Annotated in this window: 47 protein-coding genes, 1 other RNA gene and 1 pseudogene (1 of these 49 running past the window's edge); 37 read left to right on the top strand and 12 right to left on the bottom strand. The window is 69.1% G+C overall.

The genetic code is table 11. The features are described 5' to 3' along the window. Nucleotides 1-273 carry the final stretch of a glucuronyl esterase domain-containing protein gene (locus B141_RS0122930; RefSeq protein ID WP_020577527.1) on the top strand. 900 nt of this gene lie to the left of the window's left edge, so 273 of the gene's 1,173 nt are visible here — the last part of the coding sequence; the start codon falls outside the window, past its left edge; it ends in the stop codon at nt 271-273. Between the two features lie 24 nt (nt 274-297). Here the strand turns inward: B141_RS0122930 and B141_RS0122925 are convergent, their stop codons facing one another. Both B141_RS0122925 and B141_RS0122920 read right to left on the bottom strand, forming a co-directional pair. Beyond that, entirely contained in the window at nt 298-1,752 is a 1,455-nt protein-coding gene (locus B141_RS0122925; RefSeq protein WP_020577526.1) for a HAMP domain-containing sensor histidine kinase, read from the bottom strand. After that, complete coding sequence (locus B141_RS0122920) at nt 1,749-2,447, bottom strand: response regulator (protein ID WP_020577525.1); 699 nt, start codon at nt 2,445-2,447, stop codon at nt 1,749-1,751. Before B141_RS0122920 ends, B141_RS0122925 begins: the two co-directional genes overlap by 4 nt. 242 nt (nt 2,448-2,689) lie before the next feature. Between B141_RS0122920 and B141_RS0122915 the strand changes: the two genes are divergently transcribed. From B141_RS0122915 to B141_RS0122895, 5 genes are all read left to right on the top strand, one after another. Then, a complete protein-coding gene (locus tag B141_RS0122915) occupies nt 2,690-3,955 on the top strand; it encodes a bifunctional glycosyltransferase family 2/GtrA family protein (RefSeq protein ID WP_020577524.1) in 1,266 nt (421 codons plus the stop codon). Then, nucleotides 3,952-6,156, top strand: a complete 2,205-nt coding sequence (locus tag B141_RS0122910) for an ArnT family glycosyltransferase (RefSeq protein ID WP_026257489.1) — start codon at nt 3,952-3,954, stop codon at nt 6,154-6,156. Before B141_RS0122915 ends, B141_RS0122910 begins: the two co-directional genes overlap by 4 nt. 131 nt (nt 6,157-6,287) lie before the next feature. After that, entirely contained in the window at nt 6,288-7,142 is an 855-nt protein-coding gene (locus B141_RS0122905) for a Nif3-like dinuclear metal center hexameric protein (protein ID WP_020577522.1), read from the top strand. 14 nt (nt 7,143-7,156) lie between these two features. Beyond that, nucleotides 7,157-7,882, top strand: a complete 726-nt coding sequence (locus tag B141_RS0122900) for a zinc ribbon domain-containing protein (RefSeq protein ID WP_020577521.1) — start codon at nt 7,157-7,159, stop codon at nt 7,880-7,882. 90 nt (nt 7,883-7,972) lie between these two features. Continuing rightward, entirely contained in the window at nt 7,973-9,112 is a 1,140-nt protein-coding gene (locus B141_RS0122895; protein WP_020577520.1) for a bifunctional RNase H/acid phosphatase, read from the top strand. A gap of 187 nt (nt 9,113-9,299) precedes the next feature. Here the strand turns inward: B141_RS0122895 and B141_RS45990 are convergent, their stop codons facing one another. The 3 genes from B141_RS45990 to B141_RS0122880 all read right to left on the bottom strand — a co-directional run bounded on the left by B141_RS45990 (nt 9,300) and on the right by B141_RS0122880 (nt 13,174). Then, nucleotides 9,300-11,135, bottom strand: a complete 1,836-nt coding sequence (locus tag B141_RS45990) for an HNH endonuclease signature motif containing protein (protein WP_026257487.1) — start codon at nt 11,133-11,135, stop codon at nt 9,300-9,302. Nucleotides 11,136-11,319: 184 nt separating this feature from the next. Beyond that, on the bottom strand, nt 11,320-11,823 hold the full coding sequence (locus tag B141_RS0122885) for a universal stress protein (RefSeq protein ID WP_020577519.1): 504 nt from the start codon (nt 11,821-11,823) through the stop codon (nt 11,320-11,322). A 19-nt stretch (nt 11,824-11,842) separates the two neighbouring features. Continuing rightward, complete coding sequence (locus tag B141_RS0122880) at nt 11,843-13,174, bottom strand: SLC13 family permease (protein WP_020577518.1); 1,332 nt, start codon at nt 13,172-13,174, stop codon at nt 11,843-11,845. Nucleotides 13,175-13,332: 158 nt separating this feature from the next. Here B141_RS0122880 and B141_RS0122875 point away from each other — a divergent pair, with 158 nt between their 5' ends. Then, on the top strand, nt 13,333-14,775 hold the full coding sequence (locus tag B141_RS0122875; RefSeq protein ID WP_040422052.1) for an RNB domain-containing ribonuclease: 1,443 nt from the start codon (nt 13,333-13,335) through the stop codon (nt 14,773-14,775). A gap of 127 nt (nt 14,776-14,902) precedes the next feature. Next, nucleotides 14,903-15,308: RNase P RNA component class A (gene rnpB, locus B141_RS46015), an RNA gene on the top strand. 81 nt (nt 15,309-15,389) lie between these two features. On the opposite strand, the gene B141_RS0122870 is transcribed toward rnpB, so the two are convergent. After that, nucleotides 15,390-16,331, bottom strand: coding sequence for an NAD-dependent epimerase/dehydratase family protein (locus tag B141_RS0122870; protein WP_020577515.1), 942 nt, complete (start codon nt 16,329-16,331; stop codon nt 15,390-15,392). Nucleotides 16,332-16,812: 481 nt separating this feature from the next. Here B141_RS0122870 and B141_RS42220 point away from each other — a divergent pair, with 481 nt between their 5' ends. Beyond that, the gene (locus B141_RS42220; protein ID WP_020577514.1) at nt 16,813-17,565 is read left to right on the top strand and encodes a sulfite exporter TauE/SafE family protein; all 753 of its coding nucleotides are present in this window, start codon (nt 16,813-16,815) and stop codon (nt 17,563-17,565) included. Between the two features lie 106 nt (nt 17,566-17,671). Here the strand turns inward: B141_RS42220 and B141_RS42215 are convergent, their stop codons facing one another. Beyond that, on the bottom strand, nt 17,672-18,583 hold the full coding sequence (locus B141_RS42215; protein ID WP_020577513.1) for a UTP--glucose-1-phosphate uridylyltransferase: 912 nt from the start codon (nt 18,581-18,583) through the stop codon (nt 17,672-17,674). Between the two features lie 47 nt (nt 18,584-18,630). Next, the gene (locus B141_RS42210) at nt 18,631-20,679 is read right to left on the bottom strand and encodes a multicopper oxidase family protein (RefSeq protein WP_202805877.1); all 2,049 of its coding nucleotides are present in this window, start codon (nt 20,677-20,679) and stop codon (nt 18,631-18,633) included. A gap of 373 nt (nt 20,680-21,052) precedes the next feature. On the opposite strand from B141_RS42210, the gene B141_RS0122850 reads away from it, so the two are divergent. Next, the gene (locus B141_RS0122850; RefSeq protein WP_040422063.1) at nt 21,053-22,270 is read left to right on the top strand and encodes a CaiB/BaiF CoA transferase family protein; all 1,218 of its coding nucleotides are present in this window, start codon (nt 21,053-21,055) and stop codon (nt 22,268-22,270) included. Here the strand turns inward: B141_RS0122850 and B141_RS0122845 are convergent. Continuing rightward, on the bottom strand, nt 22,240-22,929 hold the full coding sequence (locus B141_RS0122845) for a nucleoside/nucleotide kinase family protein (protein WP_020577510.1): 690 nt from the start codon (nt 22,927-22,929) through the stop codon (nt 22,240-22,242). The two genes, B141_RS0122850 and B141_RS0122845, sit on opposite strands and share 31 nt — an antisense overlap. Nucleotides 22,930-23,204: 275 nt before the next feature. Between B141_RS0122845 and B141_RS45985 the strand changes: the two genes are divergently transcribed. The 9 genes from B141_RS45985 to B141_RS0122800 all read left to right on the top strand — a co-directional run bounded on the left by B141_RS45985 (nt 23,205) and on the right by B141_RS0122800 (nt 33,535). Then, a complete protein-coding gene (locus B141_RS45985) occupies nt 23,205-24,248 on the top strand; it encodes a CE1 family esterase (protein ID WP_020577509.1) in 1,044 nt (347 codons plus the stop codon). Nucleotides 24,249-24,651: 403 nt separating this feature from the next. Beyond that, nucleotides 24,652-25,284: a translation initiation factor IF-3 gene (infC, locus tag B141_RS42200; RefSeq protein WP_051114164.1), complete on the top strand. Its 633-nt coding sequence runs from the start codon at nt 24,652-24,654 to the stop codon at nt 25,282-25,284. 169 nt (nt 25,285-25,453) lie between these two features. Continuing rightward, complete coding sequence (gene rpmI / locus B141_RS0122830) at nt 25,454-25,648, top strand: 50S ribosomal protein L35 (RefSeq protein ID WP_020577507.1); 195 nt, start codon at nt 25,454-25,456, stop codon at nt 25,646-25,648. A 124-nt stretch (nt 25,649-25,772) separates the two neighbouring features. Beyond that, entirely contained in the window at nt 25,773-26,150 is a 378-nt protein-coding gene (rplT, locus tag B141_RS0122825; RefSeq protein WP_020577506.1) for a 50S ribosomal protein L20, read from the top strand. A 44-nt stretch (nt 26,151-26,194) separates the two neighbouring features. Beyond that, a complete protein-coding gene (locus B141_RS0122820; RefSeq protein ID WP_020577505.1) occupies nt 26,195-27,049 on the top strand; it encodes a TrmH family RNA methyltransferase in 855 nt (284 codons plus the stop codon). A 150-nt stretch (nt 27,050-27,199) separates the two neighbouring features. Then, a complete protein-coding gene (pheS, locus tag B141_RS0122815) occupies nt 27,200-28,309 on the top strand; it encodes a phenylalanine--tRNA ligase subunit alpha (RefSeq protein WP_020577504.1) in 1,110 nt (369 codons plus the stop codon). Then, nucleotides 28,309-30,798 carry a phenylalanine--tRNA ligase subunit beta gene (pheT, locus tag B141_RS0122810; RefSeq protein WP_026257485.1) on the top strand — a complete coding sequence of 830 codons (2,490 nt, stop codon included), beginning with the start codon at nt 28,309-28,311 and terminating at the stop codon, nt 30,796-30,798. The genes pheS and pheT overlap by 1 nt, the downstream gene beginning before the upstream one ends. Nucleotides 30,799-30,879: 81 nt before the next feature. Then, the gene (locus B141_RS0122805) at nt 30,880-31,692 is read left to right on the top strand and encodes an SDR family NAD(P)-dependent oxidoreductase (protein WP_020577502.1); all 813 of its coding nucleotides are present in this window, start codon (nt 30,880-30,882) and stop codon (nt 31,690-31,692) included. Between the two features lie 262 nt (nt 31,693-31,954). After that, nucleotides 31,955-33,535, top strand: coding sequence for an MBL fold metallo-hydrolase (locus B141_RS0122800; protein WP_020577501.1), 1,581 nt, complete (start codon nt 31,955-31,957; stop codon nt 33,533-33,535). 35 nt (nt 33,536-33,570) lie between these two features. Here B141_RS0122800 and B141_RS0122795 read toward each other — a convergent pair whose 3' ends face one another. Continuing rightward, nucleotides 33,571-34,071, bottom strand: a complete 501-nt coding sequence (locus B141_RS0122795; protein ID WP_020577500.1) for an NUDIX hydrolase — start codon at nt 34,069-34,071, stop codon at nt 33,571-33,573. Nucleotides 34,072-34,178: 107 nt separating this feature from the next. Here B141_RS0122795 and B141_RS0122790 point away from each other — a divergent pair, with 107 nt between their 5' ends. Next, nucleotides 34,179-35,015 (top strand): SDR family NAD(P)-dependent oxidoreductase, encoded by an 837-nt coding sequence (locus B141_RS0122790; protein WP_020577499.1) that lies wholly within the window; start codon nt 34,179-34,181, stop codon nt 35,013-35,015. Nucleotides 35,016-35,024: 9 nt separating this feature from the next. After that, entirely contained in the window at nt 35,025-35,762 is a 738-nt protein-coding gene (locus tag B141_RS0122785) for a M50 family metallopeptidase (protein WP_020577498.1), read from the top strand. 100 nt (nt 35,763-35,862) lie between these two features. On the opposite strand, the gene B141_RS42195 is transcribed toward B141_RS0122785, so the two are convergent. Beyond that, the gene (locus tag B141_RS42195) at nt 35,863-36,660 is read right to left on the bottom strand and encodes a prolyl oligopeptidase family serine peptidase (RefSeq protein ID WP_020577497.1); all 798 of its coding nucleotides are present in this window, start codon (nt 36,658-36,660) and stop codon (nt 35,863-35,865) included. Between the two features lie 669 nt (nt 36,661-37,329). Here B141_RS42195 and B141_RS0122775 point away from each other — a divergent pair. From B141_RS0122775 to B141_RS47705, 15 genes and pseudogenes are all read left to right on the top strand, one after another. Continuing rightward, on the top strand, nt 37,330-39,315 hold the full coding sequence (locus B141_RS0122775; RefSeq protein ID WP_020577496.1) for an ABC transporter substrate-binding protein: 1,986 nt from the start codon (nt 37,330-37,332) through the stop codon (nt 39,313-39,315). Nucleotides 39,316-39,429: 114 nt separating this feature from the next. Continuing rightward, nucleotides 39,430-40,422, top strand: a complete 993-nt coding sequence (locus B141_RS0122770; protein ID WP_020577495.1) for an ABC transporter permease — start codon at nt 39,430-39,432, stop codon at nt 40,420-40,422. 12 nt (nt 40,423-40,434) lie between these two features. Further along, nucleotides 40,435-41,592: an ABC transporter permease gene (locus B141_RS0122765; RefSeq protein WP_020577494.1), complete on the top strand. Its 1,158-nt coding sequence runs from the start codon at nt 40,435-40,437 to the stop codon at nt 41,590-41,592. Nucleotides 41,593-41,638: 46 nt separating this feature from the next. Continuing rightward, a complete protein-coding gene (locus tag B141_RS42190) occupies nt 41,639-43,951 on the top strand; it encodes an ABC transporter ATP-binding protein (protein WP_020577493.1) in 2,313 nt (770 codons plus the stop codon). A gap of 156 nt (nt 43,952-44,107) precedes the next feature. Then, nucleotides 44,108-45,139, top strand: coding sequence for an N-acetyl-gamma-glutamyl-phosphate reductase (gene argC / locus B141_RS0122755; RefSeq protein WP_020577492.1), 1,032 nt, complete (start codon nt 44,108-44,110; stop codon nt 45,137-45,139). A 126-nt stretch (nt 45,140-45,265) separates the two neighbouring features. Continuing rightward, nucleotides 45,266-46,417 carry a bifunctional glutamate N-acetyltransferase/amino-acid acetyltransferase ArgJ gene (argJ, locus tag B141_RS0122750; protein ID WP_020577491.1) on the top strand — a complete coding sequence of 384 codons (1,152 nt, stop codon included), beginning with the start codon at nt 45,266-45,268 and terminating at the stop codon, nt 46,415-46,417. Nucleotides 46,418-46,440: 23 nt separating this feature from the next. Continuing rightward, a complete protein-coding gene (gene argB / locus B141_RS0122745; protein ID WP_020577490.1) occupies nt 46,441-47,352 on the top strand; it encodes an acetylglutamate kinase in 912 nt (303 codons plus the stop codon). Further along, nucleotides 47,349-48,557: an acetylornithine transaminase gene (locus tag B141_RS0122740; protein WP_020577489.1), complete on the top strand. Its 1,209-nt coding sequence runs from the start codon at nt 47,349-47,351 to the stop codon at nt 48,555-48,557. The genes argB and B141_RS0122740 overlap by 4 nt, the downstream gene beginning before the upstream one ends. Continuing rightward, entirely contained in the window at nt 48,557-49,501 is a 945-nt protein-coding gene (gene argF, locus B141_RS0122735; protein ID WP_020577488.1) for an ornithine carbamoyltransferase, read from the top strand. The genes B141_RS0122740 and argF overlap by 1 nt, the downstream gene beginning before the upstream one ends. A gap of 25 nt (nt 49,502-49,526) precedes the next feature. Next, nucleotides 49,527-50,114, top strand: a complete 588-nt coding sequence (locus tag B141_RS0122730; protein ID WP_020577487.1) for an arginine repressor — start codon at nt 49,527-49,529, stop codon at nt 50,112-50,114. Nucleotides 50,115-50,181: 67 nt separating this feature from the next. Beyond that, nucleotides 50,182-51,381 (top strand): argininosuccinate synthase, encoded by a 1,200-nt coding sequence (locus tag B141_RS0122725; RefSeq protein ID WP_020577486.1) that lies wholly within the window; start codon nt 50,182-50,184, stop codon nt 51,379-51,381. A 116-nt stretch (nt 51,382-51,497) separates the two neighbouring features. Further along, entirely contained in the window at nt 51,498-53,009 is a 1,512-nt protein-coding gene (gene argH, locus B141_RS0122720; protein ID WP_084678454.1) for an argininosuccinate lyase, read from the top strand. A 28-nt stretch (nt 53,010-53,037) separates the two neighbouring features. Then, nucleotides 53,038-53,742: a DNA-3-methyladenine glycosylase gene (locus B141_RS42185; protein WP_020577484.1), complete on the top strand. Its 705-nt coding sequence runs from the start codon at nt 53,038-53,040 to the stop codon at nt 53,740-53,742. Between the two features lie 15 nt (nt 53,743-53,757). Next, a complete protein-coding gene (gene tyrS / locus B141_RS0122710; protein WP_020577483.1) occupies nt 53,758-55,062 on the top strand; it encodes a tyrosine--tRNA ligase in 1,305 nt (434 codons plus the stop codon). Nucleotides 55,063-55,111: 49 nt separating this feature from the next. Then, a pseudogene (locus tag B141_RS47705) lies at nt 55,112-55,465 on the top strand (IS3 family transposase); the annotation flags it as partial. Nucleotides 55,466-55,488: 23 nt separating this feature from the next. On the opposite strand, the gene B141_RS0122705 reads toward B141_RS47705, so the two are convergent. After that, entirely contained in the window at nt 55,489-56,439 is a 951-nt protein-coding gene (locus B141_RS0122705) for an AraC family transcriptional regulator (RefSeq protein ID WP_020577482.1), read from the bottom strand. A 121-nt stretch (nt 56,440-56,560) separates the two neighbouring features. Here B141_RS0122705 and B141_RS0122700 point away from each other — a divergent pair, with 121 nt between their 5' ends. Continuing rightward, the gene (locus tag B141_RS0122700; RefSeq protein WP_020577481.1) at nt 56,561-57,313 is read left to right on the top strand and encodes an SDR family NAD(P)-dependent oxidoreductase; all 753 of its coding nucleotides are present in this window, start codon (nt 56,561-56,563) and stop codon (nt 57,311-57,313) included. Nucleotides 57,314-57,671 lie beyond the last annotated feature (358 nt).

Genomic DNA, 57,671 nt, shown 5'->3' with positions numbered 1-57,671 from the left:
GCGCTGATCGCGCCGCGTCCGTTCTACATCGCGAGCGCGCAGGACGACGACTGGGCCGATCCGTACGGCGAGTTCCTCGGCGGCAGGTACGCCTCACCGGTGTATGAGCTGCTCGGCGTGGAAGGGCTCGCGGCGACCGAGCTGCCGCCGGTGTCGGAGCCCGTGCTGAGCCGGATCGGCTACCACATCAGGCCGGGCGGCCACGCGATGACGGCGTACGACTGGGAACGCTTCGCCGACGCGGCCGACCGTCACCTGCGGCGCTCGCGCTGAGCCGGAATGATCACGTATACGTGGTCATTCCGGGCCCGCGTGGGGTTCGCTCGGGCACAGAGGCGTCACCGGGAGGTCGACGCGTACGCATGCGCCCCGACCCTTCGGTGGGTCGAGGAAGCGGACCTGACCGCCGTGAGCGGCTGTCGTCGTCGCGACGATCGCCAGCCCGAGTCCTGAGCCGGGGAGCGACCGCGCTTCCGGTGCGCGCCAGAAGCGGTCGAACGCGTGCGCCTGTTGCTCCCGTGGGACACCCGGCCCCTGGTCGGCGACGATGATCCAGCCGGGCCGCGACGAGACGCTGACCAGCGACGTCGACGGCGAGAACTTCACCGCGTTGTCGAGCAGGTTGAGCAGGGACCGCTCCAGCGCGGAGGCGTCGCCGATCGTGCACCAGGGCACCGCGTCCACCGCGAACCGATGCTCGCGGGCACGGCTGCTGGCCCGGCGGACCGCCTTGGCGATGACGTCGGCCATCGGCACCTCGGTGCGGGCGAGTTCGCGTTCGTCGCGGGCGAGCTGGACGAGTTCGGTGATCAGGTCGCTGAACTCACCCGTCTGCGACTGGAGGCTGGAGAGGATCCGCGCGCGTTGGTCTGGCCGGAGGGGCCGGCCGGTGCGCTCGCTTCGGACGAGCAGGTCGACGTTCGTACGCAGGCTGGTGAGCGGGGTACGGAGTTCGTGCGCGGCGTCGGTGACGAGTTCGCGCTGGCGTTGTCTGGACACGGCGAGCGCGGCTGTCATCGCCGTGAACGCCCGGCCGAGCCGGCCGACCTCGTCCCGCCCGGACACGTCCACCGGCGTGGCGAGGTCCTCGGTGCGGGCGATGTGTTCGGCGGTCCGGGTCAGCCGCTCCATCGGGGCGAGCGCGTTCCGGGTGAGGAGGAGGCCGGACGCGGCGGCGACCGCGACACCAAGGACGGACACGCCGATGAGGGTGGTTCGGAGGCCGGCCAAGGTGTTGTTGATCGTGGCCAGGCTGCGGCTGGTGACCAGGACGCCGCCGTCTTCCAGCGGACGCAGCAGGACCCGCACCTGCGCGCCGGATCGGGTCTCGCCGTCGCGCAGCGTCGGGGTCGTGACCCGGCGGTCCTGTGCGGTTGTCACCACCTCGTCCACGCCTGTCGGTGCGCACACGCTGCCGTCGTTCCGGAGAAGCTGGATGCCCTCGACGAACCGCTGCAGGGGTTCGTTCGCGTTGTCGACCCGGCAGAGCAGGCTCGGGTCGGGCATCGGCGGTGGGGGTGGGAGTTGTGCCTGGCCCAGCTCGTGCCGGATCGCGCCCACCAACCGCACGCCGCCGCGGGTGAGCGACTCGTCGAGCTGGGCACGCAGGTTGTGCTGCGTCACCACCCAGCTCAGGATGCTGATCCCCGCGATGGCGGCCGCGACGACGAGCGCGGTGCTCAGAGCGACCCGGCTGCGGAGCAACATCCGGCGTTCGCGTGGTTTCCGCATGGTGCGGCCGGGCGACTTCATGGTTCGGAGCGGAGGACGTATCCGACGCCGCGGACGGTGTGGACGAGCCGGCTGGCGCCACCCGCCTCGGTCTTGCGGCGGAGATAGCCGACGTAGACGTCAAGGTTGTTGGTGCTGGTGTCGTACCCCCAGACCTCCTGCTGCAGGTGACCCCGCGTGAGTACCCGCCGGGGTGCCCCCATCAGCAGGCTGAGTAGGTCGAACTCGGTCCGGGTCAGCGTGATCGGCCGGCCGGCGCGGGTCACCTCCCGCGTGCCTGTGTCCAGCTCCAGGTCCGCGAAGCGCAGCACCGGTCCGCGGCCGGGTGTGGAGGAGGGGCTACGCCGGTGCCGGAGGAGTGCGCGCAGCCGGGCGAGGAGCTCCTCGAGGGCGAACGGCTTCACGAGATAGTCGTCGGCCCCGGCGTCCAGACCGGTGACCCGATCACCGAGCGCGTCCCGGGCGGTGAGCATGAGGATGGGCAGGCGCTCGCCGGCGCTCCGCAGGCGCCGGCAGGTCTCCAGACCGTCCAGCCGCGGCATCATCAGGTCGAGGATCACCAGGTCAGGGGATGCTCCCGCTGGCTGGGGCGGGCTGAGCCGGTCGAAAGCCTGCTCCCCGTCGCTGGCGGTCTCGACGGCGTACCCCTCGAACTCCAGGCTCGCCCGCAGGCTCTCGCGTACGTGCGGGTCGTCGTCCACCACCAGCACTCGCATGGGCTCGTCCATCGATCATCCGCTGCGCTCGTATGGGTCCCCGGCCAGCCCGGGAACCGATGCCGAGGCTACGTGAGACAGCACGGGTGAGCGGCCCGGCGACGGCCCTCGGAGGGGATTTCTCACGAACTTCTGAGCTTCTCCCGAGGCTGCTCTCACGCGCATGGCGGCTACTTGTCGTAGCCGGCCATTGCACAGAGTGGCCGGTGCGTGGAGGGGCGGTCGGAGTGGATGGAGAGAGCATGTCGGGGAGCATCATCGAGGGCGAACGATCACGCGCGGGGTCATCCGATCCGGCGGACGATCTTCCGTCGACCGCGACGGTCGACATCGTGATCCCGGTCTACAACGAGGAGCGGGCCCTCGCCGGGTGCGTCCGCGTCCTGGACGGCTTCCTCAGCGAGCAGTTTCCGTTCGACGCGACGATCACGATCGTCGACAACGCGAGTACGGACGGCACGCTGGCGCTCGCGTGGGCACTGGCCGAGAACGTCGAACGGGTCCGGGTCCGCCACCTCGACCGCAAGGGCCGGGGGTACGCGTTACGGGAGGCGTGGGGAGCCAGCACCGCCGACGTCGTGGTCTACATGGACGTCGATCTCTCGACCGGGTTGGACGCCCTGCTCCCGCTCGTCGCGCCGCTGGTCAACGGACACTCCGACCTCTCGATTGGCTCCCGGCTCGCTCCGGGATCACGGACCCTGCGCGGACCCAAACGGGAGTTCGTCTCGCGGTGCTACAACGCGGTGATCAGGCTGAGTCACGGCGCGCGGTTCACCGATGCCCAATGCGGCTTCAAGGCAGCGCGCACTGACGTGATCAGGCCGCTGCTGGCCCGGATCCGCGACGGCGGGTGGTTCTTCGACACCGAACTCCTGCTCCTCGCCGAGTACAACGGCCTGCGCGTGCACGAGGTCCCGGTCGACTGGGTGGAGGACACCGACAGCCGGGTCGACGTACTCGGCACCGCGTGGGACGACCTGCGCGGGCTGGTCAGAGTCGCCCGCGCCAAGGCGTCGGGGAGTGCGCGGGTGGGAGGGCTGCCGCGGCGACCCGAGCCCCGCGCCGCGCATCCGGACGCGGTGCTCGGACGCCAGACCGGAGCGCTGTCCTGGCAGGTCCTGTCGTTCGCGGCCGTCGGCGCGCTCTCCACCGTGCTGAACCTCGTGCTGTACGCGGCGTTCCGGCGGTGGTGGCCGGTCCTCGTCGCCAACCTGGTCGCGCTCGTGATCAGCACGTTGGCCAACACCGAGGCGAACCGCAGGTTCACGTTCTCCGCCAGGCGACTGTCGCGTGGCCGGATCCACCTGCAGGGATTCGCCGTCTTCGGGTTGTACTACGGCTTCACCTCGGCCGCGCTGCTGATCCTGCACGCCCTTGCCGCGGCACCCTCGCGCGCGCTCGAACTCTCCGTACTCCTCGCCTCATCGATCATCGGCACCGGTGGACGCTTCCTGCTGTTGCGCGGATGGGTCTTCCGGGACACAAACGGAAGGGAAACGGCATGACGACGGCTACCGATACGGCAGCCCGCACGAGTCCGGTGGAACGCCAACCAGGGCGGGGATCCCAGGCCGCGCGCTGGCCGGTGTGGGCGCTGCTCGCGATCTGCGTCGCCTCCGGACTGTTGTACGCCTGGGCGATCGGTGGCGGTCAGCTCGGTAACGCGTACTACTCGGCCGCGGTGAAGTCGATGTCGACCAGCTTCACCAACTTCCTGTTCGGGTCGTTCGACCCTTATGGCGTCGTTACCGTCGACAAGCCGCCGATGGCGCTGTGGCCGCAGGTCGTGTCCGTGTGGATCTTCGGGTATCACGGCTGGTCGCTGCTGCTGCCGCAGGTGATCGAGGGCGTCGCCACGGTGTTCCTACTGCACCGGACCGTGCGCCTGTGGGCCGGCGAGAAGGTGGCGCTTCTCGCCGCGCTGCTGCTGGCGCTCACGCCGATCACGGTCGCCATCAACCGGTACAACAACCCCGACACGCTGCTGATGCTGTTGCTCGTCGCCGCGGCGTACGCCTTCACCAGGTCGGTGCACGCCGGGGAGCCTGGCCGGCGTACGCGGTGGCTGTTGTGGTGCGCGTTCTTCATCGGCTGCGGCTTTGCCACCAAGATGCTGCAGGCGTGGATCATCGTGCCCGGCGTCGCGGTCGCGTACTTCGCCGGCGTCGCGGCCCCGCTCCGGCGGCGCCTCGTGGACCTGCTCGCGGCCGGGGCGGTCCTGGTCGGGTCGTCGTTCTGGTGGCCGGTGCTCCACGACCTGTGGCCCGGAAAGAAGCCGTACATGGGAGGGAGTACCAACGGCAGCGCGCTGGAGCTGGTCTTCGGCTACAACGGACTCGGCCGGATCTTCGGGCAGGGCCTCGGGGCGCCGGGGGGTAAAGCGGGTGGGACGCCGGGGGTGGTGACGTCGCTTCCGCCCGGCGCCGAACTCCCCGAGGGTGCACGGCTTCCCACTGGGGCGAACGCGGCGTTCGGCGGTGAGCCCGGCATCACCCGGATGTTCGACGCGGCGGCCGGTGGGCAGATCTCCTGGCTGCTGCCTCTGTCGCTGCTCGTACTGATCGTGGTGGCCGTTGTGGGCGTACGACGTCTGCTCGCGAAGGCGCCAGGTGACCCGGCGCGGCGGGCCGGCTGGCTCCTGTGGGGGAGCTGGCTGCTCGTCACCGGACTGCTGTTCAGCTACGCGCAGGGCATCTGGCACCCCTACTACACGACCATGCTGGCGCCGGCGATCGCCGCGATCTCCGCCGCCGGGTTGGCATTGCTGTGGCGGTACTACCAACGCCCCGGGCGGTTGGCGTGGCTGCTGCTTCCGCTCGGCATCGCGATCAGCGCGGGCTGGGCCTGGGTCGTGGTCGCGCGGGACGCCGCCGACTGGCATGGCTGGACGCGTTGGGCGGTGGTCGCTGTCGGAGCGGTCTCGGTCGCTGGCCTGGTGGTGGCCCGGCTCTTCCGGTACTTCCGGCTCGGGGCGGCGCGGTGGCGGGCGGTCGTGCGGCCTGCGTTCGTCGCCGGTCTGGCAGCGATCCTGCTGACGCCCGGAGTGTGGTCGGTCGCTGACGCCGCGAACGGCAGCGGTGGCATGCCAGCCGCCGGGCCGTCCACCGCGGGATTCGTCGGGCGAGTGGCGGGTGGTGGCACCGTGATCGTGGGCGGACCTGGCCCGATGCCTGGGCAGCCCGGCGGCCAGGGCCAGACGCAGGGCCAGGGCCAGGGCCAGACCCAGGGGACGCCCGGGAGGCAACCCCGCCTCATGACAGGCGGCCCGGTCAAGGGCTCCGACAAGCTGACCGCCGAACAACGCCGGATCCTGAACTACGCCAAGCAGCACGGCGACGGGGCCGAGATCACTCTGGCCGTCGAGGGCGGTGCCAACGGCGCGGGTGTCTACATCATTGACTCCGACGAGACCGTGATCGGTATGGGTGGCTTCAGTGGATCTGACAACGCGCCCTCGGTCGCGCAGCTGCAGGAGTGGGTCAGCAACGGGACGCTGAAGTTCGTGCTCGGGGCCAGCCGGGAGGGAAAGTCCGCGGGGATGCCGGGCGGACCGGGCGCGGGAGCGCGAGCGGCTCGCGCCGACTGGATCGACCAGCACTGCACGGTGGTCGACCCGGCGGCTTACGGCGGGTCCGCTGACGCGCAGAAGGACTCCGACCCGATGATGCCCGGCGGAGCGCAGACGTTGTACAAATGCGGCGCCTGACCCACCCCCGCGTCGTGGGGAATGATCACGTTTGCGTGGTCATTCCCCACGACGCACGGCCAATTTGCCTAGTGCCGTGGTGAATGACCACGCAAACGTGATCATTCCGAGCCGCACGCTAGCCTGGCGGCGTGCCGACGCTTGGACAGGTGGTCGAGGTTCTCGACCGGCTCTACGACCCGCGCTGGGCCGCTGACTGGGATGCCGTGGGGCTCGTCGCCGGTGCGCCCGAGGCGGACGTACGCCGGGTGCTGTTCGCGATCGATCCCGTCCGTGAGGTGGTGGACGAGGCGCTCGAATGGTCCGCCGAGCTGATCGTCGTTCATCATCCGCTCTTCCTGCGCGGCGTTCACGGCGTCGCGGCCACGACACCCAAGGGGCGAGTGGTCCATGAGCTCCTCACCAACGGCATCGCCCTGCACGTGTGCCACACGAACGCCGACGCCGCCGATCCGGGAGTCTCCGACGCGCTCGCCGGCGTACTCGGTCTGACTGACCTGCGGCCGCTTGATCCCCGCCCCGACGCACCGCGCCTGGGTGTCGGCCGGATCGGTGTCCTTCCCGCGCCCGAACGCCTGGCGGACTTTCGGCGGCGGGTCGCCGAGGCGCTGCCGGCGACCGCGCACGGCGTACGGGTAGCGGGGGATCCGGAACGCCTCATCCAGACGGTCGCCGTGTGCGGTGGAGCCGGAGACTCCTACCTCGACTCGGTGCGGAAGTCCGGCGTCGACGCCTATGTCACCGCAGACCTGCGCCATCATCCCGCCTCCGAGGCCAGCCAGCACCCGGATGCGCCGGCACTCGTCGACGTCGCACACTGGGCAAGTGAGTGGCCATGGCTGGCCCACGCGGCGAGCCGGTTGGCGCACGCACTCGCCGACCAGGGCACTACGGTGGAGACCCGCGTCTCGACGACATGCACGGATCCCTGGGCGAGCCACCTTCCCAGCCAGATCCGCAGCGACCAGGGAGGGAACGTCCACTGAACGCCGACCCGTTCATGCAGCTCCGGCTGCTCGACGTCCAAGCACTCGACATCCGGCTGGACCAGCTGGCCCACCGCCGGCGCACCCTGCCCGAGAGCGCCGAGGCGGAGCGACTCCTGGTCGAACGCAAGGAACTCGAGTCCGAGGTGGTCGCCGCCGACACGCTGGTCGCCGACCTCGGGCGCGAGCAACGCAAGGCCGACGCCGACGTCGAGCAGGTCCGTACCCGCCGTGCCCGCGACGAGCAGCGGCTCCAGGCCGGCCAGGTCGCGTCGCCCAAGGAACTCGAGAGCCTCCAGCACGAGATCGAGTCGCTCACCAAGCGGCAGTCCGACCTCGAGGACGTCGAGCTCGAGATCATGGAACGCCTGGAGGAGGCGACCGCGCGGCTTTCCGACCGCCAACAGCGCCAAGCTGACCTTGACAGCCGGGTGGCTGACGCCGAGCAGGCCCGCGACGCGGCGTACGCCCAGATCGACTCGGAAGCCGAACGCGCGCGGGCAGAGCGTGCCGACACGGCGGGTGGGATCTCGAGCGAGCTGCTGGCGCTGTATGAGAAGAGGCGCGCGCAGTTCGGCGGTGTCGGGGCGGCCGTGCTGCGGAGCCGTCGCTGCGAGGGTTGCCGGATGGAGCTGGACGCGAGTTACCTCGCCAAGATCGCGAAGGCGCCTCCCGAGGAGGTCCTGCGGTGCGAGGAATGCGGCCGGATCCTCGTACGCTCCCTCAATTCGGGTGTGTGACCGGGGTCCGATCCGGACGCGGGAGCAGGTCCGCCACGGTCCAGGTTGGCCGACGCCAGCATCAGGCACGAACAGAACAGTCGGGTTTGGATGACAGGGACTGACCAGCACCGCCGGCTCATCATCGAGGCGGACGGGGGTTCGCGTGGCAATCCTGGCCCGGCCGCTTACGGCGCCCTGGTCCGCGATGCCGAGACGGGCGCCATCCTGGCGGAGGCGGCCGAGCCGATCGGCCGGGCAACCAACAACGTCGCCGAATATCGCGGGCTTCTCGCCGGGCTGCGGCTCGCCCGGGACATCAACCCCGAGGCCGCCGTCGAGGTCCGGATGGACAGCAAGCTCGTCATCGAGCAGATGGCCGGCCGGTGGAAGATCAAGCATCCCGACATGAAGCAACTGGCGCTGGACGCCCGTCGGGTGGCGCCGGCGGGCACGGCGTGGACCTGGGTTCCGCGAGAGCGCAACAAGGCGGCCGACGCGCTGCTCAACAAGGTCCTCGACGGTGGCGATCCGATCTGGTCAGTTTCGACCGCACCGCTGCCCGAGGCGCCGCTGACCGAACCCACCAACGCGCCGGCTGAGGTCCTCGTCGGATGGGGCGAGCAGCTCGAGGCCCCGACGAACCTCCTCCTGCTGCGCCATGGCGAAACCCAACGCTCGTTGGCGAAGCGCTTCAGCGGCTCCGGTGGCGAGGACGTCGCGCTGACCGATCGCGGGCGCGAGCAGGCCGCGGCGGCCGCGACCGCATTGACCGGGCGGGTGGGGATCGCCGCGGTGGTCACCTCCCCGCTTCGGCGCACCCGCGAGACGGCAGAGCTTGTGGGGGCGGCGCTTGACCTTCCGGTGTCCGTCGAACCCGGCTTCGCCGAGGCAGCGTTCGGAGAATGGGACGGACTCACCTTCGCCGAGGTTCGTGAACGCTGGCCAGACCACCTCGACGCCTGGCTCCGGTCGACCTCGGTGGCGCCGCCGGGTGGCGAGTCATTCGATGATGTGTTTGTCCGGGTACGCGCCGCACGTGACCGCCTGATCCGGTCGTACGCCGGCCAGAGCGTGGTCGTCGTGACGCATGTGACGCCGATCAAGCTGCTGACGTGTCTCGCCCTCGACGTACCGCCGCAGGCGATCTTCCGTATGGAGCTCTCGCCGGCCTCGATCAGTGAAGTGCATTGGTACGCCGACGGCGGGGCGTCGCTACGGTCGTTCGGACTGGCAACGCACCTCGACTGATTGGTCCTGCGTGGGCTGAGAAATCGGTCCTCCGTAGGGCTGGCTGGGGATCCATCGCCCTCGGACAAGCCCGATGGCGTCACCGTTGGTCGGAGCGTCCGCATGGGGACAGGCTCAAGACCCCTTGTTTCCAAGGGTTCTTGAGCCTGCCGGTATGTCTGCCCGTCCCGCATCTTCCGTGCGCCGGTTAGAACGGTGGCGGATCGGGGTCGTCGGGTTCTACGGGGTCGGTGAGGCGTGGCGGGGTCACCTGGTACTCCCGTCCGTGTGGATCGGTGTACTGGAGATGACCTGGGCTGGTCTGTTCGACCTTCCAGTTGCCTTCAGTTTTGACTCGGTGGTGGCGTCGGCATAGTGGTGCCACGTTGTTGACGGACGTTTCGCCGCCTTCGGAGTAGGGCTTTGTATGGTCGAGGTCGCAGGAGATGGCTGGGCGTCTACAGAGCATCCAGGTGCAGCGTTGGTTGAGTGACTGCACAAACTCCGCCGGGAGTCCGCGGAGGAAGCGTTTCGACAGCGGATGCAGGCTCAACAACTGCCCCGTCACCGGGTGCGTGACCCCGATGGCGAACATCGCATCCGGATTATCGAGATGGTTCGCGATCAATCGCCTCGCTATTTCGGTGAAGATGGGTCCGAACCCGCCAAGCTCCGCTGGCCGTTTCGCCAGCTCGAACAGTGTCGTAATGGGCACGTTCAGCTGGAGTTTCGCCTTGATCGCCGCTCTCCAGGACCGGAACGCAAGAGGGATCTCCTGCTCCGGGATCGGTTCCCGATCAGCGTCCCTATCCCGACCGCGTCCGAACTCGTGGCCTCCCATGGCCGCGTCGCCCTCTCCGGTCGCGCCGTCATTGCGGGCCTGACGTGCGGGCTGGTCCAACGGGTGGGTGTAGGTGGCGGGTTTGCAGTCCTCACACGGGCAGCCCTGGAGGTGGTGGTCGTGGTCGCACCCGGTGTGCCGGCACCCATCCTGTTCGGTGGCGGAGTCCTCCTGCGCACCCTCAGCTTCGCCTTGGGCGGGGCGGTCGGCGTTGTTCTGCTCGTCGAGCAGGTCGTCAAAGGAACCTTGACAAGGACCGGCGTCGTCGCCGTTCTCCCCGGCACTGGCACCGCCGTCGACGGCGTCGTCGCTGTTCTCCCCGTCCTTCTCGCAAGTGCAGTCCTCTCCATCAGCCTCGTCGGCACGGCCCTCATCACCATGGCCAGACTCTCCGCCAGCTTCAGGCGCGCTGTCGCAGATGATCACGTCGGCCTCGCCGGACAGGATGGAGATAGCGATGTCGGCACGTAGTTGGGGGAGGGTGCGTTCGTCTCCGCCGGTTTTCATGGTGCGGGCGATCGCATCCAGATACGCCCAGGCTTGCGCGGCCTGGTCGTGGGGAATGCCGTGGAGGCGGAGGGTGGAGACGTTGTCTTCGTCGGGGTAGACAGCAACGCCACGGTCTTCCCGAGCCTTCTTGTGGCGTTCTTTGGATGCTTCGGGGTTGACCTTGATGATTTCGGCTTCAACATAGAGCCGTAGCAGCCCGCCCCGCAGTTTCAGCACCTCGGGGAAGATCGCCGCATCCACCAAGGTGCGGTCAGCTGGGGGTAGAAGGGTGAGCCGGTCGACGATCGTCCGAACCTCAGAAAACTCCAACTCACCGCGTTCCAACGCGCCACGGGTATTGGGCAGGTCGGTAAGCGCCAACGCGATGAGCATGAACTGATCACTGCGGTAGTTGGTCCACCCCAACATCGGCGACAACAACTCAGCCGCCCGCGGCTCCGGCACAGACGAGCGTTCCGCCTCATCGTCACGGAAGCACGGTGGGCAGTGCGCCAAGACCTGCGTGTCGCCAAGGCTCAACGCCTCAGCCCAACGGGCAACCTTGCGGCCCGCGCGGACCAGCTCCCCCACCTCAAACCCGTTACAGGCAGACCGATCGACGCCAGCGAGCACGGCCACCAACTCCGGGCCGGGAAGCATGTCGCCAAACCCGGGCGGGAGCGGAGAGATCCGCACACCATCGCCGTCGCTCATGCGTTCGATTTTAGTCGATCGCGATCATGCTCGCAACCGACGAGCACGACGAGATTCCTTATTTTCAAGGCGTTCCGATATCTCTGGAGCCGAATCCAGACGGCGTAGGTAAGACGCCCGTAAGACCGTGGAGACTCCGGGGTGTTATAGCACCCCGGAGTCTCCACAATCGTCGCCCAGAGGTTCAGCGAGGCGGGCTGTGGTCCGGCGGGGGAGGTGGCAGGGTCGCGATGTCGGGAGCGGGCCCCGGCCACACCAGCAGAACGGCGCACGGCGCGTGGTCGACAACGAAGCGGGTCGCATGGCCGAGGCTGCGCGGCCCCAGATGCCCGGTGTCGCCGGTCCGGCCGCACACCAGGAGGCGTACACCGGCGGCGAGGGCCACCACCTCGCGTTCGACGTGTCCGCGACGTTCGATGGTCTCGATGCCACCCGGCCAGGTGCCGACGCGGGCCGTCGCGGCGGCAAGCAGGGCCTGGGCACTTTCGGACGCGAGGTGGTCGATCTGGGCCGCCGGGTCGCGGTGGTGCCGGCCGAGCAACGCGCCGAACGCACCCTCGGCGGCGCCGTGCAACGCAGCGGGTGTGACATGCGCGAGCACAATCGGCTCCGATGATGCGGCGGTCGCCAGCGCGGCGTCAACGCAGGCTTGCCAGCTGCCTTCGGTGATCCAGACGAGGACGGTCATGGCAGCCTCCTCCTGGCGCTCACGACCCAACCAGGGCGAGTGAACACCAGAGTGCCACGACGCCGAGCACCACCGTGAGCGGCACCGTCAACGCGCCCAGGTACAGGAACTCCCGCAGCGCCGGTTCGATGCCGCGCTGCCGCAGGACGCGCCGCCACAGAAGGGTCGCCAGGGATCCGACGTACGTCAGGTTCGGTCCGACGTTCACGCCGATCAGTGCCGCGAGGATGGCCCCGGCGCCGCGACCGGCCAGCAACGGGAGGAGCAGGAGGAGTGCCGGGAGGTTGTTGAGCAGGTTGGCGAGGAAAGCGGCCACGGCCGCGACCCCCAGCAGTGCCAGGAACGACGCTCCAGAGGGCAGGATCCGGTCGACCGCGTGCCCGAGACCGCCGGCAGCGACGGCGCTGACGACCACACCAAGGCCGAGAACGAAGATCCCGAAGTCAAGGCTCGCGGCCCGCGCTACCCGCCGTGCGGTGAGCCGCCGGCGTACCAGCCCGTACGCCGCGAGTCCCACCGCGCCCGCGACCGCGAACCAGACCGGCTCCAGGTGCAGCGGTGCCGCGATTCCGAACCCGAGCAACACCAGCCCCACCGCGATCAGCGGTCCGCGGGGGATTGGCTCGGTTTGTGGCATGGGGACGGCCAGGTCAGACCGGAGCGCGCGGGGGAGTGGGTCGGGCGGCGACGTCGCGCCGGTGGCCGACGCGGTCGAGGGGCCGGTGGCCGTCGCGGCCCCAGAGAGGTCGGCGGCGAAGAAGCGGCGGAACACCGCGTACTCCCCGGCGATCACCACCAGCCAGGGGAACAGCATGAGCCCGGCGAAACGGACGAACGACAGGCCCGACGCGGACAGCGCCAGGAGGTTCGTGAGGTTGGAGACCGGCAGCAGCAGCGAGGCGCTGTTGGCCAGGTGCGTGCAGGCGTACACGTGTGGTCGGGCGGAAACCCGCGCGCGCAGGGCGGTCGCCACGATGACCGGCGTGAGCAGGATGACCGTGGCGTCGAGGCTGAGAACCGCCGTGGTCAGTGCCGCGACGACGAAGACCTGGGTCAGTAGGAGTTGGGGCCGACCGTGCGAGGCGCGGCCGAGCACGCCGCCGAGCGCTGCGAAGAGCCCTTCGGCGTCACAGGCGTCGGCGATCACGAGGACGGCGATGAGGAAGATCACCACCGGGAGCAGGGTGGTGAGTTGGTGCCAGGCCTCCTGCGCCGACAGTCCGCCGGTGAGGACGACGAGGAGCGCGGCCGGGACCGCCGCCACGGCCTCGGGATAGTCCCGGGGCCGGCGGATCGCGAACGCGAGGACCCCGGCAAGCGCGGCGACCGCCACGAGTTCGTGCCAGGTCACGGTGCCGTCCGTCGCGCCGAGCGCTGGCCGGCGCCGCCCGATCGACCGGCGCCACCAGGTCGGCCGGCGCTCGAGATACCCACGTTGTCCGAGCGTAGAAGACCCCGGTCGGCGGACGCCTCCTTGCGGTCCTCCGCTGGATATCCGAGGCTTTCGGCGTGCCCCGACGTCAGATTCGCCTCGCCGCCGCCGATGGCGAGGACGTTCGCGCCGGTTTCGCCCGCATTCGTGCCGAGCTCGACATCCCCGACGGGTTCCCCGGCGCGGTGGAGGAGTCGGCCCGCCAGGCGGCCGCCGCTGCCGCTGCCGCCGTCGTCCGGAATGCGCACGTCGACCGGACCGACCTGCCGTTCGTGACGATCGATCCGCCCGACTCCCTCGACCTCGACCAGGCGTTGCACATCGAACGCCGCGGTTCCGGTTACCGCGTGCATTACGCGATCGCTGACGCCGCCACGTTCGTCGAACCATTGGGTGACCTCGACCAGGAGACCCACCGCCGGGGCGTCACGTTGTACGCGCCGGACCGGCGTACCCCCTTGCATCCCGAAACGCTGTGTGAGGGCGCCGCCAGTCTGCTGCCGGGGGTGGACCGACCGGCGTTGCTGTGGACGATGGATCTGGACTCCACGGGCGAGGGCACCGCGGTAGAGGTGAGCCGCGCGGTGGTCCGCAGTCGCGCCAAGCTCGACTACCCGAGCGTCCAACGCTCTCTGGACTCCGGGAACGCCGACGGCGTCCTGCCCCTCCTGCGCGAGGTCGGGCGGCTGCGGGAGGAACGCGAGCGCGAGCGCGGGGGCGTCAACCTCCCGAGCCCCGATCGAGTGGTGGTGCAACAGGGATCGGGGTGGACGCTGGAGTTCCGGGCGCCGTTGCGGGTGGAGGGCTGGAACGCGCAGATGTCGCTCATGTGCGGCATGGCGGCGGCACAGTTGATGCTGTACGGCGAGATCGGCATCCTTCGCACCCTGCCGCCGGCGGACGCGCGGGACCTGGCCCGGTTGCGGCGGTCCGCGCAGGCGTTGCGGGTTCCCTGGTCGGACGAGACGTCGTACGCCGCGTTCATCCGCGCGCTCGACCCGGCCGAGCCGACGCACGCGGCCCTGCTGGCCTCCTCGACGGTCCTGCTGCGGGGTGCGGGCTACACGTCGTTCGAGGGTGGCGTGCCGGAGCAGCCGCTGCACGCGGCGCTCGCGTCGGAGTACGCCCACGTGACCGCGCCGCTGCGCCGGCTCGTCGACAGGTACGCCGCGGAGATCTGCGTCGCACTGTGCTCCGACCAGGAGGTACCGGAATGGGTGCGGGCGGCGCTGGACGTCCTGCCCAAGGAGATGGCGGACGCTGACCGGCGGGCCCATCAGTACGAACGCGCGATCATCGATCTCGTCGAGGCCGCTCTGTTGCGACCTCATGTCGGCGAGATCTTCATGGGGACGGTTACCGAGGTGGATCAGACCAGCGCGAAGGGTACGGTCCAGCTGCGGGATCCGGCGGTGGAGGCGAGCGTCGCCGGCCAGGACCTGCCCCTGGGCCAGCAGGTGGAGCTCCGCCTTGTCGAGGCTGACGTCCAGCGGCGGAAGGTGCATTTCGAGCTCGCGTGAAGTCGTACGTTTGGTCGATGCCGTTCGCGTTGGCCCTCGCTCGGCTCCTTCGTGCGACCTCTCCTGGTGCGGGCGGGTCTGGTGTCCTGTCAGTCCCGTACGGGAGGTGGCTAGGCTTGGTCGCGGACGAGCCGGCCGGGCGGTCGCGTCGGGGCGCTTCCAGCGTTCCGCCGAGGAAAGTCCGGACTCCGCAGGGCAGGGTGGTGGGTAACACCCACCCGGGGTGACCCGCGGGACAGTGCCACAGAAAGCAGACCGCCAGCGGCCCTCGACCCGATGTGGTCGGGGGTGCGGGTAAGGGTGAAACGGTGGTGTAAGAGACCACCAGCACCTGGGGTGACTCAGGTGGCTCGGTAAACCCCACCCGGAGCAAGGCCAAGAAGGGCCAGGAGGCGCTGAGCATCCTGGCCCGCGCAGGTGTTTGAGGGCGGCCCGCCCGAGCCTGCGGGTAGGCCGCTAGAAGTCGCCGGCAACGGCGACCTGAGAGGGATGGCCGCCGATTACAGAATCCGGCTTACAGGCCGGCTCGTCCGCTCCATCCACTGGCCGGGAGATCAACAACCTCCTGGCCAGTGGATGCCAGACCGGACCGTCCTGAGTCGCTGCTCGCCTCCTCAGCCGGCGATCGGCGCCGGGGTGGCCCGGAGGGCGGCGATGGTCTCGCGCAGGGCTTCGTCGAGCGGGGTGGGCTCGATATCGAACATCTCCCTGGCCGCGGTGGAGTCCAGCTGGAACGGCCGGTCGAACTGATAGGCGGTCTCGCGTAGTTCTCGCGCCAGCGGGTTGGTCAGGCCGCCGAGCCACAACGCCGGGTACGGCATCCGGGTCAGCCTCGGGGTGGGCGCACCTGCCAGCTGTGCGGCCCGCGCTGCCAGTTCGCGCACCGAGACGGGCGGCGCGCTGGGCACATGCCACGGGCGACCCCAGGCCTGCTGGTCGGTGGCGGCGGCGATCAGGGTACGGGCCACGTCGCGCACGTACGTCCAGCTGTGCGGAGCGTCCAGGTCGGCCGCTATCGCGGCGCGCTTTCCGGCGAGCACCCGGGGCAGCACCATAACGGTGAACGGTGTCTGCGCACCGGCACCGAGGTAGTCGGAGCCGCGTACCTCGGTGGCGCGGAGCCGTCCGGCTCGATGCGCGTCGAGGGCGTCGGTCCACATGGCGGCGCGGACCCGGCCCTTCACCCCCGTGGCGGCGAGTGGCATCGACTCGGTCATTGGGCCGGCCACCGGGCCGTAGCCGTACAGGTTGCCGACGGTGGCGAGGACCGCGCCGGTGCGCTCGGAGGCAGTCAGGAATGCCGTCGCCAGCGGCGGCCAGTCCACTGGCCAGCGGTGGTAGGGCGGGTTGACGCAGTTGTAGAGCGCGACCGCCTCGGCGGCCAGCTCGGTGAGGCGTGCCGCGTCGGTCGCGTCCGCGGCGATCCGCACGATTCCCGGCCGATCGGGACCGACGCCACGCCGGCTGATCAGCCGTACCTCCTCGCCACGCTCGGCCAGCAACCGCGCCGCCGCGCCGCCGACCGAGCCGGCGCCGACCACGACATGCAGCGACATCAGAAGCTCCGTTTGATCAATGGAATGAATCGAGAGCGCCGCTCTCATCTGACGCAAGCGTGCCCCAGGCCATGCCGGCGCCAGCGACGGGGCGGACCTGTCGCTTCGGGCAGTCGCCCGTGACCTCGGCATGGTGTCGTCGGCCGTCTACCGGTACTTTCCGAGCCGACGCTTGTTTCGACCACCAGACCTCCTTGATGGCCGACCTCATCGGGCTGCCCCAGGCCCCGAGCCCCAAGCCCTAAGCCCCGGGCCCGGAGCCCATCCGGCGTCGGAGGAGGGACCGAGGCCCAGCACTCTGGGAGTTAGAGCCCTGTGCCTGGCGGGGTACCGGTCTCGGAGGATTGGGACGATCCGAAGGTATCGGTGCCCGGCGATGGCGCGGGTTACGCAGCCTCGGAAGGCATGGACTGCGGGCGTTGGGGAGTGTGAGCGAACGGGTTGCGCGCCACGGCCGGCCAGGGCGTTTGGCGGTGGCCTGATGGCCTCGCCCTGGTGGATCATCGCCGTGATCGGTGGCGGGGTGGGCTTCTTCGGCGGGCTGTTCGGTGCTGGTGGTTCGGCGGTGGGTACTCTTCTCCTGCACGTTGTGGGAGTACCGGCGTTCGTAGCGTTGGCCTCGCCTCTCCCGGCCGCTGTGCTGATCGCGCTGGCCGCATCGCGGGCCTACTGGGAACGCGGCTACGTGGACCGGCGGACGGTGACCTGGAGCATCGCCATCGGACTTCCGGCGACGGTGGGCGGTGCGCTGCTCACTCCGTACGTCGGCGGACCTCTTCTCATACAGATCACCGAAGGTGTGATCGCGGCCATCGGCGTACGGTTGGCGGTCTTTCCCCGGGAGCCGTCTGAGCGCGTCGGTGAGGACGCCGGGATGTTCCGGGTCCGGTTGATCCTGGTCGCCGCTGCGGTCGGCGTGTTCTCAGGGCTCCTTGCCAACAGCGGCGGCTTCCTCCTCACGCCGCTCTACCTGGTCGTTCTCCGCCTGCCGATCAAGCGGGCCCTTGCGACGTCGCTGGCGGTTTCCGCCGCGCTCGCGGTGCCGGGCACAGTCACCCACTGGGCGCTCGGCCACATCGACTGGTCGATCACCGCCGTGTATGCGGCCGCGGCAGCGCCGCTCGCCTACCTCGGCGCCCGCCTGGCCATCCGCGCCAACCCACAACGGCTTACCCGGGTCTACGGCACAGCTCTCGCTCTCCTCGCGACTGGGCTCCTACTTTTCCACCGATGACCGCGGCGCCGACGCGCCCGGGTGACCTCCGGTTGCGCCGAGGGCTCGCTCACCGGATCAGACCGGTGAGCGAAGGGAAAACTCATCGCCCGAACGGCGACCGCTGCTACGGCCGCTCCTCGGACCCGGTGGCACGGGTGAAGAGATCGTTGCCCTCGCGGGCCAGCTTGCGCAGCTCGGGGCCGTACTCCGGGTGAGCCAGCGCGGCGGCGAACTGCGCGCGGAGATACCCCAGCGGGTTACCCGTGTCCCACCAGGTGCCGTCGATCACCTGCCCGAAGACCGGGCTCGTGCGGGCGTGCTCGTGGATGGCGGTGGAGAGGTAGACCTCGCCGTTGGGCGAGTGGAGGTGGCGTTCGGCCTGCAGCTCGAGCTCGGCGACGATGCCGGGCGTTACGACGTACCCGCCGATCGAGGCGTACGCCGACGGCGCCTCCTCCGGCCGAGGTTTCTCCACGATCCCGGAGATGCGCAGCAGCCCCGCGCCCAGCTCGTCCTCGACGATGGGGACGCCGTAGCGGTGGGACTCGCTCGGATCCATCGGCATCAGGCCGAGGACGGGCGCGCGGGTGCGTTCGTACGCGGCGATCAACTGCTGGGCACGCGGCACCTCCGAGGTGAACACGTCGTCCGCCCACAAGACCATGAAGGGTTCGTCGCCGACGATGCGGGCGGCGTTCAGCACCGGCGTGCCGTTGCCGTACGGCCCGTCCTGGTAGAGGTAGGTGATCCGGGCGAGGGAGGTGACCTCCTGCAGGTCGTCCGCGAGTTGGGACTTGCCGTCGGCGCGGAGCCGGATGTCGAGGTCGTCGTCGGGCGCGAAGTGCTGCTGGACAAGGGCCTTGCGGGTTGAGGTGACGATCGTGATGTCGTCGATGCCGGAGGCGACGAGCTCCTCGATCGTGTGCTGGAGGACAGGCTTGTCGAGGATAGGCAGCATCTCCTTGGGCAGGGCCTTCGTCAACGGCAGCAGCCGGGTACCAAGCCCCGCGACCGGGATGACCGCTTTGCGAACCATCAACAGCGTCCTCTCTGGAATCTCGTGACCACAGGTCGAAGGGGACGCTACCGGTCGTAGGGTCCCTGGCCGGCGTGGGTCTGACTGGCACCAGACGGTGGTCCGACGTGATACGGACGCATCATCTCGCTGTCCTCGTGATCGAGGATGTGGCAGTGCCACACGAATTGACCGCGCTGGTCGAACGTCGCCTTGATCCGGGTGATCTCACCGGGCAGGGCGAGGACAGTGTCCTTGTACCCACTCTCCGAACTCTCAGCTGGCCTGACCGGCCCGTCGAACCGCTGCCGGTTGAGCACCTGGAACTGCACCAGATGCAGGTGGATCGGGTGGCCGTCGTTGGTGAAGTTGTGCAGCTCCCAGATCTCGGTGGAGTTCAGCTCGGGATCCTCGGTCACCGGTGCGTCCCAGGGGAGCGGCCGGCCGGCGCCGGTCGAGTCCAGGGTCCCGAGCAGGACCTCGGTCGGCGCGTCCGCGAAGAACACCGACTCCATCTCGTTCATGGAGACCTGGCGGGTTCGGGTAGCCGGCCCGAGCGGGATCAGGGTCGGCAACCGGAGCTGGTCGGGTGGCACGCTCGTGTCAACCGATGCTGGCCGGATCACCTCCAGCCGCATCACCTGCCCGGTCGTCGCCGGATCGGCGGGTGCGAAGGTCACGCCCGGAGTGCCGCCGCCATACGGCTCGTCGGGGCCTTCGTTGATGAGGTAGAGCCCGGTGCCCGGACGCAGGCCCGTGAGGTCGACGAGCACGTCGGCGCGTTCGCCCACGCCGAGGAGCACGGAATCGAGGGGCACCGGCGTGGGCAGGAAGCCGCCATCGCTGCCCAGCATCCACAGCGGCACCGCGGGCTCGACCGGGCGGGGAGCGAGCGGATCCGTCACGATCTTCAGGATGAGCGTGCGGGTGTTGCACGCGTTGAGTAGCCGCAGGCGGTACCTCCGCGGCTCGACCTCGAACGCCGGCCAGGTGGTGCCGTTGACCACCATGGTGGTGCCGAAGAACTCCGGGTTCCAGATCGGGGGCACGTCGGTGGTGGGGACGAACGGCCCCTCGGGCGGTACGTCACCGAAGAAGCCCCGACTGCGCGGAAAGAACAACGAGCCGTCAGTGGTGAACGACCGGTCCGCGATCACCAGCGGCACTTCGTAGGCCCGGCTGCCGGGCAGGTCCGACAGGCGGGGCGCCGGGCCGGGGAGCACGCCGGCCGGCAGGTCGGCGAGACCACCACGCAGGAGGTAGAGGCCGGCGAGGCCCGCGTAGACGTTGAGGCGGGTCAGGCCGAGTTCGTGGCTGTGGTACCAGAGGGTGGTCGCCCGCTGGTCGTTGGCGTACTGGAAGACCGCGCTGCCCGGCTTCCAGACGACTCCGGTCCGTTCCCGCGCCTCCTCGCGGTAGCGCTCATAGACCGTGCCGACGCGGGCGAAGCCGAGCGGGATGTCCCGCGCCGGTGGCAGGTACCACGCTTCGGGGTAGCCGTCGCTTTCCTCGACGTTGTGCCCTCCGTGCAGGTGGGTGACGAACGGCACCGGACCGCGGTAGGGCCCGGGCGTACGTCTGAACGTGGGGCGGCTGTCGCGCCCGTGGACACCTCCCGGCGGGTTGGCCCACAGGATGCTGGGGTCGACCGGCAGAAGGTGCGGACGGAACTTCCCCGAGGATGACATCAGCTGGTTGGCCCAGGTGACGCGAACCGGCCGCCCGACAATCGCCTCGATGGTGTATCCCGGATACCGGAAGGTGGCAGGGTCGCGGGCCGAGCCGTACCCGAACACCGTGGTCGCGGGAAATCCGTCCGGCAGGATCTGCTGGACGAATTCCCGCGCCGCGATGTGGTAGACGTCCATGCCTGGTTCACCGGCAGCGGGCGGCATGGGCGGCACGACGAACAGCGGTGTGACGTACTTCGGGATTCTGGCCGGGTCGAGCAACCCGTCGTGTGCGGCTGGTGGCGCCTCCTCCGTGGAAGTACGACGATCACCACGCAGAACCGGCCCAGTGAACGCCGATGCGCCGGCAACGGTCCCGGTCCGCAGGAGTTGCCGCCGGGTGAACATGGATGTCCGGCCGGGCGAAGGCCTTGGGAAAAGCCGCACGAATTCCACCTCGATTTCGCTGACCGGACCGGTCGTCGTACACCACGCCGGGAAGGAATGCGGTGGTGAAGCGTTCCTGATGAACAAGCTAAAATCCCAATCCTCGCCCGGTGGCCTTTTCTGGAATTCTGGTCCGTAAAAGGCGGAATCGGGTGCACAGAAAGCCCGGGAGAATTCGCCGGAAGGTTACCCGGAGCGGCGCGACCATTGGCGGACGAATTCCGACCGCGGCTGTTTTGTTCGGGGTCCGGCCGGTGATCATGACGAGAGGCCCAACGCGAAAACGCCGAACGCGATGCACCGAGTGAGATGCACCGAGCAAGGTACGCCGAACGAAATTCGCCCAGCCGGTCGGACGTCAAGGAGGGTGCTCGTGCCCGGACCGTTGTCGGACGTGGTGGTCGTCGATCTGTCCCGCGCCCTTGCCGGGCCGCATGCCGCGATGATGCTCGGCGATCTCGGCGCACGGGTGATCAAGGTGGAGCGTCCCGAGGGCGACGACTCACGCGGCTGGGGCCCACCCTTCGTGGGGCCGCCGGACACGCCGGAGGCGACGTACTTCCTTTCCTGCAACCGGAACAAGGAGTCGGTCGTCCTCGACCTCAAGGACACCGACGGCCGGCACCACCTCGAACGCCTGCTCCGCCACGCCGACGTCCTGGTCGAGAACTTCCGCCCCGGCGTCCTCGAGCGGCTCGGTTTCTCTCCGTCGCGCCTGACCGAGCTGAACCCCCGCCTGGTCATCCTCTCCATCACCGGCTTCGGGCACGACGGTCCGGAGGGTGCGCGGGCGGGGTACGACCAGATCGCGCAGGGGGAGGGCGGCCTGATGTCGCTCACCGGGGCGAGTCCTGACGAGCCGCTCCGGGTGGGCGTCCCGATCGCGGATCTCCTCGCCGGGATGTACGGCGCGTACGGCGTGGTCGCCGCACTCCACGAGCGGACCCGCACCGGTCGCGGGCGGGTCGTTCGTACCTCCCTCCTCGCCGCGATCGTCGGTGTGCACGCCTACCAGGGCACGAGGTACACGGTCGCGGGGGAGGTGCCGCGCGCACAGGGCAACCACCACCCGTCGATCTGCCCGTACGGACTCTTCCGCTGCGCTGACGGCATCGTGCAGATCTCGGTCGGCAGCGAAGGGCTCTGGCGGACGTTCGCGGCGGCGTTCGGGCTCCCCGCGGACGAGCCGGGATTTGCCTCGAACGCCGAACGCGTGGGCAATCACGAGGCGGTGGTCGCCGCCGTGGAGAGGTCCTTCGCACGCTGGCCGGTCGCGAACCTGCTGCGCCAACTGGCGCGCCTCGGCGTACCCGCGGGTGAGGTGAAGACCTTGGACCAGGTCTACGACTGGGAGCAGACCCGCTCGCAGGGGCTGGTCGTCGAGGTCGACCATGCCACGCTCGGGCGGATCAGGATCCCCGGTCCGGCGATCCGGCTCGACGACAACCCCTACGCGGGTGGGGTCCCGGTGAACCTCGCCCCGCCGACGCTGGGCCAGCACACCGCCGAGGTCCTTGCCTGGCTCGACATGGTCACCTCCGCGGAAGAATCGGCTGAGTCCTACGCGGAGGAGACCGGCGAGCGGCGCTGACCGTCTCGACCCGCGGGCCGCGAGGTGCCGCCGAGGAGCACCACCTCCGTCTCCGGGTCGTACGCCACGTCCGGCGCGCCGTCGACGAGCAGGTCCGCTCGCTCCGCGGTGCGTTCGGTGGCGAAGTGCACCCGCTCGGCTTCTGCCCACCCGTGCCAGTACGGCCCGAAGCCGCCGTTGTCCCGGGCCACGCCGCGTTCGAACCGCAGGGCGGTCGGCGCGTCGACCCACACCTTGAGGACCGCGTCGGCATCGACCGGACGATCCGCCGAACCGACCCCCTCGACGATGAGCGCGAGACCGAGGGGGACGTCGTGCCACTCGGCGTACTCTCCGCGCTGCCAGTCATAGCGCCGGTACCGCCCGGGTCGCCCGGCCCGCAGGGGAGCGAGCACCCATTTCTCCAGCCGCTCCCAGACACCTGGCAGCCCGTCCCACCCTTCGTAGAGGTCGTCCATGTGGAGGACCTGCACGGCGGGGACGAGGTCGAGGGCGCGCGCGAGCCGGCTCGCCAGGGTGGTCTTGCCCGAACACGCCGGCCCGTCGATACAGACCAACCGGACCGTGCCCAGCCGGGGCCGCGCGGCGTGGACGACGTCGGCCACGTACGCGAGCGGATGGGGTACGCCAGGTCGGAGGCTGCCGGGGAGGTCTGTCACGGGCAGCAGGCTAGGGCGTGTCCCGCAGATCCGGCTTTCCGGAGGGGGCCGGCCCCTCCTAATGACCACGTATACGTGGTCATTAGGGGCTTCACGCGGCATGGACGCCGTGCAAAGCAGGTACTAGCCATGTGAAGTACCCGCAGGGTGTAGACAATGTGAGACAGCACCCTGGATCGACCAGAGTGTGAGACGAAGCTCGAGCAGGTGAGACGTAACCTCGCGCGCCCACCGATCGGCGCGCGACGTTGATCGAGACCGGTTATCGTCACGCCATGCCGCAGCGAGGGCGAGTCCTCACCCCGGCCGTCCTCGTGACGGTGTTGTTGTCGTTGACCGTCCTCGCCGGATGCGCATCGTGGACCGGCGGCCTGGTCGGGCCGGCCTCGCCCAGCCCGGGTGTGCCAGCCGGCGACCAGACGGACCCTGGACACCAGACGGGTGCGCAGGGCCGCACGGGAGCCAACCGCGTCGGCCTGCCCAGCCCTGGGCCGACCACCGGCTCAACCCCGCGGTCAAGAACGGACCCAGGAACAGACCCCGCAGGCACCACGCCGCCGACCGGCCCGAGCGCCCTGCCGACCAGCTCGCTCCCGACCCCGGGTGTGGTCCGGTTGGCGAGCGGCCGGGTCTACGTCCTCCCCGCGCAGCAGGACACCGCGGTACGCCGGAGCGGCACCGGCCGGCCGCTCCTCGTCGTACTCCACTCCTTCGGCGGCACCTGGACGCGCCTGGAGAAGGCGGCTGGCTTCCAGGCCCGGGCGCGCGGGCAGGGCTTCGTGGTGGCGTACGGCATCGGCCCGAACAGATCCTGGAACGCCGGCGGGTGTTGCGGATGGGCTCAGTCGCACGAGATGGACGACGTGGGGTACCTCGCGGACCTCGTGGCGGACGTCCAGCAGCGGGTGCCTGACATCGACCCGAGGCGGATCTACCTGACCGGCTTCTCCAACGGCGCCATGATGACGTTGCGCGCGCTGTGTGAACGCCCTGACCTCTTCGCGGCCGGCTTCGGCGTTGCCGGGCAGCTCGTCACCCAGTGCGCGGGCGGCGCCCCGATCCACTACCTGCAGGTCCACGGCCTGGTCGACGAGGTGGTTCCCTACCAGGGCGGGAAGGTGGCCTGGCTCGGTATGTCGTTCTCACCGGTGCCAGACCTGCCGGGCCGGGTGATCGCGCGGGCGCCGGGTTCGGTGGTCGAGATCGTCACCCATCGGTGCGGTCACGTCTGGCCAAACCAACGGCAGTGCGGCATCGACGCCGCCGGCGTGGGGTTGGCGTTTCTGTCCCGGTATGCGTTGGGCAGCGTCTCTGGTTAGCGATCCCGCGACCTCTTGGCACGAGCGGCGGGCTCGGTGGCCGCGGTGTGCTCGTGCTGGTACTCTTGGCGATCGGCCGACCTGGTCAGATGTGGCGTGGGATGTGAGTCCCCGTCGGGCACACCCCGCCGAGGGCCCCTCCCGCGGCATCCGATCGGGTCACAAGCGGAGGACCATCTCCCACCCGCAGCGATCGATTGAGGTCGTCGGGTCCGGCCGGTCGCCGAGTTCGTTGGCTCGAGTCGGCGGCCAGCGTGGCGTCCCCGCCCCGGCGGGCGATGCGGCGTACCGGAGGATGGCTTCCGCGGCGAAGGCGCGGAAGCCTTTTTCGCGTTTTCGGGTTCTTGGGAGGTGCACGCACCAGGCGGGCACCAAACATGGCACACCACACAGGAGGGTCCTCATCGCCACAGAGCTTCGCGTCAACGAGCGGATCCGGGTTCCCGAGGTCAGACTCGTCGGACCGAATGGCGAGCAGGTCGGCATTGTGCGCATCGACGATGCGCTGCGCCTGGCTCAGGAGGCGGACCTCGATCTGGTCGAGGTAGCTCCGACCGCCCGGCCACCGGTCTGCAAGCTGATGGATTTTGGGAAGTTCAAGTACGAGACCGCTCAAAAGGCCCGGGAAGCTCGGCGCAACCAGGCCCAGACGGTCATCAAGGAAATGAAGCTCCGACCGAAGATCGACCCGCACGACTACGAGACCAAGAAGGGTCACGTCGTGCGATTCCTTCGGCAGGGGGACAAGGTCAAGATCACGATCATGTTCCGCGGACGCGAGCAGTCCCGGCCCGAGCTGGGCTTCCGGCTGCTGCAGCGCCTCGCTGAGGACATCGCCGACCTCGGGTTCGTCGAGTCCCAGCCGCGGCAGGACGGCCGCAACATGATCATGGTGGTGACTCCCCACAAGCGGAAGTCGGAGGCTCGCGTGGATGTCGAGGCCGACAAGGCCCGGCGGGCCGCGGAGCGCGAGGCAGATCGCGCGGCCGCCCGCGCCGAGCGGGTGCCTCAGCCCCAGGGCGAGCGGACACCTTAGACCGCCGCCGAGCAACACCACGCCTGGAGACGGGCCCGCCGAGGCGAGGCCCCGAACCATCGTGGCGAAACGATCGCTGCCCTACGCCGGGTAGTTCCCCGGGCGGGGCAGCACGCCAGGACGTCGGGCGTGCGCTGTGCGCCCCGAACGGTCGAAGCAAGGGACGAGTATGCCGAAGATGAAGACCCACAGCGGGGCCAAGAAGCGTTTCCGCGTCACGGGCACCGGAAAGATCATGCACAAGAAGGCCAACCGCGGCCACATCATGGAGAAGAAGTCGTCCACGCGTGCGCGCCGGCTTGCGGCCCCCGCGGACGTCGCCGCTCCTGACACCAAGAAGGCCAAGAAGCTTCTCGGGCGCTGACCGCGCTCGGCAAATCGGCCCCAGCCCCCGGCCCCCTGGATCACCGGGGGACCCTGCCCATGATCCCGATGAACCATCCGCGCCCCGGTGGCGGAGCGCGGCAGTCTGAGCAAGGAGTTCGCCAGTGGCACGCGTGAAGCGGGCGGTCAACGCCCACAAGAAGCGTCGCGACATCCTCGAGAAGGCCAAGGGATACCGCGGCCAGCGCTCGCGCCTCTACCGCAAGGCGAAGGAGCAGGTCACCCACTCGCTCGTCTACGCCTACCGTGACCGTCGGGCCCGCAAGGGTGACTTCCGGCGGTTGTGGATCACGCGGATCAACGCGGCCGCCCGCCAGAACGGCATCACGTACAACCGTTTCATCCAGGGCCTCAAGGCCGCCGGTGTCGAGGTCGACCGCAAGATCCTCGCTGATCTCGCTGTCACCGACGCCGCGGCGTTCACCGCCCTGGTCGAGGTCGCCAGGAACGCGCTGCCAGCCGAGACGGAGGCGGCCGCCTGAGCGGCGCACTACGTCAGTCCTTTGGAGCTTCGACGCTGACTCGCGTGGCGGGCCCAGAGCTCACCGATCCCCGCGCCAGCCGCATCACCGCGGCTCGGCGACTCGTCAAGCGCGCCTTCCGCGCCCGTGGCCGGCAGTTCCTCGCCGAAGGACCGCAGGCGGTGGGGGAGGCGCTGGCGAGTCCGGGGGTCGTCCAGGAAATGTTCGCGACGAGCCCGGCCGCCGAGCGGTACACCGAGGTGACGGCGACCGCGGCCCGGTCCGGAATCCCGGTGCGTCTCGTCTCCGGTGAGGTGTTCGACTCGCTGGCCCAGACGGTCACTCCGCAGGGGATCATCGCGGTGTGCCGGTTCGTCGACGTGCCGTACTCCCACGTGGTCGCGTCGAAGCCCCACCTGGTTGCGGTCCTCGCGCAGGTCCGCGACCCGGGCAACGCCGGCACCGTCCTTCGCTGCGCGGACGCGGCCGGCGCCGAGGCCGTGGTCTTCACCGACGCTTCGGTCGACGTCTACAACTCCAAGTGCGTGCGGGCGTCCGCGGGCAGCCTGTTCCATCTCCCGGTCACGGTGGGCGTCCCCGCGCCTGCGGCCGTGTCGGCATTACGGGAGCAGGGGCTCACAGTGCTCGCCGCCGACGGAGCGGGGGAGCTGGACCTCGACATGGCGGCCGAGCGGGGCCTGCTCGGTGGACCCACCGCCTGGATCTTCGGTAACGAGGCGTGGGGGCTCCCCCCGGCCACGCGGGAGCTGGCCGATGCGGTCGTCCGCGTACCCGTGTACGGGCGGGCGGAGAGCCTCAACCTCGCGACCGCGGCGGCGGTCTGCCTCTACGCCTCGGCCAACGCCCAACGGGCGCCCGGTGGCTGCCGGACCTCCGCCACCGAAGAGGCCCCGGAATGATCACGTTTGCGTGATCATTCCCTACGAAACGTGGTGAATTTGGCTTGCATGGTGCAGAGATGCCGCGCGTCGTCGAGCGTGCGTCCGGCCCTGCCGGAGGCACTGCCTAAACTTTCCCGGCGTACGACTTGATGAGGGGACTCCCAGCAGATGTCGGGCCCGAACACCAACTACGACCCCGTAGAGGTCACGCCGCTGCACGCGGACGAGGTCGCCCGGATGCGCGACGAGGCGCTGGCCGCGATCGCCGCGGCGGCCGACCTCGACGAGCTGCGCTCCGCCCGCCTCGCGCACGCGGGTGACCGCAGCCCGCTCGCCCTCGCCAACCGCGAGATCGGCGCGCTGCCACCGCAGGCCCGCAAGGACGCCGGCATGCGGATCGGCGCGGCCCGCCGGGCGGTCAACGACGCGCTCGCGGCGCGTCAGGCCGAGCTCGAGGCTGAGCGGGAGGCCCGGATCCTGGTCGAGGAGGCCGTGGACGTCACGGTGCCCTGGGACGTCGAGCCCCGCGGTGCCCGGCATCCGCTGACCACCATCCAGGAGCGGATCGCGGACGTCTTCGTGGCGATGGGCTGGGAGGTCGCCGAGGGGCCTGAGGCCGAGGCGGAGTGGCTCAACTTCGACGCCCTCAACATCCCGCCGGACCACCCGGCGCGGACGACGATGGACACCTTCTTCGTCGCACCCGAGGACAACGGCGTCGTCCTGCGCACCCACACCTCGCCCGCGCAGGCGCGCACGATGTTGTCCCGTAAACCCCCGATCTACGTGATCTGCCCGGGTCGGGTCTACCGCACCGACGAGTTGGACGCGACCCACACACCGGTCTTCCACCAGGTCGAGGGGTTGGTCGTCGACGAGGGGATCACCCTCGCGCATCTGAAGGGGACTCTCGACCACTTCGCGGCGGCGATGTTCGGGCCCGGCCTCAAGACCCGTCTCCGTCCCTATTACTTCCCCTTCACCGAGCCCAGCGCCGAGCTCGACCTGCAGTGCTTCGTGTGTCGGGGCGAGTCGGTCGGCAACCCGGACCGGCCGTGTCGCACCTGCGGTAGCGAGGGCTGGATCGAGTGGGGCGGCTGCGGCGTCGTCAACCCGCGCGTCCTCACCGCCTGCGGTGTCGACGCCGAGCGCTATTCCGGTTTCGCGTTCGGGATGGGGATCGAGCGCACGTTGATGTTCCGGAACGGCGTCGAGGACATGCGCGACATGGTGGAGGGTGACGTGCGGTTCACCCGGGCCTTCGGATGGGAGAGCTGATGCGGGTCCCGATCTCGTGGTTGCGGGAGTACGTCGACCTGCCGGCGTCGATCACGGGGCGCGAGGTCGCTGACGCGCTGATCCGGGTCGGTCTGGAGGTCGAGACGGTCGAGTCCGTCGGCGCCGACGTCAAGGGACCCTTGATGCTCGGCCGGGTGCTCGAGTTCGTCGAGGAGCCACAGAAGAACGGCAAGACCATCCGCTGGTGCCAGGTCGATGTCGGTGCGGCCGAGCCGCGCGGCATCGTCTGCGGCGCTCGCAACTTCGCCGTCGGAGACCTGGTCGTCGTCGCGCTTCCAGGCACCACCCTTCCGGGTGACTTCACGATCACGGCACGCAAGACGTACGGCCACGTCTCCGACGGCATGATCTGCTCGACGCGCGAGCTCGGCGTCGGCGACGACCATGACGGCATCCTGGTGCTCGACCCGTCCGATGGCACGCCGGGCGACGACGCCGCGCCGGTCCTGCACCTGCGCGACGAAGTGCTTGACATCGCCGTGACACCCGACCGCGGCTACACGATGTCGGTCCGCGGGATCGCCCGCGAGGCGGCGACCGCGCTCGGGCTGGCGTTCTCCGACCCCGTCAAGCCCGAGTTGGCGCCGAACGTGTCCGACAAGGGTTACCCGGTGCGGGTCGACGATACGGCTGGTTGCGCGGTGTTCGCCGCGGTCACCGTCGAGGGTTTCGATCCGGCCGCGCCCAGCCCGCGCTGGCTGCAGCGACGGGTCCAGCTGGCCGGCATGCGGCCGATTTCCGCGGCCGTCGACGTGACCAACTACGTCATGCTCGAGTTCGGCCAGCCGATCCACGGTTACGACCGGTCGCGCCTGGCCGGGCCGATTGTCGTACGCCGGGCCGAGCCGGGGGAGAAGCTCCAGACCCTCGACGGTGCGACCCGCGAGCTTGATCCCGAGGACCTCCTCATCACCGACGACTCCGGGCCGATCGGCCTGGCGGGGGTGATGGGTGGCGCCACCACGGAGTTGTCCGACACCACCACCGACGTGGTGATCGAGGCCGCGCACTTCGATGCGGTCGTGATCGCCCGCACGTCGCGTCGGCACAAGCTGTCGAGCGAGGCGTCGAAGAGGTTCGAGCGAGGAGTCGACACCGCGATCCAGGGGTACGCCGCGCAGCGCGTGGCGGAGCTTCTGGTCTCGATCGGTGGCGGCCGGATCCTGGACGGCGCGACGTTGATCGGCACGCCGCCGCCGGCTCCGCAGATCACGATCCCGGCCGACCACGCCGCCCGGGTGGCCGGTTATCCCATCCCGGTCGAGGTTTTCGTACGCCGCCTCGAGGAGGTCGGGTGCGTGGTCGAGACGAGGGGCGAGGCCGGAGCCGAGCGCCTGACTGTCACGCCGCCCTCGTGGCGTCCTGACCTCGCCGATCCCAATGACCTTGCCGAGGAGGTCATCCGCCTCGAGGGGTACGACACGGTGCCGAGCGTCCTCCCGGTCGCTCCGCCTGGGCGTGGTCTTACGTCTGACCAGCGGCTGCGGCGGACCGTCGGCCGGGTGCTGGCCGGCGCCGGCTACGTGGAGGTCCTGGCCTATCCGTTCGTCGGAGAAGCGGACTTCGACCGGCTGCGGTTGCCCGCCGACGACCCGCGCCGTCAGGCGCTCCGGCTGGCCAACCCGCTGTCGGAGGAGGAGCCCCTGCTGCGCACGACGCTGCTGCCGGGACTCCTCGCGATCGCCCGCCGCAACGTCGGTCGGGGGTTCACCGACCTCGCGTTGTTCGAGCTGGGCGTGGTGTTCCGCCCGCGTCCGGACGCTCCAGCCGCACCCAGGTTGCCGGTCGACCGCCGGCCAAGCGAGGAGGAGATCGCCGCGCTCGACGCGGCTCTGCCCGACCAGCCGCGCCGGGTTGGAGTGGTGCTGACCGGCGACCGCCAACCCGCCGGCTGGCAGAGCACTGCGCGGTCAGCCACCTGGGCCGACGCGATCCAGGCGGCGCGGATCGTCGCCGAGGCCGCCGGGGTCGAGCTGTCGGTCCGCGCGGACGAGCACGCTCCCTGGCACCCTGGGCGGTGCGCGGCCCTGCTCGTCGACGGCCGGCTCGTGGGGCACGCGGGAGAGCTGCACCCCAAGGTCGTCGAGGCGTACGGCCTGCCGCCGCGCGCCGCCGCGATGGAACTCCAGCTTGACCGTCTGGAAGCGTCGATGCGGCCGGTGTCGGCACCGCAGGTGTCGACGTACCCTCCGGCGAAGGAAGACGTCGCCCTGATTGTCGACGCCGCCGTACCCGTGGCCGACGTCGAGGCGGCACTGCGCGATGGTGTCGGCGATCTGCTGGAGTCCGTACGCCTGTTCGACGTCTACACCGGCGCGCAGATCGAGGCGGGTACGAAGTCACTGGCGTTCGCGCTCCGGTTCCGCGCGCCCGACCGGACCCTGACGGACGCCGAGGTGAGTGCGGCGAAGCAGGCGGCGGTCGACGAGGCCGCGCGGCGCACACACGCGGTCCAGCGCGGCACCTGAGGGTGGGTTCGGGACGGTAACGCAGTTGGCCCCACTACAGGTGTGCCAGCACCAGCGGCGATCCGCGGGAGGAACGCGACCATGTCGGAGGGCGCGAGCACGGTAGCGCTGGTCACCGGCGCGAGCCGGGGGATCGGTCGTGAGATCGCACTGGCGCTGGCGCGCGCCGGCCTCGCCGTCGGACTGACCGCGCGAGACGCCGACGCCCTGGAGTCGGTACGCCGCGAATGTGTCGCGGCTGGGGCGCGGGTCGCGGTCGTCCCGGGCGACGTCACGGGTGCCGACCAGGTGCAAGCCGTCGTTGACGGAGTACGCGAGGCGCTCGGCCCGGTCGATTTTCTGGTCAACAACGCCGGCCGGATCGAGTCGGCGGAAGTCCCGCTGTGGGAGTCCGACCCCGACGAATGGTGGGCGATCGTCGAGACGAACCTCCGCGGGCCCTACCACTTCTGCCGGGCCGTGCTTCCTGAGATGGTGGCCCGCCACCGCGGCCGGATCGTCGAGCTCACGACGGGTGTAGCCATCCGCGACGGGGCCATCTACAGCGCCTACCGCACCGCCAAGACCGGTTTGCTGCGCATGACGGGCTCAATCGTCGCGGCCGCTGGTGAGTATGGCGTGACGGCGTTCGACGTCTCACCCGGTCACGTCGAAACCGACATGACCCGATCGATGGAGATGCATCGCGGGCGTACGTCGTGGACGCCCGTGGCGGCGGTCACCGACATCATCGTCGCCATCGCCGCGGGGCGCCTCGACGCACTGTCCGGACGCTACTTCCGTGCCGGCACTGATGACGTCGAGGACCTGCGGGCGCGGGCGGACGCCATTGTTCGACAGAATGCCCGCACCCTGCGGTTGACGCCGTACGCCGACGACGATCCGCTCGGCTGAGATTTCCGTCCCATTTACAGGCGTTTTTCGCCGAACGCCGAATACGCCTGTCCGCAACCATATTCACCGGCAGTTCACGAATGCGTTGCTTTACCGTTCTTGTTTTGGTGGCCAAATAACAGGTTCACCATTCCGAGACGGCGGTCGATGAATTCTCGCGGTGATGCTGGGAAGCCTGGCTTCAAGAGTTCACTCAGCTCGATAGTTTGACTCTGCTCGACAGTTCTAATGGGGTCGGGCGATCGACGAGGAGAGGCCAGCTGTGATCGCTACCAAGGTGACGTCCCTCGGACACGCCGGATTCTTCATCGAGGCTTCGGGTTCGACAATTCTGTGCGACCCCTGGGTCAATCCCGCCTACTTCGCGTCCTGGTTTCCGTTTCCCGATAACAGCGACCTCGACTGGGAGGCGTACCGTAACCCGGACTACCTGTACATCTCCCATCTGCACCGGGACCATTACGACCCGGAATTTCTGCGCGCCGGAGTATCGCGCGACACCACCGTCTTACTACCCGACTACAAGACTCGGGACCTGGAGAAAACCCTTCGCGAGATCGGGTTCAGACACTTCGTGGTGATGCCGAATTCGGAGTCCGTGACGCTCGACGGAAATCTCCGGGTGATGATCGTGGCGCTGGTCTCCCCGAGCGACGGGCCGATCGGCGACTCGGCGCTCGCGCTGTCCGACGGGCAGGTACGCATCCTCAACCAGAACGACGCGAAGCCGGTGGAGTTGGACGCGCTGCGGGCGTTCGGGCCTTACGACGTGCATTTCCTGCAGTTTTCCGGAGCGAACTGGTGGCCGCTGGTCTATGACCTTACCGAGCCGGCCAAGGTGGCTTTTGGTACGAGCAAGCGGGCGAACGGTCTGGCCCGGGCCTACCGCTATGTCGAGGAGGTCGACGCGAGATACGTCGTACCCTCCGCCGGCCCGGCGGCGTTCCTCGACCAGGACCTGATGCAGTACAACGACATCGACAACTCGCCGGCCAATCCGTTCCCCGACCACACCGTCTTCCTCGACTACCTCCGCGAGAACGGACGCTACAACGGCCTGATGATGCTTCCGGGAAGTGTCGCCGAAGTCACCCCGGGCGAGGTCCAGATCACCCATCCCAACAACAACGCGCTGAAGCTCTATCAGGACAAGGCGAAGTATCTGCGGGTGTACGCCGACCGCGTACGCCCGCGGCTGGAGAAGGAGAAGGCGTCCTGGGCGGTTCCCGGGATCAACATCCTCGCCGAGGTCAAGGAATGGTTCGAGCCGCTGCTGCGGGTCGCGGACCAGATCAGCGCGGGAGTCGGCGCCCAACTGTTACTCGAGGTGGGCGAGGACGAGAAGATCGTCATCGACTTCATCGATCGCGAGGTGCGGGCCTGGAACGGCGAGAAATGCAGGTACCGCTTCAGCATCGAGCGCCGGCTGGTCGAACGCCTCGTCGCCGACCACGAGATCGACTGGGTCAACAGCCTCTTCCTGAGCATGCGTTTCCGGGCCGCCCGGGTCGGGCCCTACAACGAGTTCGTCTACACCTTCTTCAAATGCCTCTCGCCGGAGCGTCTGGCCTACGCCGAACAGTGGTACGCCCAACAGGACGACACCACCGAAGAAGTCCAGATCGGTAAGTGGATGGTGCAGCGCCAGTGTCCGCACCGCAGGGCCGACCTGAGCTATTTCGGCGAGCTCAAGGGCGACCGGCTGCGGTGCACCATGCATGGGTACGAGTTCGATCTCGCCACCGGCCGCTGCATCACCGCCAGTGACCGCCCGATCAGGGCGCGGCGGGTCGGAGCGGCCGAGCGGTCCAGGGAAGAACGCCACGAGGTTCCGGAGGACTGACAGATCCTGAGGGCGGCCTCACTGGGCCCGGCGCCTCACTGGGCCGGCAGGGTGGCCGCCCGGCGGAGGAGTGGTGGAAGCTCCTCTGGGTAGTCCTCGCCGCTGTCCTTGAGTTCGTCGGCGTACCACCAGCGATGGCCGTCGGTGGTCGCCCGCTCGATCTCGTCGAGGCCCGCGAAGGACACCGGCGCGTCCCCGACCCGCACCGCGAAGAAGGTCTGCTCCTGCACGATGGTGAGGCCGTCCCAGGAGAACTCCACCGTGTTGAACGCCAGTGGCTCGGGAAAGGCGGCCGGTGGCACGCGGATCCGGACCTCCTCCCAAAGCTCGCGGCTGGCCGCCTCCCGCGGGCTCTCGCCGGCCTCGATCGCGCCGCCGACGGTGAACCAGAGAGGCTCGTGCGGCCGGGCCGGATGAAATCCGTGCAGCAGAAGGACCCGTCCGCTCGGGTCCACCGGGAGCACCCGGCTGGTGGAACGGCGTACGACGGCGGCTGACCGCTGTGCGTTGGCCCCGCCCGGTGGGTGGCCGGTCATGCCGCGACCGTAGTACAGGTTCGTGAGCTACGGTCGGCGCAACGACGGCGTGGCCGGGCGGAGTAGGCCAGGCGGAGTAGGGCCGTACGCCAGGAGAGGAGAGCGCGGTGCGTCCGGTGTCCCAACAGGTCATCGCCGTGACGGGTGCGACGGACGGCCTGGGCAGGTACGTCGCGGAGCAGCTCGTGGCCGCGGGGGCGACGGTCGTGGTGCACGGCCGTAACCCCACGAAGGTGGAGCGGGTCAGGTCGGAGCTGGCCAGAGCACCCGGGCGGGTCGAGACCGTGGTCGCCGACCTCGCCGACCTTCGCCAGGTCGACCGGCTCGCGGGCGAGCTACTCCAGCGGTTGGACCGGCTGGACGTGCTCGTCAACAACGCGGGTGTGGGCTTTGGTCCACCCGGGTCCGGACGCGAGTTGAGCGCGGACCAGATCGAACTCCGCTTCGCCGTCAACTACCTGGCCGGCTACCGCCTCACCCGCCGACTCCTACCCTTGTTGCGCGCGTCCGCGCCCGCCCGGGTCGTCAACGTCGCCTCGGCGGGACAGGAACCCATCGACGTCGACGACCCGATGCTCGAGCGCCGCTACGACGGGGTGACGGCGTACCGCCGCAGCAAACTCGCCCAGATCATGTTCACCCTCGACCTTGCCGAGGAGCTGCGTGACCAGGGGGTGACGGTCAACGCGTTGCATCCGGCGACGTTCATGGACACTCCGATGGTGCGGGAGTTCGGCGGCGAGCCGCGGAGCACCATCGAGGAAGGCGGCGCCGCCACCCTGCGGCTGATCACCGATCCCGAGCTCGACGGCGTGACCGGGACGTACTTCGACGGCATGCGGGAGACGACCGCCCACCGGCAGGCGTACGACAGCGGCGCCCGCGCCCGGCTCCGCGCGCTCAGCGACGAACTCGTGGCCCGGTCCTTGCCGGCGTCGGCGTAGGGGCGGCCGATGTCGAGCCTGGAACAGTTGTGGAACGACGTCACCGGTATCCAGCAACAGCCCTCGACCACGGTGGTGCTGGCGTGCGCCCTGGCCGCACTCGCCGCGGTGATGATCCGCGACGTGTGGCGGCTGGCCCGGCACGTCGTCACGATCGCCCACGAAGGCGGCCACGCGCTGGTCGCCGTGCTCGTGGGGCGGCGACTGGCCGGGGTCCGGCTCCACTCCGACACCTCGGGCGTGACGATCTCGCGGGGGAGACCCACCGGACCCGGCATGGTGGCGACCGCGCTCGGGGGGTACGTCGCGCCGTCCCTGCTCGGGCTCGGCTTCGCGGCGATGCTCACCTTCGGCCGGATCACCGCGCTGCTCTGGATCAGCATCGCCCTGCTCGCCGCGATGCTCCTCCTGGTACGCAACGCCTACGGCATCGCGTCCGTCCTGGTGGTGGCGCTCACGGTCTTCGGGGTGTCCTGGTTCGCGCCGGCCGGGGTTCAGGCGACGATCGCGTACGCCTTCACGTGGTTCCTGCTCTTCTCGGCGTTCCGGCCCCTCGGCGAGCTGCAGCACAAGCGTGCCCGAGGGCAGGCGCGCGACTCCGATGCCGACCAGCTGGCGAGGCTGACCGGCGTACCCGGACTGCTGTGGGTGCTGGTGTTCGGGCTCGTGGCGTTCGCGGCGCTGGCACTGGCCGGCAGCTGGCTGTTGCCGCTGGCGGAGGTGCGTACGTGGTGGGCAGCGCGCTGAGGGTGGGGCGGGAGGCGGTAGCGAATCCCGTGATCATGATCGTGATCATGAAGGGATTTGGTACGGATAGCCCCGTTCGGCTTCATGATCACGATCATGATCACCGAGGCGGGGAGAGCGAGCGAACGGCGTTGAGGAGGACGCGGGCGGTCCGCACGCTGTGGCCCGCCACCTCTGTCGCGACCTCGGCCGCCACCGAAGGCAGCCCTTCGCCGGCATCTTCGCGGCCGTCCGCGACGCCGTCGACGCGGTGCCGTGGCGACACGATCGACACGTGGTCGGCGCCCGGCACCTCGTCGTACTGAACGTCCCAGCCGCGTGCCCGCAAGGTCGCGGTCAGGCGGCGGGACTCCTCGACGTCGACGGTCGGGTCGGCGGTGCCGTGGACCAGCCAGACCGGCAGCGGCGGGTGCACGCTCGTCCGCGCGTCGTCGAGGGGGAGCGTTCCGGTCGTTGGTGCCGCGGGGTTCCGCCCATCGGGACGCGGGCCGTACCCTCCCGCGATCCCCACGAACGCCGCGGGCCGCCAGCCCTCGACGAGTTCCGGGTGCACGCTCAGAGCGAATCCGGCGCGCGCACCCCTCGACCAGCCAGCGAGGACGACCTTCGAGACGTCGCCGGCGTACCCCGACGCCCGTGCTCTGGTGAACGCCAGGGACCCGAGCAGGTGCGCCCGCCCGCGATCGGGTGCGGTGGACCGCCAGTCGGGTACGACGACCACGGCGCCACCGGCGGCGACGGCTCGGGCGAGGGGTTCGAAAACGTCCCGCTCGGCAACGCCGACGCCATGCCACAGGAGGACGACGGGGAAACCCCCACCGGTGTCAGGTCGATAGATGTCGAGAACCTCGCCGAGCCCGTAGTCGAGTGCGCGGGTCACCGTCACTGTGGCGGTCATCGACCTTCCCGGTAGTGGCGTCGGCGGCGGCGGCGGGTCGGGGCCGCATCCACAAGGGCGAGGAGTCACGATGCCCAGAGGGAGCGAGATCGCGAGACATCCGCCTGTCGGCTGACAGGGGACGTCTCGCGATCGTCGCATTCCCCGACCCATTCCCGTGCACAGGCTAAGTATCTTCGCCGTTGGTGTCCAACGGGTTCGTCGTTGTCGCGGTCCACGCGAGGTGACGAAGGCATCCCGCGCGCGCCCGAACTGGTCCAACAGCCGGGCCCGTTATCCGTTCAGAGGATCGCCTGACGGGCGCCGCCGATTGCGGTCGCCGGGCGCTGTGTCCGCCGAACGAACCACCCTCGCGGCGTCGCTCATCTTCCCAGGCAACGTCTCTCAACCGGTGTTCGTCTCAGTCTGGCCGAGGGTTCGTCCAGTTAAGGACGTGTGACGTTCTGACATCGCCGGCGCTGTTGTGCGGGCCAGCCAGAGTCGCTTATCGTCCTCGGCAATCTAGTCGCACGACCGCCACAACCTCACGTTCGCGGCCTGCGGTCGCGTTCAAGTCAGCTCGTGTGCACATGACACTGTGAAGATCGTCCTTCTTCGGTCCCATGGCCGGGAGAGCGCTTACCCATTCCGGTGAACGTCTCTCCCGAGCCCGACGAGAGGGGTTGCGCGATGACTCCACCGCACGACCATGTCCGACCTTCCCGGCGAGACCTCCTTCTGTGGGGTGGGGGCACTCTCGCCGCGGCCTCGCTCACCAGCTGTTCCTTCCTTTCCACCGATCCGAGCACCGAAAAGGCCGGCGCGCCGAGAAGTGCTGCCGCCAAGGGCAAGGAAGCGCCCAGCCTCGCCAAGCTCGCGGCTGACGGGAAGTTGCCCAAGCTGGAGGAGCGATTGCCGAAGAATCCGGTCGTCCTCCAGCCGACTGAGAAGATCGGCACGTACGGCGGCACCTGGCGATGCGCGCTCCTCAACGCGTCAGACACCCCGTGGCTGGGTCGAACGTTGGGCGGTGAGAACCTCTTCCGCTGGGATCCAGAGTGGAACGACGACCAGAAGGGTCTGCCCAACGTCGCCGAGAAGGTCGAGGCCTCAGCGGACGGACGGGTTTTCACCATCACCCTGCGCGAAGGCCTGAAGTGGTCGGACGGCGAGCCGTTCACCGCTGACGACGTGGTGTTCTCCGTCAACGACGTCGCCTTCAACGAGGAGATCAACCCCGTCACTCCCTACGTCCTCCTCAGCGACGACGAGCGGGCGACGATCAAGAAGCTCGACGACTACACGGTCGAGTTCACGTTCTCGAAGCCGACCGGCCTCTTCATGGCGAGGTTGGCGACCGAAGGACGCTTCACGAACACCCCGCTCCATTACCTGAAGCAGTTCCACAAGAAGTACAACCCGGATGTTGAGAAGCTCGCCAAACAAGAGAAGTACCCGCTGTGGAAGGATCTCTACGGTGCGAAGGCGGATGGTTGGGCCAACGCCGACAAGCCGACGCTCAACCCGTGGAAGATCGTGGAGCCGCTGGGCAAGGGCAACCGCGTGGTCGCCGAGCGGAACCCCTACTACTGGAAGACCGACCCCGACGGGAGTCAGCTTCCCTACCTCGACAGGGTGACGTACGACGTCATCTCCGAGCCGCAGGTGATCCTGCTCAAGGCGACCAACGGCGAACTCGACTTCACCACCCGGCACATCAACAGCCTGCTCAACAAGCCCGTGCTGGCGAGGGACCGCGAGAAGGGCAAGTACCACTTCATCGACCTGCGCAACACGCTCATGAACGACATGGTGGTCGCGCTCAATCTCAACCACAAGAACCCTGTGCTGCGGAAGATCTTCCAGAACAAGGACTTCCGTATCGGCCTCTCACACGCGATCAACCGCGAAGAGATGATCAAGTCGATCTGGCAGCGGCAGGGCGAGCCCTGGCAGGCGGCACCGGCGGCCGACTCGGAGTTCTACGACGAGGAGTTCGCCAAGCAGTACATCGAGTACGACGTCGCGAAGGCGAACGAGTACCTCGACAAGGCAGGCCTCACCCAGAAGGACGGTGAGGGTTTCCGCCTACGGCCAGACGGCAAACGGCTCACCTTCCAGGTGGAGGTGGCAAGCCCCTCGCCCGTGCCGTTCTGGGTCGACGGCACGAACGCCGTCTGCGAGTACTGGAAGAAGGTCGGTGTCGACGCCAAGGTCAAGAACGAGGACCGCTCGCTCTTCTACGAGCGCAAGGACGACGCCAACGAGCACGACGCCACGGTGTGGTCGGGAGACGGCGGCCTCAAGGGCGAGATGCTCGAGTGCCGGTGGTACTTCCCGTTCAGCAACGAGTCCAACTACGCCGAGCTGTGGCGGAAGTACTTCGAATCGCGCGGGACGAATCCCGACGGGGAGAAGCCGCCACCGGAGACCCTGAAGCAGATGGAGATCTACTGGCAGCTCCTCAAGACACCGGACGCCGAAGCGCGGAAAGAACTCTTCCGGCAGATCCTGCAGATCTCCAAGGAGCAGTTCTACGCCATGGGTGTCGTCCGGGTCGCGAAGACCTACGGAATCGTCAAGAACAACTTCCGCAACGTTCCGAAGGTCATTCCAGAAGCACCGGTCTTCAACACGCCCTACCCGGTCCAGCCGGCGCAGTTCTTCATCGAGTAGGCAGCCGGTCCTGCTCCGGGAGCGAGGCCACGCCGAAACAAACAGGCAGGTCCTTCTCCCGGAGTGGGCGCCGCCATCGTGTTCTGGCCGGCTCATGGCAAGGAGGTATCCGCCATGCTGGGATACATCGGTCGTCGGATTCTGTTGATGATTCCGATGATCTTCGCGATCTCCATCGTGTCGTTCGTGATCATTCAACTTCCTCCGGGCGATTACCTGACCACGGTGGTGGCGCAGCTCTCGGCCCAGGGCGACGTGGTGGACCAGGCCCAGCTCGCGGCCCTCAAGGCACAGTACGGCCTGGATCAGCCGATGATCGTGCAGTACTGGACCTGGATCAGCCGGATCGTCATGGACGGCGACTTCGGTCAGTCGTTCATCTGGAACAAACCGGTAAGTGAGCTGCTGGCGGGTAAGGTGCCGCTGAGCGCCATGTTGACGATCAGCGCCCTATTGGTCACCTGGGTCGTGGCGTTCCCGATCGGTGTCTACTCCGCCGTACGGCAGTACTCCGTCGGTGACTACGTGGCCACCACCATCGGCTTCCTCGGTATCGCCATTCCGGAGTTCCTCATCGCGCTGATCTTGATGTGGGTCAGTCTCACCTATTTCGGCCAGAGCGTTGGGGGATTGCTCTCACCGGAGTACCGAGATTCCAACTGGAATCTCGGCAAGCTGCTCGACCTGTTGGGACATCTGTGGGTACCGATCCTGGTGTTGGGTGCGGCCGGCACCGCGGGCCTGATCAGGGTGCTGCGGGCCAATCTGCTCGACGAACTCCACAAGCCGTACGTCATCGCCGCCCGCGCGCGCGGCATGCGCGAACGCCGGTTGACCGTGAAGTATCCGTTGCGGGTGGCCCTGATTCCCTTCTTCTCCACCGTGGGATGGATTCTGCCGGGTCTGGTGTCGGGTGAGGTCATCGTGGCGCAGGTGTTGTCGCTCGATACAGCCGGACCGTTGTTGCTGAACGCCCTGAAGGCTCAGGACATGTACCTCGCCGGATCGATCGTCCTGATCGTCAGCGTGCTCACGGTGATCGGAACGTTGATTTCGGACATCCTGCTGGCCTGGCTGGATCCGCGGGTTCGGCTGAGGTATCGGTGAGAGGAGCGGACCATGACGCAGACTCTGCCTGTCGGGGAAGGCCCTGAGGTGCAGACATCCGTGACATCCACCGACGCCGGACAAGGAGCGGTGGCGGTCGCGCCGCAGTGGAAGCTTGTCTGGTGGGGATTCAAGCGGCACCGGCTGGCTATGGCGGGGATGATCGTCATCGTGGCGATCTATCTGGGGGCGATCTTCGCGGAGTTCCTGGCGCCGTACTCCAGCGAGCACTACAACCCCGACTATGCGTATGCCCCGCCGCAGCGGCTCCACGTTCTGGACGAGGGCGAGTGGGGCCTTTATGTCTACGGCTACAAGTCAGAACAGAATCCGGAAACGCTGGCGCTCACCTGGACCACCGACGAGTCCAAGAAGGTGCCGGTCCAGCTGTTCGCGCACGGCGAGGAGTACAAACTCCTGGGGCTCATCACAACTGACATTCACCTGTTGGGCACGTCGGGGGGTACGAAGGCGCCCCCGATGTATCTGCTGGGCGCGGACCGCACCGGCCACGACCTGTTGTCCCGCATCATTCATGGTGCGCGAATCTCGATGTCGATCGGTCTGGTCGGTGTCGCGGTCGCGTTCGTTCTGGGCCTCCTCCTCGGCGGCATCTCGGGGTTCTTCGGCGGCATCGTGGACACCGGGATTCAACGGGTGGTGGAGTTCTTCATGTCGATCCCGACGCTCCCGCTGTGGCTCGCCCTGGCCGCCGCCGTGCCGCCTGGATGGGGACCGTTACAGCGGTACTTCGCGGTCACCGTCATCCTGTCGATGATCGCGTGGACGCACCTGGCCCGGGTGGTGCGCAGCCGTTTCCTCTCGCTGCGAGAAGAGGACTTCGTCACCGCTGCCCAGGTCGACGGCGCGAGCCAGCCGCGCATCATCTTCCGGCACATGCTGCCGTCGTTCTCCAGCTACCTGATCGCGTCGCTCACCCTGTCGATTCCCGGCATGATCCTGGCCGAGACCTCGCTGTCCTTCCTCGGACTCGGCCTTCAGCCGCCGGTCGTGAGTTGGGGAGTCCTGCTCCAGGAGGCACAGAACATCAGGGCGGTTTCAACCGCGCCGTGGTTGCTGCTGCCCGGCGTCGCCGTCGTGATTGCCGTACTCTCCCTGAACTTCCTGGGCGACGGCCTGCGCGACGCGGCGGACCCGTACAAGCACTGAACATCCCGAGCCGGCCGGTGCTCGATCCGTGTGCGAGGAGACTCCGATGAACCAGACTCCGCAGACCCGCGAGATCGTCCAAGGTGGCGCCCGCCCGCGTGGGAGGCGCGCACGCCGTGGGGCGGTGGTGCCGCCCACCGTGCCCGCGGCTGACGACGGGACGGCGCTGCTTCGCATCAAGGACCTGCGGACGCACTTCGTCACTCGTGAGGGGGTGGTGAGGGCGGTCGACGGCGTGAACCTCGAGGTGCCGAAGGGCAAGACGGTCTGTGTGGTCGGCGAGTCCGGCTGCGGCAAGTCGGTCACCGCCCGGTCGATCCTGCAGTTGGTGGAGCGCCCGGGTCGGCTCGTCGGAGGGTCCATCTCGTGGCGACCGGACGAGAATGCATCCTGGGTGGACCTGGCGGGCCTGGACCCACACGGGGAGCACCTGCGGCGGGTGCGGGGCGCCGAGATCGGGATGGTGTTCCAGGAGCCGATGGCGTCGCTGTCACCCATGTACACCATCGGCGACCAGTTGATGGAGGCGATCCAGCTCCACCTGCCGATGTCGAAGGCGGAGGCGCGCGACCGCGCGATCACCCAGCTGCGCCGGGTAGGGATCCCGCAGCCAGAACGCCGGATGGACGCGTACTCCTTCCAGCTCTCCGGTGGCATGTGCCAGCGGGTCATGATCGCGATCGCGCTGTCGTGCGACCCGGCCCTGCTCATCGCCGACGAGCCGACGACGGCGCTCGACGTGACCACCCAGGCGCGAATCCTCGACCTGCTGAAGGACCTACAGGAACAGACCGGTATGGCGATGGTCTTCATCACCCACGACCTTGGCGTGGTCGCCGAGATCGCCGACGAGGTGACGGTGATGTACCTCGGCAAGGTCGCCGAACACGGCAGCGTGGAGGAGATCTTCGACCACCCGAAGCATCCCTACACCCAGGCGCTGCTCCGGTCCATCCCGGCCATGCGGGGAGACAGGGCCCGCCAGCGCCTGGCCGCGATCCAGGGCATGGTCCCGCACCCCCAGCACCGCCCGGCAGGGTGTCCGTTCCACACCCGGTGCGACCACGTGATCGCAGGCCTGTGCGACACGATCGACCCGCCGATGGCCAGCTTCGGGTCAGGGCACCTCGCCCTCTGTCACCTGTACGACGAGAACGGCGCGACCAAGGAGGCGGTCTCTCGGACGCTCGGCGAACCAGCCGGTGCCGCTGCTGCCCGGCAAGCTGCGGTCCGGGAAACGGTCAAGGAAGCGGTCGCGGCGGTGCCGGCCCGTCCGGCCGCGGCCGTCGTCACCCGTGAGCGGGGGCGCCACGCGGGCGTGCCGGCGCGGGAGGAGAGGCCCCTGCTCGATGTGAGCGGGCTGTCGATGGAGTTCCCGATCAAGCGCGGCATGTTCGGTCGTACGACCGGCACGATCCGTGCGGTCAACAACGTCAACCTCACGATCAGGCCGGGTGAGACCGTCGGCCTGGTCGGCGAATCCGGCTGCGGCAAGACCACGCTGGGCCGCTGCCTCGCCCGGGTCCTCAAACCGACCTCGGGACAGATCCACTACGAGACGTCCAGCGGCTCTGTCGTCGACCTCGCGGGCCTGCGTAACCGCGACCTGGCGCCGTACCGCCGCGAGATCCGGGTCGTCTTCCAGGACCCGTTCTCCTCGCTCAACCCGCGGATGACCCTGCTGCAGCTGGTGGGCGAGCCGCTCAGGACCAACCGCCTGGCCGCGGGTACGGAGTTGCAGGACCAGGTGGCGGAGATGCTGCGCCAGGTGGGGCTGCGGCCGGAGTACATGCACCGCTATCCACACGCGTTCTCCGGCGGGGAACGCCAGCGGATCAACATCGCCCGCGCCCTGATCACCCGGCCGCGACTGGTGATCGCCGACGAGGCGGTCTCGGCTCTCGACGTGTCGGTGCGGGCCCAGATCCTCAACCTGCTCGGCGATCTGCAGGACGAGCTCAACCTGACCTATCTGTTCATCTCCCACGACCTCTCGGTGGTCGAGCACCTCTGCGACCGGGTGACGGTGATGTACCTCGGCTCCATTGTCGAGACCGCCGACACCTCGTCGCTGTACAGCACGCCGCACCACCCGTACACCGAGGCACTGCTGAACGCCGTACCCCTGCCCAACCCGCACCGACGCAGGCAGCGGCACGAGCACGGCCTTCCCGACGACCTACCGGACGCGGCGAACCTCCCGTCGGGGTGTCTGTTCCACACGAGGTGCCCGCACGTACGTCAGGACCGGTGCCCGACTGAGGTCCCCGACCTCCGCGAGACCGGCTCGAAGCACCTGTCCGCCTGCCACTTCGCCGAGACGCTGACTCTCGCGGGCGCCGCCGGTCACACCCGCTGAGTTGACCGGTTTGTCAGAGATTTCTCGGCTAAGAGACCGAGAAACCTCTGACAACCTGGGCTCGCTTGCATGAGATTGCGACCTGATGCATACTCATGCGGGTTCGGTGTTGGAGCGGTCCGGCATGAGCGGGCCGGCTGGGAAGGGCGTGCACAAGTGGGCTTCAGAGCGGCGGTCGCCGGAGCGAGCGGCTATGCCGGCGGTGAGTTGCTGCGCATCCTTCTCGGCCACCCCGAAATCGAGGTGGGCGCGCTGACCGCGGGCGGGAACGCTGGTACGCCGCTCGCCCAGCACCAGCCGCACCTAATCCCGCTCGCCGACCGGGTGCTCGCCGAGACCACGCCGGAAACCCTTGCCGGTCACGATGTGGTCTTTCTCGCCCTGCCCCACGGCCAGTCCGCCGCCGTCGCCGCGAGCCTGCCGGACAGCACCCTGGTGATCGACTGCGGTGCGGACTTCCGGCTCGAGGACCCGGCCGACTGGGAGCGGTGGTACGCCGGTGAGCACGCTGGCACCTGGCCCTACGGCCTGCCGGAGCTCCCGGGGCAGCGTGCCCAGCTGCGCGCCGCCCGGCGGATCGCGGTGCCCGGCTGCTACCCGACGGTCTCGAGCCTGGCCCTGCTGCCCGCCGTCGCCGCCGGCCTGGTCGAGACGCAGGACATCGTGATCGTCGCCGCGTCCGGCACCTCCGGAGCGGGCAAGTCCCCCAAACCGCAGCTTCTCGGCAGCGAGGTGATGGGCGCGGTGTCGGCGTACTCCGTCGGCGGTGTCCACCGGCACACCCCCGAGATCGAGCAGAACCTCCGCCGGGTTACCAGCGACGCGGTCACCGTGTCGTTCACGCCCACGCTGGCGCCGATGCCGCGCGGCATCCTCGCGACCTGCACGGCGCGGGTGCAAGCCGGGGTTGACACCGCTGCGGTCCGCCGGGCGTACGCCGACGCGTGGGCCGGTGAGGCGTTCCTTCACCTGCTGCCGGACGGCACCTGGCCGAGCACCGCCGCCACCGCCGGCGCCAACACCGTCGTCGCGCAAGTCGCGGTTGACGAGCGGGCCGGGCGGATGGTGGCCGTCGCCGCGATGGACAACCTCGCCAAGGGGACCGCGGGCGGCGCCGTGCAGTGCATGAATCTCGCGTTGGGGCTTCCGGAGACGACCGGCCTCACCACGATCGGGCTGGCGCCATGAGTGCCATGAGGTGGCGGGCGCGCCGACGACGATCCAGGTCGGTCCACCCCATCGCTGCCTGACAATCCGATCCACTGCCGGGCCACCCGTCTCCGGCACGTGTTCCTTATTCCTGAAGAGGACGTTGTGAGCGTTACCGCCCCCAAGGGATTCCGTGCCACCGGCGTCACCGCCGGACTCAAGGCCAGCGGAAATCCCGATGTCGCCCTTGTTGTCAACGACGGTCCGAGCCACGCCGCCGCCGTCGTCTTCACCGAGAACCGTTGCAAGGCCAACCCCGTCCTGTGGAGCGAGCAGGCCTGCAAGGACGGCCAGGTCCGTGCCGTCGTACTCAACTCCGGCGGCGCCAACTGCTACACGGGCCCGGAGGGTTTCCAGAACACCCACGCCTCGGCCGAACTCGTCGCTGACAAGCTCGGCGTAGGCGCGATCGACGTGGCCGTGTGCTCCACCGGCCTGATCGGCATCCAACTCGAACGCGACAAACTCCTGGCCGGCATCGAGAAGGCCGTTACGCAACTCGCGGTTGACGGCGGCGACGCGGCGGCCACCGCGATCATGACGACCGACACCCGCTCCAAGCAGGCAGTGCGATCCGGCGCCGGTTGGACCGTGGGCGGCATGGCCAAGGGCGCCGGCATGCTCGCGCCTTCGCTCGCCACGATGCTGGTCGTGCTCACCACCGATGCCGAGGTCGACTCGGTCACGGCGGACCTGGCGCTGCGGTCGGCGACCAGCGTGACGTTCGACCGGCTCGACTCCGACGGATGCATGTCCACCAACGACACCGTGCTGCTGATGGCCAGCGGGGCGTCAGGCGTGGCACCGGCGTACGACGAGTTCGCCGCCGCGGTGCGCGAGGTCTGTGCCGATCTCGCCCGGCAGCTCATCGGGGACGCCGAGGGCGCCGAACACGACATCGCGATCGAGGTGGTCAACGCGGCCAGCGAGGACGACGCGGTCGAGGTGGGCCGATCCATCGCACGGAACAACCTCTTCAAGTGTGCGGTGTTCGGCAAGGACGCCAACTGGGGCCGGATCCTCGCGGCGGTCGGCACCACCGGTGCGGCGTTCGACCCAGCCACCCTGGATGTCGCGTTCAACGGTGTCTGGGTGTGCCGGAACGGCGGTATCGGCGAATCCCGTGACCTGGTTGACCTTTCCGGCCGCGAGGTCAGCGTGACGGTCGACCTCAAGGCCGGCGCGGAGACCGCGACGATCTGGACCAACGACCTCACCCACGCCTACGTCCACGAGAACTCCGCCTACTCCACCTGAGCATTGGAACGTTCGACGCGACCATGAGCACAGTGAAGAACAGAGACCGCGCCCTGGCCCAGGAGAAGGCCGGGACCCTCATCGAGGCACTGCCGTGGTTCCAGCAGTTCCACGGCGCGATCGTCGTGATCAAGTACGGCGGCAACGCGATGATCGACGACGCCCTCAAGCAGGCGTTCGCGCAGGACATCGTCTTCCTGCGGTACGCCGGCCTGCGTCCCGTGGTCGTCCACGGCGGTGGCCCGCAGATCAGCGAGATGCTTCGCCGGCTCGACATCCCCAGTGAGTTCCGCGGGGGTCTTCGCGTGACGACGCCGGAGGCGATGGAGGTCGTCCGGATGGTGCTGGTCGGCCAGGTGGGCCGGGAGTTGGTCGGCCTGGTCAACTCGCACGGGCCGTTCGCCGTCGGGCTGTCCGGCGAGGACGCGGGGTTGTTCACCGCCGAGCGCCGTACCGCCACGGTGGACGGCGAAGCCGTCGATATCGGTCTGGTCGGCGACGTCGTGTCGGTCCGCCCGGAGGCGGTGCAAGACCTCATTGACGCCGGCCGGATTCCGGTGGTGTCGAGTGTCGCGCCCGACGAGGACGGTCTGATCCACAACGTCAACGCCGACACGGCGGCCGCGGCGCTGGCGGTGGCGCTCGGTGCCCGCAAGCTCGTCGTGCTCACTGATGTCGAGGGGCTCTACCGCGACTGGCCCACCGCCACCGAGCCGGTCAGTGAGCTCGACGCGGACGAGCTCGCCGAACTCCTGCCCACGCTGGCCTCGGGCATGGTGCCGAAGATGGAGGCGTGCCTGCGCGCGGTCCAGGGCGGCGTACCCCAGGCCCACGTGATCGACGGGCGGGTCGCGCACTCGCTGCTGCTCGAGGTCTTCACCAACGAAGGAATCGGGACGATGGTCGTACCCGCGACGAAGGAGGAACAGCCGTGAGCCTCTGGCCCCAATATGACGCCTGGGCACGGCGGTTCGACGACGCGCTGATGCCCACCTACGGCACGCCGCCAGTGGCGCTGGCCCGTGGCGAGGGCTGCCGGGTGTGGGACGTCGACGGCAACGCCTACCTCGACTTCATCGCCGGGATTGCGGTGTCCTCGCTCGGGCACGCACACCCAGCACTCGTCGACGCGGTGTCGCGCCAGGTGGCGACGATCGCCCACACCTCCAACCTTTTCCTCCACCAGCCGGAGATCCTGCTGGCGGAAAAGCTGCTCGGTCTTCTGCAGCAGGAGGCCCGGGTGTTCTTCACCAACAGCGGCACCGAGGCCAACGAGGCGGCGTTCAAGCTGGTCCGCCGACACGCCAATGGCACCAGTCGTAACTACGTCGTGGCCGCCGAGAACGGCTTCCACGGCCGGACCATGGGCGCTCTCGCGCTGACGGGTAAGGCCGCGATCCGCGAGCCGTTCGCGCCGTACGGCGTGGATGTGAGGTTCGTTCCGTACGGTGACGTCGACGCCCTGAAGGCCGCTGTCACCGACGAGTGCGCGGGCGTCTTCCTCGAGCCGACACAGGGGGAGGCCGGCGTGGTGCCTCCACCCGACGGATACCTCACCGCGGCGCGGGAGTTCTGCGACGCGACCGGCGCGGTGCTGGTGCTCGACGAGATCCAGAGCGGTATCGGCCGGACCGGCACGTGGTTCGCCCACCAGCACGAGGGGGTCCGGCCCGACGTGCTCACGCTGGCGAAGGGCCTCGGCGGCGGGTTGCCCATCGGCGCCTGCATCGGTGTCGGCACGTTTGGCCAGACCTTCGGCAAGGGTGACCACGGGTCCACCTTCGGCGGCAACCCGGTGGCGTGCGCGGCGGCGCTCGCCGTCCTGGACACCATCGAGAAGGACGGCCTGCTCGCACACGTCGTGACGGTGGGGGAGCAGCTCGCCAGCGGGATCGCGGCGATCCAGCACCCGCTGCTCGCCGGAGTCCGTGGTCAGGGGTTGTGGCGGGCCGTCGTACTCACGCAACCGAAGTCCGGCGAGGTCCAGAAAGCCGCCCAGGACGCCGGTTTCCTCGTGAACGCGGTCCAGCCGGACGCCGTACGCCTCGCACCCCCGCTCATCGTCACCGCCGAGCAGGTGCAAGCCTTCCTTGACAGGCTGCCCGGCATTCTCGATGCCGTACTCGTGAAGGAGTCCTGATGGCCCGCCACTTCCTGCGCGATGACGACCTGACTCCCGACGAGCAGGCCCAGGTCCTCGACCTGGCCGACGCGATGAAGAAGGACCGGCTCGCCCACCGCCCGCTGGAGGGACCGAAGTCGGTCGCCATCCTGTTCGACAAGCCGACGCTGCGCACGCAGACGTCGTTCACCGTCGGTGTCGCCGACCTCGGCGGTTACCCCATGGTCGTCGACGCCCGGCTCGCACAGATCGGGGTCCGTGAATCGATCGCCGACACCGCGCGGGTCCTCGGCCGACAGGTCGCGGTGATCGTCTGGCGGACGTTCGGGCAGGAGCGGATCGAGGAGATGGCGGCGCATGCCGGCGTTCCCGTGATCAACGCCCTGACCAATGAGTTCCACCCCTGCCAGATCCTCGCCGACCTTCAGACCGTACGTGAACACAAGGGGCGGCTGGCCGGTCTCCGCCTCACTTATCTCGGTGACGGGGCCAACAACATGGCCCATTCGTATCTCCTCGGTGGTGCGACCGCCGGCATGCACGTCCGCATCGGTACACCGGAGGCGTATCTGCCAGACCCCGCCATCCTGGAGCGAGCGACGGCGCGGGCCGCCGAAACCGGCGGCTCGGTCGCGGTCGTCCACGATCGGCGCGAGGCGCTCGAGCGGACCGACGTGGTGGCCACCGACACCTGGGTGTCGATGGGCCAGGAGGGCGAGGCGGGGGACCGGGCGACGCCGTTCCTGCCGTACGCCGTCACCGAGGAGGCAATGGGGTACGCCGCACCGGACGCCATCGTGCTGCACTGCCTGCCGGCCTACCGCGGCAAGGAGATCGCGGCCAGCGTCCTCGACGGTCCTCAGAGCGTGGTCTGGGACGAGGCGGAGAACCGCCTACACGCCCAGAAGGCCCTGATCGCCTGGCTACTGGACCACCCCACCTCGGAGGCGCGGCGACGATGACGGGCGAGGGGAGTCGAACGCGAGCATGAGCAACGAGCAGTTGACGCCGAAGTGGCCGGCCACCAAGACGGCCCGCCAGCAGTACATCGTGGAGGTCCTCTCCCGGTCGGCGGTGCGGTCCCAGTCGGAGCTGGCCGACCGGCTCGGCGCGGCGGGTATCGCGGTGACCCAGGCGACGCTGTCGCGGGACCTCGACGAGTTGGGTGCGGTTCGCGTCCGCAACGCCGATGGTGTCCTGGTCTACGCGCTGCCCGGTGAGGGCGGTGACCGGACCCCGCGAGCGGTCCCGCACGAGCCGGCCGTCGTGGAAGGGCGGCTGGCCCGGGTGTGCGGGGAGTTGCTCGTCTCGGCGGTCGCCTCGGCGAACCTGGTGGTGTTGCGGACGCCGCCGGGGGCCGCGCAGTTCTTCGCGTCAGCGCTCGACCACGCCGAGCTTCCCGACGTACTCGGCACCATCGCCGGCGACGACACCGTGCTGGTCGTCGCCAAGGATCCCGACGGCGGCACGGCCGTCGCCGACCAACTGCTCGCGATCGCCCGCCAGCACCGGCCTCGGGGACGGACGACCACCGAGCCCGGAAACGGCCCGCCGCCCGACGCCCAGACCCCATGACACCGTTGACCAATCGCCGAAGAACCCGCAGGACCCGTCTATGGCAGACACTCGAAGGAGTCCCGAAATGACAGAGCGTGTTGTACTCGCCTACTCCGGGGGTCTCGACACCTCCGTCGCGATCGGCTGGATCGCCGACCAGACCGGTGCCGAGGTCGTGGCGGTGGCGATCGATGTCGGACAGGGCGGCGAGGACCTCGAAACGGTCCGCAAGCGGGCGCTGGAGTGCGGCGCCGTCGAGGCCGTCGTGGTGGACGCCAAGGACGAGTTCGCCGAGGAGTTCTGCCTGCCCGCGCTCGCGACGAACGCGCTCTACATGGACCGCTACCCGCTGGTCTCGGCGCTGTCCCGTCCGCTGATCGTCAAGCACCTCGTCGCGGCGGCGAAGGAGCACGGCGCGAGCGTCGTCGGGCACGGCTGCACCGGCAAGGGCAACGACCAGGTGCGCTTCGAGGTCGGTGTGGGCGCGCTCGCCCCGAACCTCAAGGTGCTCGCCCCGGTCCGCGACTTCGCCTGGACCCGGGAGAAGGCGATCGCGTACGCCGAGGACCATGGGCTGCCGATCGACGTCAGCAAGAAGTCGCCGTTCTCCATCGACCAGAACGTCTGGGGCCGGGCGGTCGAGACCGGGTTCCTCGAGGACCTCTGGAACGCCCCGACCGAGGAGGTCTACTCCTACACGCAGAACCCCACGGCGGCGCGCGCGGCTGACGAGGTTGTCGTGACGTTCGAGCAGGGCCGTCCCGTCGCGCTCGACGGCACGCCGGTGACGCCGCTGCAGGCGATCCAGCAGCTCAACGACCGCGCGGGTGCGCATGGTGTGGGCCGGCTCGACATGGTGGAGGACCGGCTGGTCGGCATCAAGAGCCGCGAGGTCTACGAGGCGCCGGGTGCGATCGCGCTCATCACCGCCCACCAGGAGTTGGAGAACGTCACGGTGGAGCGGGACCTGGCCCGGTTCAAGCGGCAGGTCGAGCAGCGCTGGACGGAGCTGGTGTACGACGGGCTGTGGTTCTCGCCGCTGAAGCGGGCCCTGGACGCCTTCGTGGCGGACTCGCAGCAGCACGTGTCGGGCGACATCCGGATGACGTTGCACGGTGGCCGCGCGGTGGTGAACGGCCGGCGCAGCGACGCCTCGTTGTACGACTTCAACCTCGCGACGTACGACGAGGGCGACGCGTTCGACCAGTCGCTCGCCCGCGGCTTCGTCGAGCTGTGGGGCCTGCCCAGCAAGATCGCCGCCAAGCGCGACCTCGGCCAGGCCTGAGTCACCGTACGAACGGGTCGGTCCTCGGAGGTGTGCCCGGGTAACGCCGTGAGCTTCTCCGGGGGCACCCGCCCCCGGCGGAATGATCACGTATACGTGGTCATTACCCGCCTTGCATGGCATCGGCACCATGGGAAGCCCGCAATGACCACGTATACGTGATCATTCCGGGGCTCACCGCCAAAGGAAGGACCAGCGTGACCAACGAGCAGCAGCCGCCCGCCGAGACGACCCGGCTGTGGGGAGGCCGCTTCGCCGGTGGCCCGGCGGAGGCGCTGGCCGCCCTGTCGAGGTCGGTGCACTTCGACTGGCGGCTCGCGCCGTACGACATCCGCCAGACCGGCGCCCACGCGCGCGTCCTCCACCGGGCCGGCCTGCTCACCGCCGACGAGCTGGCCCAGGTCACGACGGCACTGGACGACCTGGCCGCGGCCGTGGCGTCCGGCGCGGTCCAGCCCAGCGCGGACGACGAGGATGTCCACACCGCCGTCGAACGCGAACTCCTCCAGCGCCTCGGCCCGCTCGGCGGCAAGCTCCGGGCCGGCCGCAGCCGTAACGACCAGGTGGCCACCGACTTCCGGCTCTACCTCCGCGATCAGGCCCGCCACCTGGCCGTCGCCGTCGTGGAGCTCCAGCAGGCCCTGCTCGACCAGGCCGAACGCCACGCCGGCAGCGCGGCACCCGGCTTCACCCACCTGCAGCATGCGCAGCCGGTGTCGTTCGGGCACGAGCTGGCCAAGCACGTCCACGCCCTGGCCCGCGACATCGACCGGCTCCGTGACTGGGACGCGCGGACCTCCGTGTCGCCGCTCGGCGCGGGCGCCCTGGCCGGCTCGTCCCTGCCACTCGACCCGGACGCGGTGGCTGACGAGCTCGGCTTCAAGCACGCCGCCGAGAACTCCATCGACACTGTGTCCGACCGCGACTTCGTGGCGGAGTTCCTCTTCTGTACGGCGATGCTCGGCGTCCACCTCTCCCGGCTGGGGGAGGAGTACTGCCTGTGGGCGTCGACGGAGTTCGGGTGGGTACGCCTGGACGACGCCTTCGCCACGGGCAGCTCGATCATGCCGCAGAAGAAGAACCCCGACATCGCCGAGCTCGTCCGGGGCAAGTCGGGCCGGCTCATCGGTAACCTGACCGGCCTGCTGGCGACCCTGAAGGGTCTGCCGTTCGCCTACAACCGTGACCTGCAGGAAGACAAGGAGCCGGTCTTCGACACGGTTGACCAGCTGCTCCTGGTGCTGCCGGCGCTGGCGGGCATGGTGGCGACGAGCACCTTCGACGCCGCCCGGATGGCCGCCGCCGCACCGCTCGGTTTCGCGCTCGCCACCGACATCGCCGAATGGCTGGTCCGCCAGGGCGTACCCTTCCGCGACGCGCACGAGATCGCCGGCGCCTGCGTGGCGGCCTGCGAGCAGCGGGGCATCGACCTGCCCGACCTCACCGACGCGGACCTGGCGGCGATCTCGCCGCAGCTCACCCCGGAGGTGCGGTCCGTCCTTTCCGTGGAGGGCGCGCTGCGGGCGCGGGCGGCCAGGGGTGGCACCTCGCCGGTGCGCGTCCGCGACCAGCTCGCGGGGCTTGGCGAGCGGGTGAGTTCGGACGCCGCCTGGGCCGCCGATCGCTGAGCGGCCACCTGCCTGGACGATGAGGGACATGAGCGACGAGACGGGCGCCGGCGGCGCGGCGGACGAGCTGCGCGCGTTCTTCGACCGGCCGGTGCTTCAGGTGGCGCCGGACCTGCTCGGCATGTTCCTCGAGCACGAGACGCCGGACGGCCTGGTCGTCGTACGCCTCGCCGAGGTCGAGGCGTACGACGGACCCAACGACCCCGGCTCCCACGCCTACCGCGGCGAGACTCCCCGCAACGCCGTGATGTTCGGCCCACCCGGCCACGTCTACGTCTACTTCACCTACGGCATGCACTGGTGCATGAACCTCGTCTGCGGCCCTCCGGGCAAGGCGAGCGCGGTCCTGGTGCGGGCGGGCGAAGTGGTCGAGGGCGTGGAGCTTGCCCGGACCCGCCGCCCGGCGGCCCGCTCCACCCGTGAGTTGGCTCGCGGACCGGCCCGGCTGGCGCAGGCACTGGACGCTGACCGCGCCTGCAACGGCCTGGACGCCTGTGACCCGGCGTCGCCGCTGCGGGTCCGGTTCGGCCGGCGTACGCCGAAGTCGCGGATCCGGCGGGGACCCCGGGTGGGGCTATCGAACGGCGCGGAGCGCCCGTGGAGGTTCTGGATCGACGGCGACCCCACCGTCTCGACGTACCGACCACACGTCCCGAGGAAACGGCGAACCACCCCACCGGTTTCCCAACCGGCCGGGGCCTCGGGCACGCTTGGAGACGAATCCTCCGGCTGACCTGCCGGACCCGGCATGGAAGGAACCACGGTGACCCGTCCCTCGGACGACAGAGTTCTGGACGAGCTGCACTGGCGTGGCATGGTCGCTCACACGACCGACGAGGCCGCGCTCCGCACCGCACTCGCGTCGGGGCCGATCACCTATTACGTCGGGTTCGACCCGTCCGCGCAGAGCCTGCAGCTGGGCAACCTCGTGCAGCTGCTCACCGCGCGCCGGTTCCAGCAGGCGGGCCACCGGCCGATCATCCTGGTGGGCGGGTCGACCGGACTGATCGGCGATCCCAAGCCAGATGCCGAACGCACGCTCCGCGAGCCCGAGGTGGTCGCGGGCTGGGTCGACAAGATCAAGGATCAGGTGCGGCCCTTCGTGTCGTTCGAGGGACCGAACGCCGCGATCGTCGTCAACAACCTCGACTGGACGGCGCCGATCAGCGCGCTGGAGTTCCTGCGGGACATCGGCAAGCACTTCCGGGTCAACAAGATGATCCAGAAGGAAGCCGTCAGCGCCCGACTGAACTCCGAACTCGGCATCGGTTACACCGAGTTCAGCTACCAGATCCTGCAGGCGTACGACTACCTCGAGCTGTTCAAGCGGTTCGGCTGCCTGCTCCAGCTGGGTGGCTCCGACCAGTGGGGCAACATCACGGCGGGGGTCGACCTGATCCGTCGGGTCGAGGGGACGACGGTGCACGCCCTCGCGACGCCGCTCCTCACCGACACCGAAGGCCGCAAGCTCGGCAAAACCGAAAGCGGCAGCGTCTGGTTGTCGGGCGAGCTGATGTCGCCGTACGCGTTCTACCAGTACCTCTACAACACCGCTGACGCTGATGTTGGTACGTACCTCCGGGCGTTCAGCTTCCGGTCCCGTGAGGAGATCGAGGAGCTGGAGAAGGCCACGGCGGAACGCCCGGCGGCACGGGAGGGGCAACGTGCGTTGGCGGAGGAGCTCACGACGCTGGTGCACGGGGCGGATGAGACCGCGAAGGCGCTTGCCGCGTCGGCGGCGTTGTTCGGGCGCGGGACGCTCGCCGAGATCGACGAGGTCACCCTTGGCGCGGCGCTGCGAGAAACACCGCATACCCGGGTCGAGGTCGACTCCACCCTGCCGCCGCTGGTCGATCTGCTCGTCGACGCCGGCCTGGTGCCGAGCAAGTCGGCGGCGCGCCGCACGATCGAGGAGGGTGGCGCGTACATCAACAACGAGCGGGTGACTGACCCTGACGCTGTCCCGGAGGCCTCCGAACTGCTCCACGGCCGGTGGCTGGTGCTGCGGCGGGGACGGCGCAATGTCGCCGGTGTCGAGATTGTCCGCCCCTAGGCTTGGTCGGAACGCCGAAGGCCCGGAACGGTTGAGTTCTGAAGCGCGCTTAGTCGCGTTCATCGACGCGAACAAGGACGACGTCGTGGACGGTCGCCGGCTCGGAGTCGAGCTCATCCGCAGGCTTCTGCAGGTGGCTCCGAGCAGCTACTACGCCGCCAAGACCCGCGCCCCGTCAGCACGCGCGCTCCGCGACGAGGAACTGATCCCACAGCTGGTCGAGCTGTGGGAGGCGAACTACCGCGTCTCCGGGGTCCGCAAGCTCTGGGAGGCCGCCCCACGTGCCGGGATCATGATTGGGCGGGATCAGACCGCTCGGCCGATGCGAGTGGCCGGGATTGAGGGCGCGAGACGGTCGAAGCGGGTGAAGACCACGCGCCCGGATCCGGCGTCGGCGCGGCACCATCTGAGCACAGGACGCCTCCTTCAGCTTCCGTTCGCGGCCGAGCGCGGTGGCTGCCGTGCCTGGTTCCGGAACTGTGCGGGCGATGAGCGGACCACGCGGCGGAACGCGGTGCTGAACGCGCTCTCGGACAGGTAGCCCGTGGCCCGTGCGAGCTCGGAGATCGACAGAGTGTCGCGGGCGAGGGCGTCGCGGGCGAGGCTCATGCGCCATTGGATCAGGTACTCCAACGGCGGGACCCCGACGTGGCTCTTGAAGGCCTGGGCGAACGCGGAACGCGACATGTGGCTGATCTCGGCGAGCTCCTTGAGGCTCCAGGAGTGCGCCACGTCCGCGTGCACGGCGCGCAGGGCGGCACCGATGCCGTCCTCGTTCAGGGCGCCCAGCCAGCCTGTGGGCCGGTCTGTTTGACCGGCGTGAGCGCGCAGCATGTGCACGAGCAGGATCTGTGCGAGGTGGTTCTGCACCAGCGGGCCGCCGGCGGCGGGGACCCCGACCTCGGTGGCCAGGAGATCGATGAGCTGCGCGAGCCGCCTGCCACGAGGATCGGCCGCGCGGACGATCACGAGCGGCGGCAGAAGATCGGTCAGGAGGGCCGCGTTCCTGTCGTCGAACGCGATGTGCCCGACGCAGAGGTAGAGGTCCTCCTCGGACTCCGGGCCGATCCGCACGAACCCGTCTTCGGCACCCGCCCACACCGGCTCCGCAGGGCGCGGGCTCGCGTCTAGCGTGCTGGCCAGCACGTACGGCGGCGGGTTGCCCAGCATGAAGGTGTCACCCTCCTGCAGGAGCACCGGCTCGTGCCCGTCGAGGATCAACCAGCACGTGCCGCGCACGAGGCCGCCGACCCGCACGTGCAGGAACGTGTCGAAGCGCAACGCCCACTCTCCCGCGGCCCGGAGGCTGGGCCCGACCACCGTGCGGGGCCGGAGCAGGCCGATCGCGTCAGCCACTGGATCCCGAAAGCCGAGCACCGAGCACTCCTTCTGGACGATACGTAAAGAACTCCGGACTCTGCATCATGGATCGTACTCCGCTGCTCCCGCAGTATCGATGTCGAACGGATCGGTACGGAGAAGGTGATGGAGACACCCCATGGGACAGCTCGAAGGCAAGACGTCGGTGGTCACCGGAGGAAGCAGCGGGATCGGTCTGGCCACCGCCGTACGGCTGGCGGACGAGGGCGCGTACGTGTTCGTCACCGGGCGACGCGAGGCCGAGCTGGAGGCCGCCGTCAAGACCATCGGAGCAGACCGGGCCACCGCGGTCGTCGGCGACATCTCGAAGCCGGAGGACCTGGACCGGCTCTACGACGCGGTCCGGGCGCGAGGCAAGGGTTTGGATGTGCTTGTGGCGAACGCGGCGGTCGGTGCGTTCGTGACGCTGGAGCAGACCACCGAGGAGCACTTCGACCAGACCTTCGCGGTCAACGTCCGGGGCACGCTGTTCACCGTGCAGAAGGCGTTGCCGCTGCTCAACGACGGAGCCTCGATCGTCCTGGTCGGTTCGACTGCCGGCGACCGTGGAGTAGAGGCGTTCGGCGCGTACGCGGCGTCGAAGGCGGCCGTCCGGTCGTTCGCGCGGACGTGGTCCAACGAGCTCAAGGACCGTCGTATCCGGGTCAACGTGGTCTCGCCGGCATGGATCGAGACTCCCGGGGGCACCTCCGCTTTCGGCGACGAGGAGACCGCTCGGGCCGTCAAGGAGAATGTCGCCGCGACCGTGCCCAGGGGCCGCATGGGTCAGCCTGAGGAGGCCGCCGCAGTCGTGGCCTTCCTGGCCTCGGAACAGAGCAGCTACGTCGTCGGCGCGAACTTCTACGTTGACGGAGGCGCGAACCAGATCTGAGCAGGCACCACACGGCTAGGCGCGTCCTGATCGCGCTACTGAGTGCCTTGTAACCGCCTGCTGAACCGCAGGGACGACCGGCGCGGGATGCCGCTCTGCCACGCCTACGAGCTGGCATCGGCACCCGCGCCGATGTGTTGTCCGGCGCCACGTCCGGGCGCACGACGTGCGGATTTGACTCCGGTTGTGGGTGTACGTATGGTTCTCTACGCCTCGCCGGGAGCGCGGGACGCCTGAGGGCGGCCGGTCCGGTCGAGGAACCCAACCACGTTGATCTTCTTCTGGGGTGCGGTGCGCCTCAGATTCGGTTCGCTTGGGCGGGGGCTGGACCTGGATCGGGCCGATTTGACCGGGCTGA

The sequence above is a fragment of the Actinopolymorpha alba DSM 45243 genome, assembly GCF_000373925.1.
Lineage (GTDB): Bacteria > Actinomycetota > Actinomycetes > Propionibacteriales > Actinopolymorphaceae > Actinopolymorpha > Actinopolymorpha alba.
Note: the sequence above shows the minus strand (reverse complement) of the source record. Positions and strands in the feature narration are given on the sequence as shown.

Excerpts from the sequence above, each read along its gene's own strand:
- B141_RS0122925 (WP_020577526.1), bottom strand. The coding sequence starts at position 1,752 with ATGAAGTCGCCCGGCCGCACCATGCGGAAACCACGCGAACGCCGGATG.
- B141_RS0122920 (WP_020577525.1), bottom strand. The coding sequence starts at position 2,447 with ATGCGAGTGCTGGTGGTGGACGACGACCCGCACGTACGCGAGAGCCTG.
- B141_RS0122915 (WP_020577524.1), top strand. The coding sequence starts at position 2,690 with ATGTCGGGGAGCATCATCGAGGGCGAACGATCACGCGCGGGGTCATCC.
- B141_RS0122910 (WP_026257489.1), top strand. The coding sequence starts at position 3,952 with ATGACGACGGCTACCGATACGGCAGCCCGCACGAGTCCGGTGGAACGC.
- B141_RS0122900 (WP_020577521.1), top strand. The coding sequence starts at position 7,157 with ATGCAGCTCCGGCTGCTCGACGTCCAAGCACTCGACATCCGGCTGGAC.
- B141_RS0122895 (WP_020577520.1), top strand. The coding sequence starts at position 7,973 with ATGACAGGGACTGACCAGCACCGCCGGCTCATCATCGAGGCGGACGGG.
- B141_RS45990 (WP_026257487.1), bottom strand. The coding sequence starts at position 11,135 with ATGAGCGACGGCGATGGTGTGCGGATCTCTCCGCTCCCGCCCGGGTTT.
- B141_RS0122885 (WP_020577519.1), bottom strand. The coding sequence starts at position 11,823 with ATGACCGTCCTCGTCTGGATCACCGAAGGCAGCTGGCAAGCCTGCGTT.
- B141_RS0122870 (WP_020577515.1), bottom strand. The coding sequence starts at position 16,331 with ATGTCGCTGCATGTCGTGGTCGGCGCCGGCTCGGTCGGCGGCGCGGCG.
- B141_RS42220 (WP_020577514.1), top strand. The coding sequence starts at position 16,813 with ATGGCCTCGCCCTGGTGGATCATCGCCGTGATCGGTGGCGGGGTGGGC.
- B141_RS42215 (WP_020577513.1), bottom strand. The coding sequence starts at position 18,583 with ATGGTTCGCAAAGCGGTCATCCCGGTCGCGGGGCTTGGTACCCGGCTG.
- B141_RS45985 (WP_020577509.1), top strand. The coding sequence starts at position 23,205 with ATGCCGCAGCGAGGGCGAGTCCTCACCCCGGCCGTCCTCGTGACGGTG.
- rpmI (WP_020577507.1), top strand. The coding sequence starts at position 25,454 with ATGCCGAAGATGAAGACCCACAGCGGGGCCAAGAAGCGTTTCCGCGTC.
- pheS (WP_020577504.1), top strand. The coding sequence starts at position 27,200 with ATGTCGGGCCCGAACACCAACTACGACCCCGTAGAGGTCACGCCGCTG.
- pheT (WP_026257485.1), top strand. The coding sequence starts at position 28,309 with ATGCGGGTCCCGATCTCGTGGTTGCGGGAGTACGTCGACCTGCCGGCG.
- B141_RS0122805 (WP_020577502.1), top strand. The coding sequence starts at position 30,880 with ATGTCGGAGGGCGCGAGCACGGTAGCGCTGGTCACCGGCGCGAGCCGG.
- B141_RS0122795 (WP_020577500.1), bottom strand. The coding sequence starts at position 34,071 with ATGACCGGCCACCCACCGGGCGGGGCCAACGCACAGCGGTCAGCCGCC.
- B141_RS0122785 (WP_020577498.1), top strand. The coding sequence starts at position 35,025 with ATGTCGAGCCTGGAACAGTTGTGGAACGACGTCACCGGTATCCAGCAA.
- B141_RS42195 (WP_020577497.1), bottom strand. The coding sequence starts at position 36,660 with ATGACCGCCACAGTGACGGTGACCCGCGCACTCGACTACGGGCTCGGC.
- B141_RS0122775 (WP_020577496.1), top strand. The coding sequence starts at position 37,330 with ATGACTCCACCGCACGACCATGTCCGACCTTCCCGGCGAGACCTCCTT.
- B141_RS0122770 (WP_020577495.1), top strand. The coding sequence starts at position 39,430 with ATGCTGGGATACATCGGTCGTCGGATTCTGTTGATGATTCCGATGATC.
- B141_RS0122765 (WP_020577494.1), top strand. The coding sequence starts at position 40,435 with ATGACGCAGACTCTGCCTGTCGGGGAAGGCCCTGAGGTGCAGACATCC.
- B141_RS42190 (WP_020577493.1), top strand. The coding sequence starts at position 41,639 with ATGAACCAGACTCCGCAGACCCGCGAGATCGTCCAAGGTGGCGCCCGC.
- argB (WP_020577490.1), top strand. The coding sequence starts at position 46,441 with ATGAGCACAGTGAAGAACAGAGACCGCGCCCTGGCCCAGGAGAAGGCC.
- argF (WP_020577488.1), top strand. The coding sequence starts at position 48,557 with ATGGCCCGCCACTTCCTGCGCGATGACGACCTGACTCCCGACGAGCAG.
- B141_RS0122730 (WP_020577487.1), top strand. The coding sequence starts at position 49,527 with ATGAGCAACGAGCAGTTGACGCCGAAGTGGCCGGCCACCAAGACGGCC.
- B141_RS0122725 (WP_020577486.1), top strand. The coding sequence starts at position 50,182 with ATGACAGAGCGTGTTGTACTCGCCTACTCCGGGGGTCTCGACACCTCC.
- argH (WP_084678454.1), top strand. The coding sequence starts at position 51,498 with ATGGCATCGGCACCATGGGAAGCCCGCAATGACCACGTATACGTGATC.
- B141_RS42185 (WP_020577484.1), top strand. The coding sequence starts at position 53,038 with ATGAGCGACGAGACGGGCGCCGGCGGCGCGGCGGACGAGCTGCGCGCG.
- tyrS (WP_020577483.1), top strand. The coding sequence starts at position 53,758 with ATGGAAGGAACCACGGTGACCCGTCCCTCGGACGACAGAGTTCTGGAC.
- B141_RS0122700 (WP_020577481.1), top strand. The coding sequence starts at position 56,561 with ATGGGACAGCTCGAAGGCAAGACGTCGGTGGTCACCGGAGGAAGCAGC.